Genomic DNA, 57,671 nt, shown 5'->3' on the forward strand with positions numbered 1-57,671 from the left:
CGCTGGAAGAGCTGGAAGGGACTCGACCCACGGCGCGGGCATTGGCTGATCGGGCTGAGGCTTGGCGGCCTTTTCGGGGGTATGCGGCGCAGGTGTTGTGGACCTTCGCGAGCAAGCCCGCTCCCACAGGGGAACGCATTCCAACTGTGGGAGCGGGCTTGCTCGCGAAGAGGCCCGCAAACTCACTCATCAAGCCCGGGCAGTGCGCACCTCTTCCTGCGCCACTTCATCCCGACGAACAAACCGGTTCGCCCGCCCAAACGTGCCGAAATCATTGAACCGCACCCCCATCTCACGCATCACTTCATGCGCCACCGGCACCGTCATCTGGCGAATGTAGAACGGTTCCTTGACCACGAAATGGTGAATCCCGTGGCTGCTGCCGAAGTTGAAGCAAAAGGCCTGCAGCGGCCACAACCACCATGGATTCAGCACTTGGCATTGCTGCAGCACATTGCCTGGCTCGACGTCACCGTAGTAATGCATGTTCGAACTGATGAAGTGCAGGCAAAACGTGCGCAGCACGTTCGGGCCGATGATCACCACCGCCGCGATGTCGATCACTTGCATGACCGACAGCGTGGTCGCCGACCATTCAATCGGCGACCCCACGAGATAGGCGATGCCATTCGCCGCATGGAAGCCGAGAAACACGTACCACGCGCCCCAATGCACCAGCGCCAGCGGCGCGTAAACCTTCAAGCTGCGTTTGATGATGCTGATTTTGTGCGCCCAGGTCTTGGCCCGCAGCATGCGGATGAACGCCGACATCACGTTGTCGCCGACCATCAGCAACCGCGCAAAACCCCACGGTTCACCGTTGGTGATCGCGCGTTCTTCCATGTCGGTTTCGGTGCCGGAGACCTTGTGATGATTGAGATGCAAGTGCCGGCGAATCCACGGGTTGATCGTGCTCGGCCGCGCCAGCCACACCAGGCCCATCATCAGATTGTGCGGCACGCGCTGTTTGCGGAAGTACATGCTGTGGATCAGGTCGTGCTCCAGCTCATGGGTCAACGAGGCGAAAAACGCATTGAGCAGCAAGCACACCCACCACGCCATGTGGCCAGTGATGTAGAGCGCTGCCGAACCGATCATCCCGACCAGGGCAAAGGCCAGAATCCCGGCACCCAGCGCATCCTGATGCAGCAGAATCGGATAGCGCTCGCGCAACTCGACGCCCTTGGCCAGCACCACTTCGCGAATATGCGCTGATCGCTGGGCAGCATTGTGTCGCTGGGGGCTTGCAGAAGTACGGTCCATGCTTCCATCCTCTGGTTATCGATGTTCGCATCCTGCCCTGTGCATTTGCAGAACACGCTAGCCGAGAACGCCAACCTGTTGACCGGAAGCGCCAATCAGCATGAAGGAACCGACCTCCCTCGCCAGCTGGACCCGTGCCTTGCGCAAGCAACTCGATGCGCTGGGGCTGGACAGTATTGGCCTGTGCCAACAGGCCGGCCTCGATCCGCAGTTGATGGATGACCCGAACGCGCGTTACCCGTTATCCGGCACCACACGCCTGTGGGAGCTGGCAGTGCAGTTCAGCGGTGATCCGGCGATCGGCCTGCGGGTCTCGCGGTTCGTCAGCCCGACCACGTTCCATGCGCTCGGTTATGCGCTGGTGGCCAGCGGCAGCCTGCGTGAAGTGTTCGAGCGCATCGTGCGTTATCACCCGGTGGTCAGCGATGCGCTGGAGCTGGAACTGAGCCGCAGCGACGACCGTTATCTGTTTCGTCTGAACATTCCGTCAGGCAATCCGGCGCCGGCCTTCGAGGCCATCGATGCCTTTGCCGCGATCTATGTACGCACTTGTCGAAATCGTCTTGGCCGCGACTACGCGCCGCTGGCGGTGTACTTGCGCCGCCCGGAACCGTCCGATGCGCACCAATGGCACAAGGTATTTCGCGCGCCGGTGCATTTCTCCTCCGCCGAGGACCGCCTGGAGTTCGCCCTCGCCGACTTCGACAGCCACCTTGACGACGCCAACCCGGAGTTGGCCGAACACAACGAAGCGGTGCTCAAGCGCACCCTGGCCCAGCTCAAACCGCTGACCTGGGAGCGCAAGGTGCGCGACGCCATCGAAGAGCAACTGCCCGAGGGTGAGCCCGGTGCCGAGCGCATCGCCCAGGCGTTGCACCTGAGCCTGCGCAGCCTGCAACGGCATCTGGCGGATGAAGGGTGTCGCTTCGACACGTTGCTCAACGAGAGCCGCGAAAACCTCGCGCTGCTGCACCTGCGCGATCCGCAGTGTTCGTTGAGTGAGGTCAGTTATCTGCTGGGGTTTGCTGATACCAGCAGCTTCAGTCGGGCGTTCAAGCGCTGGACCGGGATGACGCCGGGGCAGTTTCGCGATCAGTTGCGCTAATCAATATTTGTGGTGAATTCACGGGCCTCTTCGCGAGCAGGCTCGCTCCCACAGGGGAACGTATTTCAAAGTGGGAGCGGGCTTGCTCGCGAAGGCGTCAGTCAGAACACCTCAAAGCCCAACTCAAACACGGTACCAGTGGCATCACTGCTCACCCGCACCCGCCCCCCATGCAACTGCATGATCGACTGCACAATCGCCAGCCCCAACCCACCGGAATCCCCCGGTTCCGCCCGTGACGGATCGACCCGGTAAAAGCGATCAAACAATTTGCCCAGGTGCTGTGGCGCGATGGCCGTGCCGAGGTTGTGCACCTGCAACCAGCACATGCCAGGTTCATCGCGGCGGCAAAGGCTGATCAGCGTGCCTGCATCCGCGTGCCGCACCGCATTGGCCAACAGGTTGCCAAGTGCGCGTTGCAGCAGTTGCTGGTCGGCCAGCAGTTCGCCGTGCAACTGGTTATTCAGCCGCAACTCGCGGTCATCGGCCAACGCTTCAAAGTAATCGCAGAGCTCACTGCCGACGCAGTGCAGATCCAGCGTCCGCCGTTCGAGCGCCCGTTCTGCCTGTTCGGCGCGGGCGAGGAACATCAGGTTTTCGGCCATGCGCTTGAGGCGTTCGAATTCTTCCATGTTCGAGGCCAACAGTTCCTGATACTCCGCAGTGCTGCGCGGGTGATTCAGCGCCTGACCGTTGCTCGCCAGCAAGGTGTGCAACGGCGTGCGGATTTCGTGCGCAAGGTCAGCGGAAAACTGCGACAACCGCTGCACACTGTCGTCCAGCCGGGCGAGCATGCCGTTGAGCGCCTGCACCGGTTCGAGCAGCTCTGCCGGCGTACCGCTCGCCGATAACCGTTGATCAAGGCTGCGCAGATCAATTCCGCGCACCGCCTCGCTCAACTGCCGCAACGGTTGCAGACCCCGGCGCAGCAGGACCAGGCCCAGCGCAAACGCGAGCAACGCGCCGAGCCCGACCGCCAGGTACAGGCGCAAACGATAACTGCCAAGCATCTGCTCACGCTCACTGAGCACCTTGCCGGCAATCACCGTCAGCGGCTCGCCGTTCGGCCCTTGGGCTTCACCGGACAACAACGCCAGCTCGGCACCGTCCGGCGCCTGCCAGGTCAGCACGTCGTGACGCTGTGGCGTCTGCTCGCGGGGGATAGCGTTCAGCGCCGGCAACTCGCGCTGACGAGGGTTGATGCCGATCACGCTCGATCCGTCGGCACGCCGCACCAGCAGCAGACTGTCGAGGTTACCGAGCATGTTCTGATAGAGACGCGGGCGCGCCTGCAAGGCGTCGAGGCTGTCGCTGTCGGCGAGCAGCGCGCGCACCTGCTCGAGTCGGCCGAGCAGGGCCAGGTCATCGCGATAAGCGATTTCCGACGCCAGCGAGCGATAGAGAAACACGCCAATCGCACTCAGCACCAACGCGCAGACCACGGCAAACGCCAGCGCCAGACGCCAGGCGATCGACCTAGCGCGCATCGTCGGGCGCTTCCAGCTGATAGCCGACGCCGCGCACGGTGTGGATCAGTTTTGGCATGAACGGGTCATCGACTTTGGCCCGCAAGCGGCGCACCGCGACTTCGACCATGTTGGTGTCGCTGTCGAAATTCAGGTTCCACACCTGGGAGGCGATCAGCGTGCGTGACAACACTTCGCCCTGACGACTGGCGAGCAATTGCAACAGGGCAAATTCCTTGTTGGTCAGGGCAATGCGCTGACCGCCGCGACTGACCCGACGCCGCAGCACATCAATCTCAAGGTCAGCGATGCAGTAGGACTCGGCCTCGCGCATCGGCCCACGCCGCAGCAGCGTGCGCACCCGCGCGAGCAATTCGGCGAAGGCGAAGGGTTTGAGCAAGTAATCGTCGGCGCCCAGTTCCAGTCCGCGCACGCGGTCTTCGATAGCGTCCTTGGCGGTCAGGAACAGCACCGGCGTGGCGCCGCGCTGGCGGATCAGTTGCAGCAACTGCCAACCATTGAGGCCCGGCAGCATCACGTCGAGGATGATCAGGTCGTATGCCTGCTGCTCGATGAAATAGCGCCCATCGAGGCCATTGAGTGCCACGTCCACGGCAAAACCCGACTCGCCCAGCCCTTTGGCAAGGAAATTCGCGGTTTTGGCTTCATCTTCTACGACCAGCAAACGCATGGCACACCTCGATTGATCAGGCACACAGGCTAGGCGCCTTCGGTCCGGTTGCCCATTACAAACTTGTAATCCGACTGACGAGGTTCTGACGAAGAGCGCCGGCTAAGGTGGCGACCTTCGCTTTCGGAGCCTGTTCATGACCTTCAAATATCTTGTCGCGAGCCTCGCCATCGGCCTGAGCGCCAGCGCGGTTGCCAGCCCGGAACTGCCACGTCACGCCGACCTCGATCTGAAAACCGCACGCTTGCTGGCCGATTCGGCGCTGAGCAATTGCACCGGCACGGTGTCAGTGCTCGACCGTGGCGGCAACCTGCTGGTGACTCTGCGCGGCGATGGCATCGGCCCGCACAACACCGCCGCCAGCCAGCGCAAGGCCTACACCGCGCTGTCGACGAAAACCCCGACCCGGCTGTTTGCCGAGCACGCCCGCAGCAACCCGCAGACCGCCAATCTCAACACCCTCGATGAGCTGCTGTTGCTCGGCGGCGGTATCCCGTTGTTCGCCGGCAATGAGCTGGTGGGCGCCATGGGCGTGGCCGGATCCGGCGGCGGCGAACAAGACGAAAACTGTGCCATCAAGGCCGCCGAAAAGGCCGGCCTGACCCTCATCCGTTCCCCATAAGGAGACTGACCATGTCCCCCCTGCGCATGACCTTCGCCGTAGTCGGCCTGAGCGCTGTTTCAGGCCTGGCGCTGGCCGCCGGCAACCCACTGAGCGTGCACGTGCTCAATCTGGAAAACGGCCTGCCGTCCCCCGGGATCAACGTGACCCTGGAAAAACACGTCGGCCAGGACTGGCAGCCACTGGCCCAGGGCACCACCAACGAACAGGGACGCATCGCTGAACTGTTCCCGGCCAAACAGCCTTTCGAGGCGGGCGAATACCGCGTGGTGTTCAACACCGGCGAGTATTTCGAGAAGAACAAGCGCCAGACGTTCTTCCCGGAGATCCCGGTGATTTTCCAGGTGCAGCAGACTGACCAGCACTACCATATCCCATTGCTGCTCAGCCCTTATGGCTTCTCGACCTATCGCGGCTCGTAGAAACAACATTGATCCAATATGGGAGCGGGCTTGCTCGCGAAGGCGGTGTGTCAGTTCATGATGTGTTAGCTGATGCACCGCTTTCGCGAGCAAGCCCGCTCCCACAGGGGAAAACCGTGTTCTTCAGAGTGTGGCCAGCGCCCGCAATCGAACGGCATCAAGAATTTCGATCTCGCCGTACCCCAGCCCGATAATCCCCTGTCCCTGTAAATCCTTGAGGATCTGGTTGGTGGTCTGCCGTGACAGCGACAGCATCGACGCCAATTGCTCCTGCGGCAGTTGCAGCACACGGCGCGGCGGGTCGAGTTCGCCGTAGCCTTCGGCAATCATCAGCAGGCGATGGGCCAGGCGTGCCGGGGCCGGGAGCAAACTCAGCTGTTCAAGATTGATGAAGGTCAGGCGCAATTTCTGGCTCATCAGCAACGCCAGATGCCGCCAGTACAGCGGCTGCTCGTCGAGGATTGTCAGCAGGGTGTTTTGCGCGATGTTCAGCAAGGTGCAAGGCCCGACAGCGTAGGCGTCATGGGTGCGCGGCTGGCCATCGAACAGGCAGATTTCGCCGAACCAGTGCGGCGCTTCCACCAGGCTCAGCAACGCCTCCTTGCCCTGCTCGCTCACCGCTCCGATACGGATCGCGCCGTCGAGCACCGCATACAATCCGCACGGCGCATCGCCGCGTTGAAACAGCCGCTGCCCCGCCGTCAGCCGCCGCTCCCGGGCCGCCGCCAGCAGACTATCCTGAAAGGACGCTGGCAGATGACTGAACCATTGCCCTGTCATCAGCTGTGAATGCTTATCCATGAACACTCCCAATTGTCGCCTGCCTGACAGAGCGAACGCCGAACCCGGGGCATGCTGCTCTCACCCAACAGGAGGAACAACAATGAAAAGCCTCGTCGATCATTTGAGTCAATACGCCGCGTATCACCGCGACCCGCGCAACATCGCCAGCCACTTTATCGGCATTCCGCTGATCGTAGTGGCCGTGGCGGTGTTGTTGTCGCGGCCAGAATGGGCGCTGGGCAGTTTGTGGCTATCGCCGGCGGTGTTGCTGGCGTTGGCCTCGGCGTGGTTCTACCTGCGCCTGGAAGTGAAGCTGGGCGTTCTGATGACGGTGCTGATGGCGTTGTCGGTCTGGGCCGGGCATGTGCTGGCGCAGCAGAGCACCATGGTCTGGCTCAGCAGCGGCCTGGCAATGTTTGTGATCGGCTGGGTGATCCAGTTTGTCGGGCACCATTATGAAGGACGCAAACCGGCGTTTGTCGATGACGTGAGCGGGTTGATTGTCGGGCCGTTGTTTGTGGTGGCGGAACTGGCGTTCATGCTCGGCATGCGACAGGCGCTGAAAGAGCAGATCGAGGCGCGGGCGGGCGTGGTACGGGTCAATCCGAATCGGGCGGCTGTGTAGATCGCATTCGCGAGCAAGCCGCTCCCACAGGGAAACGCATTCCAAGTGTGGGAGCGAGCTTGCTCCTGGCGGCGATCCGACGAAGCTTTTGACGTCAGAGGCCTGCGACTTTCTGCCAGACCTTCGGTTTGAAGAACAGCGTTTCACCTTTGGCCAGACCAATCAGGCTGTCATGGTCTTTCACCACTTCGGCCTCGATCAGGTCCGTCTGCCCTTCCACCTTCAATGTCACCCGCGTGGTTGCGCCCAACGGGCGGATATCGCGCACCTCAGCGGCGTGGTGATCTTCCAGTTCATGTTTGGACAACGACACTTCGTGCGGGCGGAACAGCACGTGGTTGTCGTCACTGAGCAGCAAGCGGTTCGAGTCGCCGAGGAAGTGATAGACGAAATCGCTGGCCGGGTTTTCGTAGACATCGCCCGGTGAGCCGATCTGCTCGATCACGCCCTTGTTCATCACCACGATACGGTCAGCGACTTCCATCGCTTCTTCCTGGTCGTGAGTCACGAACACCGAGGTCAGGTTGATGTCTTCGTGCAGCCGCGCCAACCAGCGGCGCAGCTCTTTGCGCACCTTGGCGTCGAGGGCGCCGAACGGCTCATCGAGCAGCAGCACCTTCGGTTCAACCGCCAACGCGCGGGCCAGGGCGATACGCTGACGCTGGCCGCCAGACAATTGCTCCGGGTAACGATCCGACAACCAGTCCAGTTGCACCATGTTCAGCAGTTCGTGGACCTTGGTCGCGATCTGGCTTTCGCTCGGGCGCTGGTTTTTCGGCTTCATGCGCAGGCCGAACGCGACGTTGTCGAACACCGTCATGTGGCGGAACAGCGCGTAGTGCTGGAACACGAAACCGACGTTGCGATCACGCACGTCGTGGCCGGAGACGTCTTCACCGTGAAAGACGATGTTGCCCTGATCCGGGGTTTCCAGGCCGGCAATAATCCGCAGCAGCGTGGTCTTGCCGCAACCGGACGGGCCGAGCAACGCCACCAGTTCACCGCTATGGATGTCCAGGCTGATGTTGTCCAGCGCCTTGAACGCATTGAAATTCTTGCTGACGTTACGCACTTCGATCGACATGAGTTATTCCTCCGCGGCGCTGGCGCGCAGGCGGTTGATACGGTTTTCGCTCCACTGCTTGAGCAGCAGGATGAAGAGCGCCAGGATCAGCAACAGGCTCGCCACGGCGAACGCGGCCACGTGGTTGTATTCGTTGTAGAGGATCTCGACGTGCAGCGGCAAGGTGTTGGTCACCCCGCGAATGTGCCCGGAAACCACCGACACCGCACCGAACTCACCCATGGCCCGCGCGGTGCACAGCACCACGCCATAGATCAGGCCCCATTTGATGTTGGGGACGGTGACGTGCCAGAACATCTGCCAGCCGTTGGCGCCGAGCAGGCGCGCGGCCTCCTCTTCCTGCGTGCCTTGTTCCTGCATCAGCGGAATCAGTTCACGGGCCACGAACGGCACAGTGACGAAGATCGTCGCCAGCACGATGCCCGGCAGGGCGAAGACGATCTGGATGTCGTGATCCTGCAGCCACGGCCCGAACAGGCCCTGGGCGCCGAACATCAGCACGTAGACCAGACCTGCGATCACCGGCGATACCGAGAACGGCAGGTCGATCAGCGTCACCAGCATGCTCTTGCCGCGGAACGAGTACTTGCTCACGCACCACGCGGCGCTGACGCCGAACACCAGGTTCAGCGGCACCGAAATCAGCACCGCGATCACCGTGAGTTTCAGCGCCGACAAGGCATCGGGTTCAAAGATCGCGGTGAAGAATGCACCGAGGCCGTTCTTCAAACCTTGGGACACCACGATGAACAGCGGCAACACCAGGAACAGAAAAAAGATCAGCCAGCCGAGACTGATCAGCACTCTGCGCGAAGTGGCGCTGCCACGGCGCGCAGCGTTGGCCGAGGAAGCGGCCGCAATAGACGATTGGGACATGGTTCGCGCCTCCTTATGGGGTTTCGATGCGCCGCTGCAGCAAGTTGATCAGCAGCAACAGGACGAAGGAAACCACCAGCATCAGCACGCCGATGGAAGTGGCGCCGGTGTAGTCGTACTGGTCGAGTTTGACCATGATCAGCAGCGGCAGAATTTCGGTTTTCATCGGCATGTTGCCGGCGATGAAAATCACCGAACCGTACTCGCCGACGCCCCGCGCGAACGCCAGAGCAAAACCGGTCAGCCAGGCGGGCAACAGCGCCGGCAACAGGATGTGGCGGAACACCTGCAGTGGCTTCGCCCCGAGGCAGGCAGCGGCTTCTTCGACTTCACGCGGAATGTCCGCCAGCACCGGCTGCACCGTGCGCACCACGAACGGCAGGGTCACGAAGGTCAACGCCAGCGTGATCCCGAGCGGGGTGTAGGCGATCTTGAAACCGAGGTCCGCGGCGAACTGCCCGACCAGCCCGGTCGGGGTGTACAGCGCCGTCAGCGCAATACCGGCCACCGCGGTCGGCAACGCGAACGGCAGATCGATCATCGCATCGATCACCTTGCGCCCCGGGAACGTGTAGCGCACCAGCACCCAGGCCAGCAACGTGCCGATGATGCCGTTGATGATCGCGGCGCACAGCGCAGTGCCGAAGCTCAGCTTCAGTGCAGCGAGAACGCGGGGCGCGGAGATGATCGTCCAGAACTGATCCCAGGTGAGTTGGGCGGCATGGACGAACATCGCCGCCAGCGGGATAAGCACAATCAGGCTGAGGTACACCAAGGTGTAACCCAGCGTCAGCCCGAAGCCGGGTATGACGGGGGAGATACGACGCGACATAAAAGTCCTTGGTTGAAAACGCATCAATGTGGGAGCGGGCTTGCTCGCGAATGGGCCCTATCATTCAACATTTATGTCGTCTGACACACCGTCTTCGCGAGCAAGCCCGCTCCCACATGTTTTGTGCCTGAACATCAGGCTCGTTTCATTTGAGATTACTGCGCCTGATAGATCTGGTCGAACACGCCACCGTCGTTGAAGAATTTAGGCTGCGCGGATTTCCAGCCGCCGAAGTCCTTGTCGATGGTTACCAGTTCCAGTTTCGGGAACTGCTGGGCGTACTTCGCCGCCACGTCCTTGTCACGCGGGCGGTAGAAGTTCTTCGCGGCGATCTCCTGACCGGCCGGGCTGTACAGGTGCTTCAGATAGGCTTCGGCGATCTGCTCGTTGCCCTTCTTCTCGGCATTCTTGTCGACCACAGCCACTGGCGGTTCGGCGAGGATCGACAGCGACGGCACGACGATGTCGAACTTGTCGGCGCCACCGTCTTCTTTCAGCGCCAGGAACGCTTCGTTTTCCCAGGCCAGCAACACGTCACCCTGACCGTTGTTGACGAAGGTAATGGTCGAGCCGCGAGCGCCGGTGTCCAATACCGGAACGTGCTTGAACAGGGTCTGTACGTACTCTTTGGCTTTTGCTTCGCTACCGCCGTTGGCTTTCAGGCCGTAAGCCCACGCAGCGAGGAAGTTCCAGCGTGCGCCACCCGAGGTTTTCGGGTTCGGGGTGATCACCGAGACATCGTTCTTGACCAGGTCGCCCCAGTCCTTGATGCCTTTCGGGTTGCCCTTGCGCACCAGGAACACAATGGTCGAGGTATACGGGGTGCTGGCGTCCGGCAGGCGCTTCTGCCAGTCGGCCGGCAGGGTCTTGCCGAGCTTGGCGATTTCGTCGATGTCGCCGGCCAGTGCCAGGGTCACGACGTCAGCGCGCAGACCGTCGATCACCGCGCGGCCCTGCTTGCCCGAACCGCCGTGGGATTGCTGGATTTTCACGGTGTCGCCGGCATGGTCCTGCTGCCAGAACTTGATGAATTCGGCGTTGTAGTCCTGATACAGCTCACGGGTCGGGTCGTACGACACGTTGAGCAGTTCGTAATCCTTGGCAACCGCGGAACCGGCAAACACAGCGCTGGCCAAGGCGGCCAAAGCGTAACGGCGAATCGACGACATGGTGAAAGCTCCTGGAATTCTGGGTGGTGGCTTTTTCTTATGTGTTGCTGGAGTCGGGTTGCTCATTCAAAGATCGCCGCCTGCGACAGCTCTTGCGCACAGCCCCCTGCAGAAGCTGCCGCAGGCTGCGATCTTTTTCAGCTCGGCTTGTTGCCCGGTTGCTGCAAACGGAATTTCTCTTTGCGTTCGATCTGTACGACCTGGGCGTTGTGCACAGTGATCTCCACCGCACCGAAACGCAGATCGCGCAGGGCGCTCTGGATTTCACGCAAGATGGTGGTTTCGTCCTGACCGTCAACGCTGCGAAGGGATGCGCTCATGGTGCTGCTCCTTTGAATGGAATATGCCTGGCAGTGGGCGGCACTGCGTTCGGCGTGGGAGCAATATAAGAGAGGCGCAGATATTCTTAAAAAGACTATTTAAGAATGTTTATATAACTAGAAAACATTAACTGTCGGGGCAAGGGTTTGCGCAGATTCGGGACCGACAGATAACCCTGTGGTGAGGGGATTTATCCCCGCTGGACTGCGCAGCAGTCGCAAAATTTTCAGGGTCGCTTCGCAACCCGACGGGGATAAATTCACTCGCGACAGGTTTTGTACTCACCACAGAGACTGGATTCAGCCGATAACAGGAGCCTTCGCCCAATCAATTTCTCCCGCCGGCACCGGCCGCCCAAACCAGTAGCCCTGGCCCAGATCACATTCCTGATCCAACAGAAACGCCGCCTGCTCCGCCTGCTCGATCCCTTCGGCGTGCACCTGCATGCCCATGCTGCGGGCCAGGGCGATGATCACGCGAACGATCGCCACATCGTCCTCGTCAGACGGCAGCCCGGCCACAAAACCCTGATCGATCTTGAGCTTCTGCACCGGCAGACGCTTGAGCCGCAAGAGAGATGAATAGCCGGTGCCAAAATCGTCGATGGCCAGGCGAATGCCCAACTCGCGTAACCGATGCATCTGCTCCAGCGCCACTTCAGGGTCGTCCATCACCGCACTTTCGGTGACTTCCAGCTCCAGATAGGCCGGATCCAGCCCGGTCTCGTGCAGCACCTGCGCCACCTGCTGATACAGCTCGCGCCGGGCGAACAGCCGCGACGAGACGTTGACTGCGACGAACGACAGGACAACTCCCGCCTGTTGCCATTGGCACATCTGCGAACACGCCTGGCGCATCACCCAGGCATCGATTTCGGCAATCATCCCGGTGCGCTCGGCAATCGGAATGAATTCCGCCGGCGACACCAGCCCTCGTTGTGGATGCTGCCAACGCACCAGCGCTTCGACGCCAATCAGGCGACTGCTGTGCAAATCGTGAACCGGTTGGTAGTAGACCCGCAGCTCCTGCTGCTCCAGCGCGCGGCGCAATTCGAAGGCGATCTCGACCCGTTGCTGGGCATGTGCCGTCAGCTCTTCGGTGTACAACGCGTATCCGTTACGCCCACTGCTCTTGGCCTTGAACAATGCGGCATCGGCATTGCGCAACAGCTGATCGGCACTCAGCGCGTCGCTGGGGAACAGGCTGATACCGATACTGGCGTTGATGAACAACTCATGCCGGTCGATGGCGAACGGCTCCTTCAGCGCATCGAGAATGCGTTGCGCCAGCGCCGCAGCCTGTACCAGCTGTGGACAACTTTCCGCCAGCACCGCGAATTCATCACCGCCGAGCCGTGCCAGGGTCATCCCGGGGCCGAACAGATCCTGCAGGCGTGCCGCCACCGCTTTGAGCAAGCGATCGCCAACGTTATGCCCGAGGCTGTCGTTGATCATCTTGAAGTGATCCAGATCGATCATCAGCAAGGCGCAGCCGCGCTTGTGCAGTTGCGCCGATGTCAGCGCCTGTTCGGCGCGGTCGCTGAACAGCAGACGGTTGGGCAGGTCGGTCAGTGGATCGTGGTGCGCGAGGTGCTTGAGTTCGTGCTCGGAGTCCTTGATCGCACTGATGTCAGAAAACACCGCCACATAGTGGCTGAGGCGTCCCTGATCATCGTGAATCACGCGGATGGTCTGCCACTGTGGGTAAATCTCACCGCTCTTGCGCCGATTCCAGATTTCCCCGCTCCATTCGCCGTGTGCCTGCAGCGTGGCAAACATCGCCTGATAGAAGTCTGGTGGATGGTGACCGGACTTGAACAAGCTCGGTTGATGACCGAGGACTTCTTCACGCTGGTAGCCGGTGATCTCCATGAACGCGCGGTTGACGTGCACGATCAGGCCCTCGCGATTGGTGACCAGCACCCCTTCGCGGGTGCAGTCGAACACCGCAGCCGCCTGACGCAGGCGCTCACGGTCGGCCTGACGCTCGCGCAACCGCGCACCAATGCCGAGAAACTCACACAAACGCACGCGGGCCAGGAAGATCAACCCGGCACTCAGCGCCGCCCAGACGTAACCGTTGATCAGTTGCCAACGCAGTTGATCGACGGACTCATCGAAGAAATTGTTTAATAAATAACCAGTCCCTTGCAGCCAGACGGCCGCAAGCACGAGATAAAGCAGCGCTGCACGCAAGGCATCGCGATAAGTGGCAGACATTCGGCTGTCCATGTCCCTACAAAAAGGTTGGAATTATAGGTCAAGAAACATCCAGCGACTCTTATCTGAAAGGGCGACTGGTTTTATCTGTGTGCTTGGTGATAATGCAACGGCTGTTTTTATCTTTATCGAGGGCCCTATAGCCTATGTGGTACGAAGGTTTTCTTGGCTTGTCGGCCTGGTCACTGGTCGCGGTCACCCTGCTGATGACCCACGTGACAATTGTCGCCGTCACGGTCTATCTGCACCGTTATTCGGCCCATCGCTCGCTTGAGCTGAATGCCGGCCTGAAACACTTTTTCCGCTTCTGGCTGTGGCTGACCACGGCGCAGAACACCCGCGAGTGGACCGCCATCCACCGTAAGCACCACGCCAAATGCGAAACCGAAGATGACCCGCACAGTCCGGTCATCAAGGGTCTGTCCACCGTGCTGCGCAAAGGCGCCGAGCTGTATCGCGCCGAAGCCGAGAACCCGGAGACCCTGCGCATCTACGGCAAGAACTGCCCCGAAGACTGGATCGAACGCAATCTCTACAGCCGCTATCCGCTGCTGGGCGTGGCAATCATGGGCGTCATCGACCTGCTGCTGTTCGGCACCATCGGCATCACCATCTGGGCAATCCAGATGATGTGGATTCCGGTCTGGGCCGCCGGCGTGGTCAACGGTCTGGGGCACGCCATCGGCTACCGCAACTTCGAATGCCGCGACGCGGCAACCAATCTGGTGCCGTGGGGCATCCTGATCGGCGGCGAAGAGCTGCACAACAACCACCACACCTACCCCAACTCGGCCAAGCTGTCGGTGAAGAAGTGGGAGTTCGACCTCGGCTGGGCGTGGATCAAGGTCTTCAGCTTCCTCGGTCTGGCCAAGGTGCAGCGTGTGGCGCCGATCGCCCACCGCGTCGAAGGCAAGGGCAACCTGGACATGGATACCGCCATGGCGATCCTCAACAATCGCTTCCAGATCATGGCCCAGTACCGCAAATTGGTGATCGGCCCGCTGGTCAAGCAGGAGCTGGACAAGGTCGATCATTCGGTACGCCATCAATTCCATCGGGCCAAACGCCTGCTGTCGCGGGAAACCAGCCTGTTGGAAGACCGTCATCACTTGCGCATCCAGAACATGCTCGAGCACAGTCAGGCACTGAAGGTAATTTACGAAAAACGCCTGGCCTTGCAGCAGATCTGGGTCAAGACCAGCGCCAATGGCCACGACATGCTCGCCGCCATCAAGGAATGGGTGCACGAGGCCGAGGCCAGTGGTATCCAGTCCCTGCGTGAATTCGCCGACCAGTTGAAAACCTACTCGTTGCGTCCAGCAGCGGTCTGATGCCGTTGATCGGTGCGCCCGGGCTCCCGGGTGCACCCTTCGGAACTAAGCACAAAATCCCCTATCTCAAAGACACTTCGCCACCCCGGCGGGCTGTACTGTGGCCGTTGTCGAAATTGCGGCACGCCCTTTGAGATATGTGCCGATGGTCAACAACAATCAAAAAGACTCATCCCTTGCGCAGTGGCCCGAGGCCGCGCAAACCCTGATGGCGCTGATGCACGCCCAGGGCGAAGTTGCTCGGCTGAGCGAGCGCGAACAGCTGTTCAGCTCACTGCTGGTTAGCGTCAACGCGGTGCTTTGGGCGTTCAACTGGGAAACCCGTCAGGTGCTGTACGTCAGCCCCGCGTATGAACGGATTTTCGGCCGCTCCGCAGGGCTCTTGCTCGCCGACTACAACCAGTGGCGCGACAGTATCTACCCCGACGATCTGGAATACGCCGAACGCAGCCTTGCCGAAGTCCTGCACAAGGGCGCGGTGGAAGACCGCGAATACCGGATCATCGCCGCCGACGGCCAGGTTCGCTGGCTGAGCGACAAATGCTTCATCAACCGTCAGGACGAGCCCGGACAACCGGTGATCATTGTCGGCATCGCCGAGGACATCACCGACAAGAAGCACATGGAAACCGAGCTGCAACGCCTGGCGACCACCGACGTGCTGACCCAAAGCAGCAATCGCCGCCATTTCTTCGAATGCGCCAACCGCGAATTCGAAGAGGCACGCCTGCAAGGTGCGCCACTGGCGTTTCTGCTGCTGGACATCGACGACTTCAAGCTGATCAACGACAGCTACGGCCACCCCGAGGGCGACAGCGTGCTGCAGCGCATCGCCGAATGCGGGCGCGGCTCTTTACGCAGGGGTGATCTGTTCGGGCGCATTGGCGGAGAAGAGTTCGCAGCGGTGTTCCCCGGTTGTGCACCGGACATGGCGATGCAAGTGGCGGAACGGCTGCAACAGGAAATTCAGCGCTTGAGTTTCAGCCATGACGGGCAGACGTTCGGCATCACCGTCAGCCAGGGCCTGACCAGCCTCAACCCCGAGGACGACAGCCTCGACAGCCTGTTCGCCCGGGCAGATGCGGCGATGTACGAGGCCAAGCGCCAGGGCAAGAATCGGATCATTACTGCCTGAACCGAGATTTCAGCCATCCAGAGCTCCAATGTGGGAGCGGCCTTGCTCGCGAAGGCGGTGTGTCATTCAGCAATTGTGTTGCCTGATACACCGCCTTCGCGAGCAAGCCCGCTCCCACAGGGTTGGGTGAAAACTCTGGTTATTTACGCATCCTCATCAATTCCGGCAACCCGATCTTCAGCAGCCGCGCCGTGCGACTCCTGGCCAGTTCCTCTACGCCCTCGTGCTCAGTCAGGCGGGCCATTTGTGCCGCCATGTTCATCACCAGCGCCTCGCGAGAATAAACCCCGCCACCGAGCTGATAGACTGACGCAATCAACTCGCGCAGCTCCAGCGGCAAGCGCCAGCGCGTGCGCAGCGCCGAACCGTAGGCCGCGCCAAACTCCGCCAGCGCGTCGCCCACCTCCTCCCACTCATCCAGCTCTCCGCCGGCCTGTTTCCACTCCTGCAAACAACGCAGCAACGCCAGATCGCCAAGGCGATGCAGCATGCCGGCGCAATAGCAGCGCTCCTGATCCAGATCGAGCAGGCGTGCCAGGGTGCGGGCGTATTCCGCGGTGTGCAGCGACAGCCCCCAATAGCGCTCGGCGTAGTCCGCCAGGCACGGGTCGCTGAGTCTGGCACTGCGCTTGAGCGCCAGACCTAGAATCAGGTTCATGCTCTGCCCGGTGCCGAGCCGATGCAGCGCTTGCCCCAGGGTCTGCACTGCCGCGCCATGATGCTGCGCCGCACTGTTGGCCGCCGCGATCAACACCGCAGTGATTTGCGGATCAGTGCGAATTTCATCTTCCAGCAACTTCAGGTCGAGGCCACTGGGGTTCAGGCTGCGCTTCACCGCCACCTGCACATCGGTCATCAACGGCGCACCATCGGCGCGCTCGCGGCGCCGCTCAAGGAACACGGCCAGGGTCATGCCGGGCGCCAGCGTCGGCACCTCGCAGAACACTTCTTCGCCGGCATTGAGCAGCAAGCCCTGCAAGCGCTCGGTCAGGCTTTCCATGTTCAACGGTTTGGTCAGGTAAGCCGTGGGAGCCAGCGGGATGGCTTCGCGCACGCTAGCGCTGTCGTTGCGGCTGCTCATCAGGATGAACGGCAGTGGTGGATTGCGTTTGCGCTGACGCACGCTGCGCAGCACGCTCAAGCCATCGATGCCCGGCAACTCCCAGTCGACGATCGCCAGGTCATAGGGCACTTCGCTGAGCAATGACAGAGCTTGTTGGCCGTCGGCACACAGGTCCAGCCGTGCATCGCAACGGACGTTGAGCAACACTTGTTTGAGCAGGTCCCGGGACCACGGATCGGCCTCGGCAATCAGCACTCGAGGTACGGCGGGTAAATCAACGGCAGTCATGCGCGCTCTCCCTTGCAATGCCTGAACCTTAGCCAATGCTGGCCTTTCGATACAGCGCAAAAGCACCGGATGTGTTTCAAGGGGCGTAAAAAAACCCGCCGAAGCGGGTTTTTTGTCGAACCGATCACACAGTGCCGGGGCTTACAGCTCCGAGAAGCACTCTTCGATGATCGCCAGGCCTTTGTCCAGTTGCTCGTCCGGCGAGGTCAGCGGTACGAGTACACGCAGAACGTTGCCGTAGGTGCCGCAGGACAGCAGGATCAGGCCCTTGTCACGCGCCTTGGCCACCACAGCTGCAACGGCAGTCGGGTTTGGCTTGTGGCTGTCGCCGTTTTCGAACAGCTCGACCGCGATCATCGCGCCCAAGGCACGCACTTCGCCGATCACCGGGTACTTGGCCTGGATGGCCTTCAGACCGGTGACCAGACGCTCGCCGACTGCCTTGCAGCGGTCCAGCAGTTGCTCTTCTTCGAACACTTCCATCACGGCCAGGGCCGCAGCGCAAGCAATCGGGCTACCGGCGTAGGTGCCGCCCAGGCCGCCTGGGGCAATGGCGTCCATGTATTCGGCCTTGCCGCAGACACCGGCCAGCGGGAAGCCGCCAGCGATGGATTTGGCGAAGGTGGTCAGGTCGGCAGCAACGCCCATCTGTTCCATGGCGAAGAAGGTGCCGGTACGGCCAGCGCCGGTCTGCACTTCGTCAGCGATCAACAGGATGCCGTGCTGGTCGCACAGTGCACGCAGACGCTTCATGAATTCTTTCGGCGCGACGTAGAAACCACCTTCACCCTGCACAGGCTCGATGATGATCGCGGCGATGTCTTTAGGCTCGGCGTCGTTCTTGAAGATGCGTTCGATGGAAGCGATCGAATCGTCGATGCTCACGCCGTGCAGTTCGTTCGGATACAGCGCGCGGAAGATGCCGCCTGGCATCAGGCCCATGCCGGCCGAGTAAGGCACGACTTTACCGGTCAGGCCCAGGGTCATCATGGTGCGACCGTGGTAAGCGCCGGTGAAGGCGATCACGCCGGCACGGCCAGTGGCGGCGCGAGCGATTTTCACGGCGTTTTCCACGGCTTCGGAACCGGTGGTGACCAACAGGGTTTTCTTGGCGAAATCACCTGGCACCTTGGCGTTGATCTTTTCGCACAGCTCAACGTACGGCTCGTAAGCCAGCACCTGGAAGCAGGTGTGGGTCAGCTTGTTCAACTGTTCGGTCACGGCCGCGATGATTTTCGGGTGCACGTGGCCGGTGTTCAGCACAGCGATACCGCCGGCGAAGTCGATGAATTCACGACCTTCAACGTCAGTCACGGTAGCGTTCTTTGCCGATTCAGCGAAAATCGGGTGAATCTGGCCAACACCACGGGGTACGGCAGCGGTACGGCGGGCCATCAGTTCAGCGTTAGTCTTGCTCATTACAGTCCTCATTCACCGCTCATCGGGCGGCGTGGTTCAAGGATTAAGCGGGAGAAATCGGCGGTGGCAGCATGCGATGATCGACTGCCACGGCGTTCCCGGCCGCAGAGAAAATTCCGGTTTGAAACGACGCAAAGGGACAGCGCTCTCGTGCCCTTTGCGTTTGCAGCGATCCCTTTCCCGGCTTAGATGCCCAGGCAGAGGTATTTGATTTCCAGGTAATCTTCGATGCCGTACTTGGAGCCTTCACGGCCCAGGCCCGAGGCCTTGATGCCGCCGAACGGCGCGACTTCGTTGGAGATCAGCCCGGTGTTGACGCCGACCATGCCGTATTCCAGGGCCTCAGCCACACGGAACACGCGGCCCAGGTCGCGAGCGTAGAAGTAGGAAGCCAGACCGAACTCGGTGTCGTTGGACATCGCGATCACTTCGGCTTCGTCTTTGAAGCGGAACAGCGGCGCCAACGGGCCGAAGGTTTCTTCCTTGGCCACGGCGGCATCTTTCGGCACGTTGGTCAGGATGGTCGGTTCGAAGAAGTTGCCTTCCATCGGCTTGCCGCCGGCCAGCACGGTGGCGCCTTTGGCCACGGCGTCAGCGATGTGCTCTTGCACCTTGGCCACGGCTTTTTCGTCGATCAGCGGGCCGGTGGTGGTGCCCTCTTCCAGACCGTTGCCGATCTTCAGCTTGGCCACGGCCACTTTCAGCTTCTCGGCAAACGCGTCGTAGACCGAATCCTGAATGTACAGGCGGTTGGCGCAGACGCAGGTCTGGCCGTTGTTGCGGTACTTGGAAATGATCGCGCCTTCGACAGCCTTATCCAGGTCCGCGTCGTCGAACACGATAAACGGCGCGTTGCCGCCCAGTTCCAGCGAGACTTTCTTGATGTCCTTGGCGCATTCCGACATCAGCTGGCGACCGATTTCGGTCGAACCGGTGAAGGACAGCTTGCGCACGATCGGGTTGCTGGTCAGCTCGCTGCCGATGTCGCCGGCGCTGCCGGAGACCACGCTGAACACGCCTTTCGGAATGCCGGCACGCTGCGCCAGTTCAGCCAGGGCGAACGCGGAGAATGGGGTTTGCGAAGCCGGCTTGAGCACCATGGTGCAACCGGCGGCCAGCGCAGGGCCGGCTTTACGGGTGATCATCGCCGCCGGGAAGTTCCACGGGGTGATCGCGGCGGTCACGCCGATCGGCTGCTTGATCACGATCAGGCGCTTGTCTGGCTGGTGGCCCGGAATCACGTCACCGTAGATGCGTTTGGCTTCTTCGGCGAACCACTCGATGAACGAAGCGGCGTAAACGATTTCGCCCTTGGCTTCAGCCAGCGGCTTGCCCTGTTCGAGGGTCATCAGTCGCGCGAGGTCGTCCTGGTTTTCGATCATCAGTTCGAACCAGCGACGCAGCTTGCCTGCACGCTCCTTGGCGGTCAGTGCACGCCAGGCCGGCAGCGCTTTATCGGCGGCTTCGATCGCGCGGCGGGTTTCGGCAGCGCCCATTTTCGGTACGGTGCCCAGAATCTCGCCGGTGGCCGGGTTGTTGACCTTGATCGTCTGACCGTTGTCCGCATCGACCCAAGCGCCATCAATGAAGGCTTGCTGGCGGAACAACAGGGTGTCTTTAAGCTGCATGTCGGCTTTCCTTAACAGCACCGCGGCCTGCGCGGAGCAAAATTATGATTGTAGAAAGGCGCCTCGCAAGGCTGCCGTCAGGGAAATCATCTACCGGGTGAGGCGCAGCGATAGTGCGTTATTCACAGCACCTGCGCTTCAACACCCAATCAAAGAGCGTTTGAAATCTCAAACGGATCGTAGGATCAAAGGGGTTAAAGGACAATAGGTCGTTCGAAAAAAAGAACAAAAACGGCGTGTTTGTGGAAATTTTCAGATCAACGAGCCAAAAACCCCGTCCGCAGCCAAACCATAGATCAGCCCGGCAAAAGCGCCAAGCGAGGGTTTTGCAGGACGTTACAGCTTTAAGGAATGCAGCGATTTCTCCCGACACGCGCCCTGACAAAACCCGCCAAAACCCGGCATGGACGCCCCGAGCCGACCTAGGTATGATGTCGCCCGCTGCACCAGTAGCTCAGCTGGATAGAGTACTGCCCTCCGAAGGCAGGGGTCGTGGGTTCGAATCCCGCCTGGTGCACCACTGATTTAAACGAGAAAGCCCCGGACTGTGATGGTCCGGGGCTTTTTTGTGGGCGCTGATTTTTCATGCGACGGCGGTCACTCCGTCGTCCAGTCAAACTCATCGTAATCGTCGTCATCGTCTTCCTCCCCAACCTCCTCAAAAACCTCGTCTTCTTCCACGATGTCTTCTTCCGACTGGTTCAGCAGAAACTCCTTGCGAGCCTCGGTAATCGCGCGCCGCATCTCCTCGCCCTTTTCCGGGCAGTTGAGGAGTTGGGCGATGCGGTCGATTTTTGGTGCCACGGTGTTCTCCAGCGTTCAGCTATGGCCCGATAGTGCGCGTTTTTGCGGGGCAATGCCAAATGGCTGGGCGAACAGGCGGTCAATTTTGGCGGATTTGTTCCAGTCGCAGGTCGAGGTCCACGCCGGGGTAGCGTTTGTGCAGGTTGTTGTACAACGCATCAGCGGCTTGCGACTGGCCGGATTCGCGCAGGCGCAGGACTTCGCGCAGTTGCGTATCGAGGCCATTGGCCGGGGCGGCGGCACGTTTGCTGACTTTGGCTTCGTCGGCGCTGATGGCATCGCTTTGCATCGGTGCCGCCATTTCCATCATCGGCGCCGGCGCGGGCATGGCGCCAGCGGGGGCTGCCAGCGAGTGCGCTTCGGGGGCTTGTTTGCGCGACAGTGGTGCGGCGGGTTTGGCGGCCGGGGCGAAGTCGAATCGAGGTTGCGGCTCCGGTGCACGTTGCACCAGCGACAGCATCAGGGCCACGCCGACCAGGCTGGCGAACGCGACCTGCCAACGGGGTTTCTGGCAGGCTTGCAGCCAACGTTGCCACAGGCTTGGCTTCAGTGCCGGGGCGGCGCGATGGGCAGCGGCGAGAATCAGCGCATCGAGGTGCTCTGGCGGTTCGCCGGTGTGTTGCTCGCGGTAATGCTTGAGCAGTTGTTCTTCGGGTGTCTGGCGGGCGTCAGTCATGTCAGTACCTCCTCGGCCAGCAGCCGACGCAGTTTTTGCTGGGCGTAGCGCAAGCGGCTCTTGACGGTTTCCAGCGGTGTTTCGGTGAGGCTGGCGATTTGCGCCAGGTCGAGGTCGCCGTGGGCACGTAGCAGGAACACTTCGCGCTGATCGGCGGGCAGGGTCTGCAAGGCGCTTTCCAGGCGCTGGCTGTCGCGGCTGAGGTTCAGCAGTTGTTCGGGATCGTTGGTCTCGTCGCCAACCGCATGCAGCTGTTCGTCGTAGCTGTCGTGCAGCGGCTGATGAGCACCGTGTTTGCGCCAGTGATCGATCAGGCGATTGCGCGCAATCTGGAACAGCCACGTACGAAACGTCGCCCGCCCCTGTGGCTGACTGGCACTGCGAATCAGGCTCAGCCAGGTGTCCTGAAATACTTCGTCAGCCAGTTCCGGCTTGCCGCTCAATCCCAGCAGAAAGCCGTACAAACCCTGACGATGGCGGGCGTACAGAATCTCGAACGCCACCCTGTCGCCCTCGCGATAACGGGCCAGCAGCGATTCGTCGCTGCTGGCCTCAAGGCTGTCGGCGGAGGCAAACAGCTGTGTGATGAAGCCTTTGAGGCGGCTCACTATTCAATCCGTCGCTCAGTGGGCATCGCACTCGATGCGGTTGAGGTGCGCAGGCTTTGCGCCAGTTCCACCAGTTGCACAAACTCGTTGCGCAAGCCGAAACGGTCATCGCCGCGCGCGCCACGGGCCAGTGTTTCGGTGTCCTTCAGGCTGAAATCGCCGGTATAGCGAGCGTCCTTGAGCTGCTGGGAAAATGCCGCAACCGCCGCCGCGAAACGCAGATCCTCGCTGGCCGGTGCGACCTGACTGGCAATCGGCCGCTCGATCAGCAGGCTTTTCCCACCTTCAGGCTGTTGATAACGCACACGCAGCATCGCCAATTCCCCGTTCTTCGCCGCAACCGCCACCTCCGATTTACCGTAGCGCAGCGGTTCCAGCCAGCCCTGCTCACCTGCCGGGACAATTTCATACAGCGCAGTCACCGTATGTCCTGCGCCGACTTCACCGGCATCGACCTTGTCGTTGCTGAAATCCTCACGCTTGAGCGCGCGGTTTTCGTAGCCCAGCAGGCGATATTCACTGACCTGCGCCGGGTTGAATTCCACCTGCAGTTTGACGTTTTTCGCCACCACCGCCAGGGTCGAGCCGAGTTGATCCACCAGCACTTTGCGCGCCTCGCGCAGGTTGTCGATGTAGGCGTAATTGCCATCGCCGGCGTCGGCCAGTTGTTCCATCAAGTGTTCATTGTAGTTATCCACACCAAAACCCAGGGTGGTCAGGGAAATTCCGGTTTTGCGTTTATCCACAGCCATTTGCTTGAGGCTGTCGAAGTCGCTGACGCCAACGTTGAAGTCACCGTCGGTGGCCAACAGGATGCGGTTGATGCCTTTGGGGATGAATGCCTGCTGCGCCATTTGATAGGCCAGTTCGATGCCCGACGCGCCAGCGGTTGAACCGCCTGCGGTCAATTGCTCGATGGCTGTACGAATTTTCGCTTTTTCCCGTCCGGACGTTGGCTCAAGTACCACGCGGGATTCGCCGGCATACACCACCAGCGACACCCGGTCCTGCTCGCGCAACTGATCGACCAGCAATTTCAGCGTGCTTTTGACCAGTGGCAGTCCTTCGCGGCGATCCATCGATCCGGACACGTCCACCAGAAACACCAGATTCGCCGGCGCCAGCTCGGCCACGGCGCGGTCAGAGGCCTTGATGCCGATGCGCAGCAGACGGGTGTGCGGATTCCACGGGGTGGCGGCCAGTTCGGTGGTCACGCCAAATGGCGAATCATCGGTTGGCAACGCATAGTCGTAGGGAAAGTAATTGACCATTTCCTCCAGTCGCACCGCGCCTTCTGGCGGCAGACGCCCCTGATTGAGCAAACGCCGGACGTTGGCATAGGCGCCGGTGTCGACGTCGGCGCTGAAGGTCGAGACCGGGGACTCGGCGACGCTATGGATCGGGTTGTCAGCCAGCGTTTGATATTGCTCGCGCTGCGCGTCGCGATAGCCTTGTGGATAACGTTCAGGGGCCGGCATCGCCGCGAAACTGGCCATCGACGCCGGACGCGCACTGCGTTTGGCCATGGCGACATCGGCCAGAACCGCTTCGTGCTGAATCGAAGCCTGCGGCTGGGCCGGCGCCGGGACGGCGGCTGACTCCGGATTGGAAGACACGCCGCAACCGGCGACGGCCAACAACACACCGACCGCAGCAGGTCGCAGAAAAGGCAGAGAAAGGGACATGGGGGCTGACCTCGGGATGAAAGTGATTCATTCATCCACTGAGACGGGCAGCCCCTTCAGTTCGGGTTAAACGCCACTGAAATTATTTTCAGCGGTGATAACGCCGCACCACACTGCTGTTACGCAGGACGTGGCCTTTGATCTTGTCCATCAGTTCGGCGCGGGTCAGACCGGCCGGCAAGGCGTCCGGGGCGAGGTCCAGGGCGTAGATCTGGATGATGTAGTGGTGGGCGCTGTCGCCAACCGGTGGGCAAGGCCCGATGTAATGGGTGGTGCCTTTGCTGTTGGTGCCGCCAACGCCTTCGAGGTTGGATTTGGCACCGACACCGGCCGGGATCTGCCGAGTGGTGGCCTTGATGCCGTAGTGAATCCAGTGATCGACGCCCATGCCCTTCTGGCCGTCCGGGTCATGCATGACGATCGCGTAGCTCTGGGTGGCGCTGGGGCCCGCGTTCCAGGCCAGCGCCGGCGACTGGTTCTTGCCGCCGCAACCGGCCGAATCGCTCGCAGCAGCCGAGGTGAACAGGCGGTTGTCCGAGACACCGGGGATGTCGAGGGTAAAGCGCTCGGCTGCCTGCGCCGGAAACTGCACGCAAAGGGCGACGGCAACGGCCGCCAGCCAAGGGTTGAGAGAGGTCAATCGGGTCATTCCGGGAGCACCTTGTGCAGTTGGGCCTTCGTCGGCCTGCAAACTATAGCTGTACCGTTGATGCCGTGGCAGTAGCAATTGGCTGAACCTCGCACTGTGCCGCAAACTCGTAAGAGAAATACCCGCGAGGAAGCCGATCATGTCCCTGCACCGTGTCGCCCGTGTCGCCGATGTCCCTGAAGACCGTGGCCTGCAAGTCGAAATCGGCGACTGCAAGATTGTTCTGCTCCACGCAAACGGCCAACTACGGGCGTTTCAGGGCGAATGCCCACACGCCGGCGCGCCGCTGGCTGACGGTGCGCTGTGTCACGGACGCCTGATCTGCCCGTGGCACAAGGCCGCGTTTCGCGCAGAAGACGGCGCGTTGTGCGAGCCGCCGGCCCTCGACAGCCTCAAGCGTTATCCGCTGGAGTTACGTGGCGATGAGGTCTGGGTCGATGATCAACCGCTACCGGATGCACACACGCCGCCGGCGGATGATCCGCGCACTTTCGTGATTGTCGGCGCAGGTGCAGCCGGCACCGCGTGTGCGGCGGCACTGCGCGAGAAAGGTTTTGGTGGCCGGCTCATCATGATCGACCGCGAACCGGACGCAGGTTACGACCGCACGGTGCTGAGCAAATTTGTCCTCGCCGGTGAGATGACCGCGCAGGACACCCCGCCACTGCGTGATGAGAAATTTTATAGAGAGCAGCGCATCGAACGCCGGCAAGGCGAAATCACAGCACTCGATGCCTCAGCGCAAACCCTGCAGTTGGACGACGGCCAGTCCCTGCACTACGACGCGGCAGTGCTCGCCACCGGCGGCGCGCCCACCCCCCTGCTATTGCCCGGTGCCAACCTGCCGCAGGTGTTTGTCCTGCGCTCGAAAGCCCAGGCCGAACAGATCATGCGCGCGGCCAGACCCGAACAGCGCGCAGTCATCATCGGCGACAGCTTCATCGCCCTCGAATGCGCCTCGGCCCTGCGCCAGTTCGGCCTCGACGTGACAGTGATCGCCCGCCACGCGATTCCGTTTGCCGCGCAATTCGGCGAAGCGGTGGGCAAGGCGATCCGTGCGTTGCATGAAGCACACGGAGTGAAATTCATCACCGATCACGAAGCCCGCGAAATCACCGGCGACGGTAGCGTCGAGGCGGTGTTGCTGGACAACGGCTTGCGTGTGTCGGCGGATCTGGTGCTGGCGGGGGTGGGTGTGCATCCGGCCACCGAGGCGTTTGCATCGCTGCCAAGGGAGAAAGACCAGTCGCTGCACGTCGATGCTGGCCTGCGCGTCTGCGAAGGGTTATGGGCGATTGGCGACATCGCCACGTTCCCCCTGAACGGCCAGCCGCAACGCATCGAACACTGGCGCCTGGCCCAGCAGCACGCGCGCATCGCTGCCGCCAACCTGCTGGGCGCTGACGAGCATTATCTGGATGTGCCGTTTTTCTGGACCTGGCACTTCGGCAAAAACTACGACTACCTGGGCCATGCCAGCCAGTGGGATGAAGTCAAATTCAAGGGTAAACCCGAACAGCCGCCCTTTATCGGCCTGTTCGGCGACAATGGCGTGGTGGTCGCCGCCGTGGCCTGCGAGCAAGAGCGGGCCATGGCGATGCTGGCCGAACGGATGAAGCAGCCGCTGCCCATGCAAGAGGCATGGCGGCTGGTTGGCGAGCTCAGCCAGGACGATTCATAGGATCACGATTGTCGTCGTCCTCGGCGTGCAGGAAGATCACCCGTGGGTGCTCCAGCGGCGCCAGCGGTGATGGCAGTTGCTCTGGCTCTAGCGGACGGAAGTTCAGCACCACATGGCTGATATCACCGTCCTGGTCGTTGTGGATGGTCATCACCCCGGGCGTGCGCAACTTCTGCAAACGGTCATCGCACAGGCGAAAGCTCTTGGTCAGCCCTTCATCGTCGACCACCGGCGCCGGCAAGCGGCGCTGGGCAAAGCTTCTGCTCTTGCGCTGTTGATAACGGGCCCAGGTAATCAGGATCACCGCGTTGATCAGCGCCACCCACAGGTAAATGTGCAAAGTACCGAGCGCTTCGAACGCCGAGTTGTCGATGCGCGGCCCACCGGCATGGGTGTCGATCAGTGGCCACAACCCACGCACCAGCAGAAACAGCAGGCCGACCCAGGCCAGCACGGTGAGGATCACATCGATCACGACCAGAAAGGGGCGCTGGCGGGTCCGGATGATTTTCATTTGATGACCTCCTCTTCGTCGTCTCCGACCGGTTTGATACCCCGGTCAGGGCTGACCCAACGCGCACGCTTCTGATGCTGACCGAACAACACCTTGGGGAAACTGACCAGCGTGGTCAGCAGGCTGATGAACCAGAACACCAACGGATACCAGACCACCCAGAACATCGTGCGTCCCAGGCCCGGCTCGTAGCGCCGGTCAATGATGATGCTGACAGCGAACTGCACCAGACAGACGAACGCCAGCAGCAGCCCGGTGAACGCCGGCGGCATCAGATGGTGAACGGCAATCGCATCCGGCATGACCACGAACTTGCCCACCGCCCAGAAGATCACCGACAGCAGGAAGGTGAACGCCCACCCGGTCGACAGGCAGTATTCGAACAACAGCGGCCACAGATAACGATGACGGTACTGCCAGATGCCGCGAATGTTCTTGAACAACACTTCGGCACCACCCTGCGCCCAGCGCAGGCGCTGCTTCCACAGGCCGCCGAGGGTTTCCGGCATCAGGATCCAGCACAAGGCGCGCGGCTCGTAGAAGATGCTCCAGTGATCGAGTTGCAGCTTCCAGCTGATGTCGATGTCTTCGGTGATCATGTCCGGGCTCCAGTAGCCGACCCGGTTCAATGCCGTGCGACGGAACGCGACGATCACTCCGGAGACGGTGAAGATCCGCCCGAACACGCGCTGAGTACGTTTGATCAGACCGATGATCGACGAGAATTCACCGACCTGTACCCGCCCGACCAATGTCGAGCGTGTGCGAATCCGTGGGTTGCCGGTCACCGCGCCAAGCCGTGCGTTGTCGAGCATCGGCGCCACCAGATAGGCCGCAGTGTTCGGCGCCAGCAGCGCATCACCGTCGATGCACACCAGATATTCGCTGCGCGCAGCAATCGCGCCCATGCGCAGGGCCACGGCCTTGCCCTGGTTTTCCGCCAGATGCAGGACCCGCAGCCGTGGGTCTTCCTTGGCCAGTGCGTCCAGCACTTGCGCGGTGTTGTCCTTGGAGCCGTCGTTGATCGCAATGACTTCGATGTTCGGGTAATGCTGACCCAGCGCGGCGTGGATGGTGTCGGCGGCATTGTCGCCTTCGTTGTAGCAAGGGATCAGGATCGAAATCAGCGGCTCGCCTTCCAGTGGCGGCGGCAGGGTGTCGTCCTTCCACGGCCAGTGGCGTTCCCAGTGCAGCCAGAAATACAGGCCGCCGGAAATCCACAGGCCGGACATGAACAACGGGTAGAAGAACACGAAGTCCATCAGGAACTGCCCGGTGACCAGGAAGATCAATCCCAGCGGCACGCCGAGGACGAGCGCCAGAACAAGCAGGGCTAACAGTCTATCCAGCATGTCATGGGTTCCATTTGTTGGAGAGCGCAGGCCGTACGGTTTTCAGGTCCGGCAGGTTGTCGAGGAAGTTGTCCGGGTAGTAACCGAAACTGGTCGCGCCCTGACGCTTGAGCCGGCCCATCCAGTCGGCCAGTTGGGCGCCATCGATGTCGGCCTGGTCTTTTTTCGTCCAGTCCCGGGCCTGCAGTTCGAACACCGTGCGGTCCAGTGCACCGGGGCGCTGTTTGATTTTTGCCACCAGTTCTTCGAGCCACGGGCCGGATTGCGCCTGGGTCTGTTTCTCCATCAATGGCATGGCCATCGGCGCCGTCCAGTCGTAGGTCACGAGGAAGTCGTCGAGGTTCTGTGCAAACCAGGCTTCGCTGTCGGGGTTGAGCACCGGTTCGGCGAAGATGTTGCGCGCGGTCAACACCTGCGGGCCACGGATCGCCCGGACCTTGGCGGTCAGCTCATTGGTGAAGTCGATCAGGTAACGGCTCTTGAACCGCGTCCAGCGCTGCATCGCTGCCGGATCGTCACGCAGGGCAGCAATCGACCCCGGCAAGCCATGCGCTGCGTAGGCCTTCAAGGCCTGGGGGCTGGCGTCTTCGAAGTCCGAAAGCACGGCGTCGTCGTGATAGAGGATGCCGTCGACCGAGGTCAGCCGCGCCACGTCTTCGTAGATTTCACCGATGATCCGCCGTACCTCGGGATCGAACGGTGAGAGGCGCTGGTACTGATCCGGGTCGACCGCGGTGGTCCCGGTCTGCGGATCCCAGCGCGTCACGCGCGGCAGTTTCGCATCGAGGCCAAAACTGAGCACCGGCATCCAGGCGAACACCTTCACATGGGCGCGGGTGCGCAGTTGCCAGGCGACGCGGTCAAAGATATCGGCGCGTACGGGCAGGTGACGGTTGGGGAAGTACAGCGAGTGCACCAGGCCATCACCTTTCGGATCGGCAAAGGCCTGCAGGAACACCGTGTTGGCGCCCATGTCAGCCATGCGCTGGATCAGCTTGCCCAGGTTGATTTCCTGCTGCGCCGGGTCAGGGTCATAGACGTTGTCCAGATCGACGTGGACCACACGCATGGTGAAATCCTGCTGCGCCGCGACGATGCTGTTGGCGAAATGCTCGCCGTCAGGGTCGGAGGCCACCAGGAAGCGTGGGCTGCTCATCAGGTTGTCGAGGGCATCGAGACCGTCGTCCAGGGTCAGGGCCATTTCGTAGCCTTGGTCGCCGATCACGGCCAGCGAAGTACCGTCCGCGGTACCGTACGGCCAGACCCAGATACGTGGTTTGTAGCCGGTGACCTTGCGGATCTTCTCCGAAATGGTCACGACGTCGGTGCGGATCCTTGCACGAAAATCTTCTTCGGACTCGTAGCGCTTGGTGACCGGATCGTAGCGACGAGTCGCCGCCGCCGGCTGCAGGTTGCCTTGCGGGTTGGCAAGGATGCCTTTGTGGCTGGCGTCGGTGTGGGCGGCGATTTCCACCAGCCCCGATTGCGAGATTTCCCGCACCTGGTCCCAGGTCAGAAAATCCGAACGCGCTCGCGGCGCACCGGCGAAATCCACCGGTTGATTGAGCGGCGTGTCGATCCAGACACCGACCGGCGCTAGCAAGGCATGCCAGTTATAGGCGCGCAGTACCGGCAGCACGCGGGTGTAGAAACTCGCATAACCGTCGTCGAAACTGAGGAGGATGGCCTTGGGCGGCAGTTCCGGACCGCCCTTGCGCGCGGCCATGATCTGGTCGACGGTGACCGGTTTGTAGCCGTTCTCGCGCAACCACGCGAGCTGCTCGATCATGCGCTCGGTGCGTACCGCCACCACCGCCTGATCGGGGTCACGGTCTTCGACGTCGTGATAGGCAATGCCCAGCACATGGTTTTTCGGCCACGGTTTTTCATTGGCCGCTACCGGACGCTGCGACGGCGGTGCGAAGGCCGGGGCTTGCTGGGCGCAGGCGCTGACCAGCAGCACTCCCAGCAGAAGGATGAAACGCGTAATCAAAGGCATCTTCAAACTCTTCTAGAAGCGGAAAGTGAGGTCGACGAGCAGACGCAGATCGGTCTCCCGATCACCGTCGTAAGGCCGGTTGATCACACTGAACAAGCCGCCCACCTCGAACACGTCGTTCCAGGCATAACGTTGGCCGTAGCCGAGCATCGCCATGCCGCCAGTGCCATGGTCACGCTGGCTGTACGTACCCGCACCGGCCTGGAACTGCTGGCTCCAGGAGGTTTCGTAACGGTGGTAGAGCACATGGTTGACGTTGACCGTCGGCATGACGCTGAAGTCCGACTTCGGGTTGAAGTACGGCACATCCTCGGAATTGGAGTTGTGGCTGGTGCCGACTTCCAGACCGGCATCGACCTGCACGTTCGGCGCGCTGTAAACGCCTTCGCGCCCGGTCAGCAACGCCTCGACGCGATTGTTGCCATCGCTGAAGCGCGACGGGCTGACCGACAGCCGCCACTCGCGGCTCTCGTTGGCGCGCCAGCGGATGAACGCATTGCCGCCATTGGCCTTGATGTCGCTGTTGAGGGCACGCAACGGTGTCTCGGCCGACAGATAGGCAAAGCTGCCGCCGTACTGCCAGTTGTCGTTGATGTCGCGGGCAATCGCGATGCGCGCGCCCTGCTTGGCGCCGTAACCGTAATCGTGGTTGGAGACCTCGGCTTCCAGGCTCATGTCGCGGGTACGCCGCTCCAGGCCGACGCGCTGGAAGCGGTCGGTGCCGGTGCCTTCGGCGAAATCGCCGGTGGCATAACCGGCACCGACGAACACACGCCAGTCTTCATCGATCGGCGGGCTGTACAGGGTGCTCTGGATACCGAAATCGCGGCTGCCACTGACCGCGCCTGCACCACCACTGCCGCCGCCTCCATTGGCCTTGCCACCGTAGGCTTCGACGCGCAGTTCGGACATGTCGTGCACTTCGCGCTCACGGGCCGCGCGCTGCACCTGACGGTTGTCCGGGAAACGCTCGACCACGTCATCGGTCAGCGCATCCATCTGCCGCCATTCCTGCAGGGTCATCGCGGTACGCGCCTGGGCCACTTCCAGGCCCATGTCGCGGGGCACCATGCTCTCGGTTTCCTTGAGCTGGTTTTCGGCGCGGCGGGGCCACTGACGGGCCAGATACAAGTCGGCCTGGGCCAGGCGCAGGCCGATATTGCCCGGCGCCTGATCGACCAGCGTCTGCAGGCGCTCCTCACCGTGCGGCAGGTCGGAGCTGTAGGTGCCGGCCTGCGCCGCGAGTTGCTGGGCGTCCATCCATTCGTCGTTGGGGTTGCCGATGGGCAGGCCCTTGAGTTCGACCCGCGGGTTCTGGCTCTTGGCCAGATCCTCAGCGACTTTGCGCGCCTCTTCGGCGCGGTCGCTTTCCAGCAGCGAGTAATACAACGCCGTGGTGTCTTCGAGGCGATCACCCACATCGGCGTCCGGCGCCGACAGCACCTGACGATACAGATCGGTGGAGATCTCCGGTTGGCGCTGATCCAGATACGACGCCGCCACCCAACGCAGGGCGTAGGTCGGAATCTTCACGCCTTCGGCTTGCAGCTTTTGATATTCGGTAATGACCTCGGCAGTGCGCGCCCGGGCCTTGAGTGCGCCCATGCGATCGATGCGCCAGCGAATCACGTCATCGTGGGCGCTGGCGTCCGGGGTCCAGGTGGCAAGCAGTTTGTCGTAATCGGCCAGCGCGCGGTCGGCAATCACGTAGCGTTCTTTTTCGCTGCGCGAAGCGAGTTCGGCCAGACGCACGCGTTCGGCGGCCAGATCGCCTTCGAGGCGACGCAGGGTGACCGGGTCGATCAGACCGGGGCGTTGATTGGCCAGGCGCAGTGCCGGTTCCGGCAGACGCGCCTTTTGCAGGGCGACCACGTATTCACGGGCGACTTCCGGCTTGCTGCCGGCGCGCATGAATGCCTGATCGTATTCAAACAGAGCGTCGTACTGCTTGCCGGCGCGGGTCAGGGCGTAGCCCAGCGCGAGACGACGGGAGGGATCGTCCGGTTTGGCGGCGACCAGTGCCTTGGCGCGAGTCACGGCTTCGTCGGGTTTGCCCGAGTCCGCCTGAGTCAGGGCCAGCCCCAGTTGCAGGTCGGCGTTGTCCGGCTCCAGCGCCAGGGCCTTGTTGTAGACCTGAGTCGCCTGGTCCCAGCGCTTGAGGTTGCGGTAGGCGCGTGCGGTGGCGGTCAGCGCCTGCACCGGCAGCACCCGGTCACGGCCCTGGGTTTCATAGACCTGCACCACTTCGGCGTCGAGACCCGCCCAACTGGCAATCTGCAGGTGATCGCTGACCTGCCCGGTGGTCGACTGCCCGGGCGGCACCTGACGCAGCACATTCAGCGCCGGCGTGGTCTGCCCGGCACGGGCATCACGCACCATCTGATCATAGGGGGTGTCGGCAAACGCCAGTGCCGGCCAAAGCAACTGGCTGCACAGCGCAACGCGAAACAACGGGCGTAGACCACGATGTAAAACAGGAACATCAATACGCGGCATTCGTCAGCATCCTTACATGGCCAGCCGGGTCGCAATGCCCTCCTTGCCCATTCGTAACGGAGACCAAGTCAGATAGCACTCGGCCAAGCTTAGTCAGGCAGTCTTGCATGCAAGCGTAGTCGAATATTCAGAACACAATAATTGTTCAGAATGTGGCGCCGGATCAGCCGAAAACCCGTACACCAGACAGCAAAACGCCCGGCGTCTGGGGATCAGAGGCCGGGCGTTGCTATTTAGAACGCAGTATTACTGCACTTGCGTGACGCCAGCGAACTTGCTCATCAGGAAGCCGACGAACTGCTCGACGGTCATCTTCTGGCCGTTGAATTCCACCTGATTGGCGGCGTAATGCAGTTTGGTCACGACATTGGTGCCATCGACAGTCGCCAACTGCGAACCCACCGCCATGCCGGAGAACATGTCGGCACCGGCACTCGCCTGGTCGACGATGCCTTTGGCGTCAGTCTGGCCGTCGAGTTGCGCCTGGACGCTCAGCAGATCGACCAGCATCGGCTTGGACACCTGAATATTCAGATCCAGCAACGCGATCAGCTGTTTGCCCAGTTGATCCGGTGGCAGATCCATCGACTGCGGCTTGGTCAGGTCAATCACCAGACTGGCGCGGCTTTCACCGTTGGCGGTCTTCAGCGACAGGTTTTCCAGCGCGATCTGCGGCCCGGCGCCCAGCAGTTTCTGCAGATCAGCCTTGACCTGTGCCGACTCGGCTTCGGTCAGGTTCAGCTCCGGTGCCGGCAGGCCGGCTTCGGCAGCGGCTGCCGCGTCCTTCTCGTACGGCTGCAATTTGGTCTGGTAGATCTGCATCAGCGACAGGGTCGACGGGATGTCGAGGTTCTTCAGGCTCATGGCCATGCTGGCCGAACCGATTTTCTTGTCGTTGAGGGTCACTTCGCCGACCTGGTAGTCAGCACGGCCGGAGGCGTTGCTGCCGCTCTCTTCGGTGAGGTTCTTCATTTCGAAGTTCTTCACGCCGAGCACCGACTGCTTGGGACCGAAAGTGGTTTTGCTGTTGGTCAGCTCCAGGGTGTTTTCCCCGGTGTAGTAGCCGTAGCTGCTCTTGGTCAGGTTGCTGGCCAGGGTCAGACCGTTGAGTTCAACCTGCACCGGCGCCTGGTCTTGCGCCACGGTGACGAGTTTCAGGCTGTCCATGTAGCCGTCAGCCTTGACCTTCTGCGCCTGGGCACTGGCGGAGATGTTCATGGTCAGGCCGGAGAACTTCAGGCTCGACTGCTCGTCCAGCGCCGTTTCCAGCGGCAGCAGTTCGACGCTGCTGGTGGTGGATTCGTCGTAGCCGATGTTGGTCACGCCTTTGAGCGGCGCGGCGCCTTTGGTGGCGGCAAACCATTTTTCGGTGGCCGGGCTCTTTTCCAGCTCGTAGTTGCTGGTGGCCATGACCGGCAGCCACTTCAGCGACACCAGACGCGAGAACGGCAGCGGGCCGTGCTCGATGTGGTCGACGAACAGCAACTCGACCGGCTTGTCACCGAACATCTCGCCTTCACCCTTGAGGCGGTAGTGCGCGGTGCTGGTGAAGGTGTGACGCTCCAGCGACACCAGTTCCAACGACGCGCTGCCATTGGAGCCGGCCATCGCGGTCTGCAGCTCTTTGTTGGCGTTGGTGACGGCGTTGTTCAGCACGCCTTCAATCTTGGTCCCGGTGTACCAGGCCCCGCCGGCGCTGATCGCACCGATGGCAACAACAATCCCGAGAAGCACGCCTGCTGATTTATTCATGAATGACCTGATCAATGTCCGTGGCTGAAAGTGTGGTCGTCTTCCCTGAACCCGTGACCGGGTCGCGGCTCGACTCCGCTGAAATTAGCGGTGGAGATTAGCACTGGCAGCGCGAGGCGGCCCAATGTTTAAAGGTTAAAGAGTGTCTATGGGGAGTGTGGACAGTCGACAGGCAGGGAGAGTTTCGCTGTTATTGCAAACGCCTTCGCGAGCAAGCCCGCTCCCACAGATACCGAGTTGTCCTTGTGGGAGCGGGCCTGCTCGCGAAGAGGCCAGTGAAGGCAATGCACATCAGGAATACTGAACCTCGATCTCATCCAGTTGATGATCAAAGCTCTTGAGCCGCGCCGTCCAGGTATACACCAGCACTTCAAAGTCGCGATCGATCACCGCCCCGCCCGGCCCGTCGGCCCGAGGGTCGCAGAAGTCCAGTTGATAACGTTCGCGGGCCATCGCGGTGGCGACATCCGACAGTTCACGGGCGTTGTTGAGCCAGTGCCAGCCTTCATCGGCAATTTGTTTGTCGAGTTCCAGGCACTGCTTTTTCAGGGCTTCGAGGCTTTTTTCCAGCGGCGTGCCGGTGAGTTCGCCCATGACTTCGGCGAAAGTGCGCCCCGGTTGCCAGTAGCTGCCCCAGAAGTAGCGATCAAACACGGTTTCAACCCGACGCAGGGCAACTTTGGTGTCCCAGATCAGCACCAGGGTCTTGCCCTGTTCAAGCTGTCTTTTCTTGACCCGCTGCACCTGAATCGACGCCCAGGCCACCACCACGATTGCCATCACCGCGATCAACGCTGTGGCGCTGTCGAGGAAGACCATGGCCTTGTCGATCTGGTGGGCCAGCATGATGCCGTAGAAATAGGTGGCCGATAGCAGCACCAGCGCTACCAGGGCGCACCAGAAGCCGAGAGCGTAAGGGTTTTTCATTATTGGTTTCCCCTAGACCAGCGCTAGCAATGTGCGCTGAAAGGGCGCCTTGCTCGGGGCGCCCTTCCAACACTTCAAAGCATAGCAACGGCTTCAGGGTTTGCTGGCGCTTGAGGCTTGCGTTCGTCCGCTTTCCCAACCGCCGCCCAGCGCGAGGAACAAATCGATCTGGCTCATGGCAACCTGGGTGTTGGCGGCGGCCAGTTGCGCGGTGACGTCGGTGTAGGTGCGGGTCGCCTGCAGGTCGGCGAGGAACGACTCACGCCCCGCCTGAAAGAAGCGATGCGTCTGGTCTGCCGCCAGTTTCGCCGACTGCTCGGCGTCGGCCAGTGCGTCGCGGCGTTGCAGCAGCGCGCTGTACTGGGCCAGACCGGTCTGGGTTTCGCGGATGGCATTGAGTACCACGCCGTCGAAATGCGCCAGCGCGCCCTGGGTATTGGCTTCGGCTTCGCGGATACGCGCGCGGGCGCCGTTGGTCGGCACCTTCCAGCTCAGCGACGGGCCGAAGCCCCAGCGGTTGGTCGACGGATCGCCGAGGTCGGAAACGATGCCGACGGTGCCGATGGTCGCGCCGATGCTGATGTCCGGGTACAGCTCGCCAGTGGCGACGCCGATACCAGCCGTCGCGGCGGCCAGACGACGTTCGGCCTGACGCACATCGGGCCGGCGCTTGAGCAGTGCCGCACCGTCACCGACCGGCACCAGTTGAGCGATTTTCGGCAGTTCGGCGCAACTCGCGGTGCCGGCCGGCAATTGATCGACCGGTTTGGCCAGCAGCATCGACAGGCGGAACAGACCCGCCTGACGCAACGCTTCATAACGCGGCATGTCGGCGCGCAACGACTTGAATTGGGTTTGCGAACGGGTGACCTGGGTTTCATCGCCACGCCCGGCATCGCGCAGGCGCTGGATCAGGGTGGTGCTTTGCGATTGCAGGTCGAGGGAGTGCTGGGCGATTTCCCGCTCTTCATTGGCGGCACACACCTGGGTGTAGGCCCGCACCACGTCCGCCACCAAGGTGATGCGCGCGGTATCGGCCGCCGCTTGCGTGGCATCGGCGTTGGCTTTCGCCGCTTCGATGCCGCGCTGCAACGTGCCCCACAGGTCGAACTGATAAGAAGCACTGATGCCGATGTCAGCAACGTTGGCCACCGGCACTTTTTCCGGCAGCAGGAACGCCTGACCGGATTCCTGCAAGCGCTGCGCGCCCATCTTCACGCCGCCGCTCCAGCCACCGGCCGCTTCAGCTTCATCGACCTGCGCGCGGGCCCGCGACAGGTTCGCCGCCGCCACCCGCAAGTCAGTGTTGGACGCCATGGCCTGCTGCACCAGTTGATCCAGGCGCGGGTCCCGGTACAAACGCCACCAGTCCGCCGGCACCGGCGCCGACACCACCGGCTTGCCATCCACCGCCAGCTCACCCTGAAAATCCTTGCGCTGGACTGCCGCGTCAGCGGGCAGGTGATAGTCCGGCCCGACCATCTGACACGCCGAGAGCATCACGCCCAACCCGGCGATCATCAGGAGCCTGTTCATTGCGCAGGCTCCTGCTTTTGCTCATCGATGATCGACACGGTGGCAGTACGCCCGGCGATCATGCGGAAGTCTTCCGGCACATCGTCAAAGGCGATGCGCACCGGAATCCGCTGCGCCAGACGTACCCAGCTGAATGCCGGATTGACGTTGGGCAGCAGGTTATTACCGCTGGTGCGGTCGCGGTCTTCGATACCGGCGACGATGCTTTCGACATGCCCGCGCAGCTTGGCCTTGTCACCGATCACGCGGATATCCACGGACTGGCCGACATGAATGCCGTCGAGTTTGGTTTCTTCGAAATAACCGTCGATGTGGAACGAATTGCTGTCGACCACCGACAACACCGGACGCCCGGCGGTGACGAATTCCTGCACACGCGGCGCGCGGTCGTTGACATAGCCGTCCACCGGGCTGCGGATCACCGAGCGGTCGAGGTTGAGCTGAGCGCTGTCCACCGACACCAGCGCTTCGGCCAGGGCCGATTGCGCGCGGGCGACCTTCGACTGGCTTTCTTCCAGCTGTTCGGCCGGCACCAGGTTGCCCAGGCCACGGTTACGCTTGGCTTCGCGCTGCGCCTGGGCGAGGGTTTCTTCGCGGTCGGCGACGGCGGCCTTGGCCTGACGCAGGGCCAGTTTGAAACGGTCCTGGTCGATGCTGAACAGCACTTGGCCGCGCTTGATCAACTGGTTGTCCTTGACCTCGACCTGCTGGATCAGCCCGGACACGTCCGGAGCGATCTGGATGATGTCGGCGCGAATGTGGCCGTCGCGGGTCCACGGCGCAAACATGTAATACATCACCATGCGCCAGACGAGGACGACGGCGAAAGTCACGATCAGCAGGGTCAGTACCACGCGACCGATGGTCAGAAACGGTTTTTTCATGTCATCAGGTATCGACTGAGTGAGTCCACGCCGTACAACAGCACAGCGTAGAGAGCCACGTTGAACAATGCCCGGTGCCAGACCAGACGGTAAAAGTGCAGACGTATAAGCACGCCGTGCACCAGCAGAAACAACACATAGGTGATGCCCATCAGCACCAGCAGGGTCGGCAGGAAAATGCCGCTGATATCCAGATCACCGATCATAGGGGCGCTCCATCGGGCAGCGGTTCTTCGGCATCGCTCGTGCTGACAAATTCCACGCCGGGCAACAACGCCAGGCGCAAACCGCTCAGGGCATGCAACAGGTTTAGACGGGTTTCTTCGTCGCCGTGGCCTTTGAGCGCACGGCGCGCGCGGTCCATCGTCATCAATAAGGGACTCGGTGCCGGCAAGCGTTCGCCAGCCTTCAGGCAAGCGCGGAAATACTCGCCGACCTCAGCCACGACTTGTTGCAGCAGGACCTTCGGCGCGCCTTCGACACGCGGGGTGTAGGCCAGCAGATCCAGCAGGTTCAGGCCGACACGCACTTCACGCATGGCGATACCGGTGTCCTGACCGGTCATCGCCAGACGTGGCAGGTGCTGCATCAGGCGGTCGAGCAACTGCACGCCCAACTGCCGGTGTTCGGCGAGGTTGGCCGGCTCGGTCATGTGCACGATGTCTTTCCAGCTGAAGCGGGTCAGACGCTTGGCCGCCAGCTCGACGCCGAACGGACGGGCAATCAGGGTCCAGATGAACGCAAACAGCAGCCCCATCGGCCCAGCCAGGTTGGAGTTCACAAAGGCGAAGAAGTCCGCGTCGTACGCGCCCTGAATACTGATGAACGACGAGGTGTTGACCAGCGTCAGGAGCATGCCGAGGTAGAAACGCGGCTGCACGGTCAGGGTGCCGACACAGATGAACGGAATCGCAAACGCCAGCACCAGCATCGGAAAGTCGTGCAGGTTCGGCAGAATCAGAAACAGATAGAGGCTGGCGAACAGCACCGACATCCCGGTCCAGAAAAAGAACCGGTAGATCTGCGGCGCCGGGTCGTCCATCGAAGCGAAGAAACTGCAGGCCACCGCCGCCAGAATCACCGCACTGCCGCCGTCCGGCCAGCCGAGCAGAATCCACAACGTCGAGGCGACGATGATCGCCAGGATGGTCGAGGCCACCGAATACAGCATCATCCCGCGGTCGAGAAACGGCGTCAGCCGTCCGAGGCGCCAGTGCCGGTAGACCGCACGCCAGCTGTCCTGCCGCTCGCACAGAATTGCGTCCTGCAGACTGCGGCAGTCCTGCCACAGATCGATGAATTCGCCGAGGCGATAAATCGAGTTGGAGAACAGCAATTGCTTGCGGTCTTCCAACGCTTCGCAGCTCGGTTGCAAGGCCTGAAGCTGATCCTTGAGGGCCTGCCAACGCGCCAGATCGGCGTCTTTATGAGCGAGCCATTCACGGGTTGCCGCCAGCAGCGGCGCGAATTTCTCCACCAGTTCCGGCGTGCGTCGTTCAAGGGCGTAGAGCGAGTCTTCAAGGGCGTCGATTACCGGTAACAGGTGAATCATCCGCCCACGCAGCTCTTTGGTGTTGCGCACGGTTTGCGGCCGGGAACCTTCGTGAGGCAACTGGCCGATCATCAATTCCAGGCTGTTGAAACTGGCGACCATGGCCATGCGCAGGGCCGTGACTTGCTCCGGCTGCACATCGCGGCTGAGAAATTTCAGGCTGTATGTCGTGGCATCGGCGAACCACTTGCTCACTGCGTCGTTGAACACCGGCGCCAGGCGCCGTGGCCAGAACATCGCGCCGATCACCGCCGCCACGGCAATGCCGAGAAAAATCTCTTCGGTCCGCGCCTCCGCCACGTCCCACACCGCCAGCGGGTTATCCACCGTCGGCAAGGCAATCAGCGGCAGGGTGTAGCCGGCCAGCATCAGCGCGTAGTTATTGGCGGTGCGCAAGTGCAGCGACAGGAACAGCAAGATCCCCGTCCACAAGGCGATGACCACCACCAGCACGTAAGGGCTCTGTACGAACATCGGCACGAACAGCACCGCCGCTGCAGCCCCGAGAAAGGTGCCGATGGCGCGGTACAAAGCCTTGGAACTGGTCGGCCCGAGAAACGGACTGGAGACGATATACACCGTGGCCATCGTCCAGTACGGACGCGGCATTTGCATGAGCAAGGCGATGTACAGCGCGATCATCGACGCTGCAAAGGTACGGACCCCGTAGAACCAGTCCCGGGCCGGAGGAATGCCGGAGAAAAAACCGTTCAAGAATTGATCACCACAGGCGGATTGGCCGCCTCAAAAGCTCTCAGTACCCGAAGCGTAGCTTCCAGATCACTCTGGTCGATGCCTTCGAGCACTTCATGACGCAGACGTACCAGTTCGATTTCCACCGCTTGCACCAGCTCGCGGCCGGTGTCGGTCAGGCTCAGGCATTTGGCCCGGCGATCCTGCGCATCTTCGGTGCGACAGACATACCCGGCATGACACAACTGATCGAGCAGGCGCACCAGCGACGGACTCTCCATGCCTGCCGCCTGTGCCACCTGCACCTGCCGCACACCCTCACCCAACCGCCCGATCATCAACAACGGCACGGCGCAGGCTTCGGAGATGCCGTAGTTGACCAGCGTGGTCTGGCAGATCTTGCGCCAATGCCTGGCGGCCACCACCATGGCACTGCTGATGTTCATCTGGAGAGCGTCGAGGGAATTCGGCACGGGGAAATGCACACTGTTAGTTTGCTAACTATCAATATCGCATTGGCGGGGAATTTCAGTCAAGTTTTGAAACAAATCTTCATTCAGGCGTTTCAGCACCTCTTTACGCATCGCGCCCCTTACGCAGCAGCACATTCAACTGATCCACCACCTCCGCCCAATCTGCATCATCAAGAATCTCGCTGCGCAAAAAATCCGCCTGGCTTTGGGTCCAGAAGAACGCGTCCGCCAGGTGCAGTTCGGGTTTGAGTGGCGAGTGGGTGGCGATGAATTGCTCGATGCTGGTCGGGTCGCTGCTCAGGCCGAGTTGGTCGAACAGGGACGGCAGGCTATGGCTTGGCTGCTCCATTGGAGGACTCCTTCAAAAAATCGGTGCGAGGAAGATTCGCGAGCAAGCCCGCTTCCACAGGGGATCGCGGTGAACCTGTGGGAGCGGGCTTGCTCGCGAAGGCGTCAGTGACAACACCACACCCCTATTGACTCAACTCCCGCACCTGCGCATGCGGCACCATTCTCAGGAACTCGGGCATGCTCATGTGCAGCAGATAGTTGTGGTTGCCGGCTTCCAGATAGATGTCTTTCTGCCGTGTCAGCAGCGGGTCAATGACCATGTCCAGGCCATAGGAATCACCCAGCGGCGGCACCGCGCCGCGTTCGCAGTCGTCGAAGATGTGCGCCAGATTGCTTTCCCGGGTGACCTGCCATTCGCCGCTGTTGCGCACTTTACTCAAGTCCAGATGCCGGCTGGCCGGCAGCACGGCCATCAGGTAATGCCCGTGGTGGTCGTCGAGGATCACCGATTTGGCTACCCGTTCGGCGGGTACCCCGCTGACCCGTGCGGTTTCCAGGCTGCTGGCCGAGTGCCGGTGGGCCACGACGTCATATTCGCAGTGCGCCCGGTTCAGGCTGCTCTGTACCTTTTTTGCCATACGCATGATGCACCTCGGTGTCACGCTGAACGTTGTTGCTGTTCTGCTGAGTCTAGTTCGGCACGCCGCTGGCGACGGGAAATCCGCTCACTGGACACATCCGCTCATTGATCAAGATTCATCCAGCGCCAGGCTCAACTAGACTTAAAGAACCACCCCAAGACTCTCCCGGAGGGTCACGTGAACAGCCGATGTTGTGCGTTTGCCTTGTTACTGCTGCTCAGCGGCTCGACCTTCGCGGCTGATGTCCCGCTGACCGCGGTCAATCCGGTCGGCCTGTGGCTGATCACGCTCGGCATTGCCTTTCTGATCGCCGAAGCCGCGCTGCCCAACTACGGGGTGATCGGTCTCGGCGGGATCATCATGTTCGTGATCGGCGCACTGATTCTGGGCAATGCCGAATTGCCGGTGCCGATGATCATCGGCCTCGGCCTGATCAGCGCCTTGCTGCTGATCGCATTGATCCTGCGCGCCTTGAAGACCCGGCCACGCCATGCCGTCAGCGGCGATGCCGGGCTGGTCGGCAGCGTGACGGCAGTGACCACCGTGCAAGCGGAAAACGCCCACAACGGCTGGGTGCAATTGCAGGGTGAACACTGGCAAGTGCACAGCGCGACACCGCTGCACACCGGACAAGCAGTGCGCGTGGTCGGGCGTAATGGCTTATTGCTGAAAGTCGCCGCGACTGACGCGGTGCGACACGGAGAGTGATCATGGGTCTGCAAATCGGTTTTGTTGCACTGCTGCTGTTGGTCATCGCCCTGGCCGGGTCGACGTTCCGCATCCTGCGTGAGTACGAGCGCGGCGTGGTGTTCCAGCTCGGACGCTTCTGGCAGGTCAAGGGGCCGGGGCTGATCCTGCTGATTCCGGTGGTGCAGCAAATGGTCCGGGTCGACCTGCGCACCGTCGTCCTCGATGTGCCGCCGCAGGATGTGATCACCCGCGACAACGTCTCGGTGAAGGTCAACGCGGTGCTGTATTTCCGTGTACTCGACCCGCAGAAGGCGATCATTCAGGTCGAGGATTTTCTCTCGGCCACCAGCCAACTGGCACAGACCACCCTGCGCGCAGTGCTCGGCAAACATGAACTGGATGAACTGCTGGCCGAGCGTGAGCAGTTGAACATCGATATCCAGCAGGTGCTCGACGCCCAGACCGACGCGTGGGGCATCAAGGTCGCCAATGTCGAGATCAAGCACGTCGACCTCAACGAGTCGATGGTGCGTGCCATTGCCAAACAGGCTGAAGCCGAACGCGAGCGCCGGGCCAAGGTGATCCACGCCGAAGGTGAATTGCAGGCCTCGGAAAAACTCATGCAAGCTGCCGAAATGCTCGGCCGCCAGCCCGGTGCGATGCAACTGCGCTATATGCAGACCTTGAGTTCGATTGCCGGCGACAAGAGTTCGACCATTGTCTTTCCGCTGCCGATCGAGCTGCTTAAGGGGATGGCGGATCTGTCGGGCAAGTCTTGAGCGCGCGCCAGCGCTCCAGGGCCGCATAGGGCGCAGCCGCGCAGCTTCGCACCCGCGCCTGCAACTGCGGCGAAGCCTCGCGACGCTTGTCTTCGCCATCAGCGACAAAGCGTTGCGACGGCTGCTTGGCGTGCTGCGCAGTCGCCGCCAACACCTGCTGACGCTGCTCGACGTTCAACCGGAAAAGTCCGGCCAGCCGCCCCGTCATGGCTCCGGGCAATTCGCTGTAGTTCACCGCCAGACCACCCCCCTCGCGGCAATGGATGCATCCGGCCTCAAGCAATCGTCCCAACCGTCGCGCGATGAAGTCTTCGCTGCCTGCAAACGGCAATCCATCTTCCAGCACACAATCACCGAGCATCCCCGGCACCATATGCATCCCCGGACGGCGCACGTGCGATACGGCGATTTCCAGCGGATCGCGATACACAAACAGCCATGGCGTGTCGGGAAAACATTCCCGCAACAGCGGCCATTCGCCGATGTTCCACGCATCGAGTTTGATCACCAGTCGCTGCTCGACACCACGTCGGCGTTGCCCATAGGCCGAGAGCAGACCGGCAATGGCTGCCTGGCGCTCAGCCGCCGGCAAATCACTGCGTAACAACGCATCCAGCGCCGGTGGCTCCGACACCACGATGTGATCTTCAAGTCGGGCGAGCATCTGGCTGATCAGCGTCGAACCGCAACGCGAGGCGTGCAGGATGAAAGCGCTCGGGATCAGACCGGGGCTTTGCACCTGCCACTCGGTCAACGTCGACAGCGGCGTCAGTCGCCGAAAAGCCTGATTGAAAGGCAGGCGCAGCGCCTCCTCGACCGCATCGCGGAAAAACGGCTGATGCAAGGGCGTATCGCCGAACCAGCACCAATCGACCTGCCACAGTCCCGCCACCGACCAGACCCGAATCGGTAACCAGCCGTCGTAATTCAGCCGCGCCATTGCTCGTTCCATTGTCGACGACCGTGGCGCATGGCGGTGCGCAGTTCTTCGCGAGAGAACGGCAGGCCGTGCGCTGCGGCCAGCTCAAGCGTGCGGCTGATGAACACTTCAGGATCAACCAAAGCCTTCAACGTCGCGGCCAACTCAGCATCGGTCGTCACCAGGTGCTGAAAACGCTGCAACGCCGTATCCGCCAACCCGGGTGCAGGCGTGCCCGGCAAGCCATCAGCGATCATCTGCATCAGCCAGCTGCCGGGGCGGCAATCGAGCACCAGATGCACCCGTGCCGACGTATCGAAGTTATCCACCCGATGCGCACGGGCAAGGTCGAGAAACCAGCACTCCCCCGCCGCCATCGGCATGCGCTGCCCCTCAAGCCAGAAGTCCACGGCGGGCGGACTGAGCAGCGGAATGTGCAGGCGCAGATCCGCGTCCGGGCCGTCGAGATCGTAATCACGGTGTTCATGAATCCGCCCGCCCGGCCCCAGCCGCAGCAACCGCGCGCTGACGATATCCAGCGACAGATCGCGCAACCCGCCCTGCCAGCGTGCGTCGCGCAGCCAAGGCAGACGAGGCAGCGGTTGCCCGCGCCCGGGTGACAACTCGGTCAACGCATCCGCGGCCGAAATCAGCGCCACGCCGCTCCAGTCCCCGGAAAAATACTCGCGATTGAAATGACCTTGCCAGGCGTCCTCGGCAATCGCCTCCAGCGCCTGCAACAACAGCGGCAGATCGACCGTCACCAGCAGGCGCGAAGCAAGTGGCCGGCTCATGCCCTGGGCAACACCGAACACTCACCGAGCCAGGTCAGCAAGCGGTCCAGACACGCCTCGACCGATTGCCCGCCAGTGTCGAGCACCAGCGAGGCCTGCAGCGGCGGCTCGTATGGCGCCGACACCCCGGTGAATGCAGCCAGTTCGCCACGCCGGGCACGGGCGTAATGACCTTTCGGATCACGCTGCTCGCACACCGCCAGCGACGCGCTGCACCAGACCTCGCGATAGTCCTCGCCCAAGCGCCGGGCCAATACCTCACGCAACTCCACCAGCGGCGCGATCAGCGCCAGAATCACGATCTGCCCGTTTTCCACCAGCAACGCCGCCACCTCGCTGGCGCGGCGGATGTTCTCCAGCCGATCGGCATCGGTAAAACCGAGGTCACGGTTGAGCCCGACCCGCAGGCCGTCACCATCAAGCACCACACTCTGCAGACCACGTGCGAACAACTCGGCGTGCAGCGCTTGCGCCAGGGTGGATTTGCCTGCCGCCGGCAGGCCGGTCAGCAAAATCGCCGCACCGCGATGGCCATTGCGGGCCTCGCGCTGCGTGCGGCTGATGCTGGCGACCGGCGCCAGCAGGTTATTTGGCGGCATGCGCCACCACGGGTACCGAGATATCCCCCGAGGCCCACGCCGACTCGCGGTTGGCCAGTGCCGTGGCGATCGACTGCACCTCGGTTGACTGCACCTGATCCGGCAACGGATCGAGGCCGGCGCTGGCGAAGATCTGGCCGTAGGCGTTACGCAGATCGGCGTACGACAAGTCACGGCGCAAGTCCGCCTGGAGATTGTTCAGTTCGCCCTGAATCAATTCGAGTTCGCCAATGCCGGCGGCTTGATGCCGGTTGCGCAGCTGACCGACGATTTGCCCGTCGATGTCAGACAATTGCTGGTTGGTCTTGAACTGACGCAGCGCCTCTTGATAGTTGGCGTTGGCCACATACAGCTGCGCCAGCACCGCAATCGACATCGCCTGACGCCGCGCGGTGGCGACTTCTTCACCGGCCTTGGCGACATCGATCGCCGCCGGAGCAGAGATCACGTTGAACAGGTTCCAGGTGACTTTCACCCCATAATCAGCCCAGCCCTGTTCGACGAGGAACGAGTTGCTGTCGTAATGCCCGCCGGCGGAAAATTCCAGGCCCGGCAGCAGGCGCAGCATGGCCTTGCGGGTTTCGGCGGCGCTGATGCGGCTCTGGTAGTCCTGCTCGCGCAGCTCCGGACGGCTGGTCAGCGCTTCCTGCTCGAGCCTGGCCATGGCGACCTTGAGCTCGGGAATCTGATAACCGTCGTCGGTTGCCAGGGTCAGGTTGGTGCCCAGCGGCAGGTTGATCAGCGTTGCCAGCTCGGTTTTCGCCAGCGACAAGGCGCGCCGCTGTTCTTCCAGTTGCCGGGTGGCTTCGATCAGCGAACGCTGGTAACCCAGCGCCTGCACCGGATCACCGATGCGCTGATCACTCAGGCTCTGACTGTCGCGCCGGGCGGTATCGACCCGCGCCATCAGGCTGTCGATCTGCTTGAGCAGCCGCTCGGCCGCCATCGCTCGCCAATAGGCCGAGCGCACGTCCTGGACGATGGTGTTGATCACCTTGCGCCGGCGCTCCTGCACGATCAGGCGCTGGTCGCCTTGCTGCTTGGCGCTGATGTAGCTGACGCCGAAGTCGAGGACGTTCCAGACCATGGTCAGGTCGGCGACATCACGGTCACGGTCCTGCGAGGTCGACGGTTCCAGGGACTGGGTGCCGGTGCGTACGCTCTGGCTGCTGGAGGCGTTGACGTTGTTGCGCCCGACGTATCCGGCATCCAGCGCCATGCGCGGCAGCATGTCGAAACTGGCGAGGTCGAGCTGCCGCTTGGCCAGCGCTTCCTCCATGATCTTCAACCGGCCTTCGAGGTTGTACTTAACCGCGCGGGCCATGGCCTGATGCAGGGTCAGCGGGCCACGCAGCGGCTCCTGATCCTTGTACATGCTTTGCAGGTCGCTTTTGGCCCGCTGTTCACTGACGCTGCGCTCGATCGGTTCACTGGTTACTGCACATCCGCTGATCGCCAGCGCCAGCAGGCTGGCGCCGAACAACTTCTGACTTTTCTTCATCCCTGGATCGCCCCTAGATGCCGCACCGTATTGAGTAGTTGGGTGTTCAGGCCTGCATTTCGCTGACGCCGACCTGTCGCAAAGCCGCTGCCAGGTCGTCGACCCGGTGCTGCTCGCTGTCCTTGAGTTGTTGCAGTTGCTGCCCCAGGGTCGGCGCGCCAAATACCCCGCGCAGCCCCTGGGAAATGTCACCAGCCTTGAGCGAATGACTGCCGAAGGCATTCAGTGCATCCCGCTCGGCGCCGCTGTTCTGGTGGAACAGGCTCGACAGCGTGCTGCTGGCGAAGACCCCGCCGTCACCGCCACCAAAACCGAGGAAGCCATGTCCGGAACCATCGCCGCCGCTGTCGCTGCTGCCGAACACCTGAGCAATGAAGCTTGGGCTGAGGGCGCCGTGATTGATGAAAATGTCGCCCAGCGGCCGGATGCCGTCGCCGAGTACGCGCTGTTCGAACAGCGGGGCGAAGGTCAGCGGTGAACCGAGATTGCCGGTCGGCGCCGTGAAGACGAACGGCTGCAGCGGTACGGTTGGGGCCGAAGGCGGCACGACCGGATCGCTGCTGCGGAACAGCGGGTCCGGGATGACCGCGTTGGTCGGCGTGGTCGGCGTGGTCGGCGTCACCGGCGGCGCGGTGTTGATCGCGTAATTGTTCGAACTGCTGATACCGCTGCCGCTGTTGCCGGACAGATCGTTGACCCCGGCACTGTTGACGCTGATCGCGTTGTTCGCACTATTGATATTGGCCCCCGGGGTCAGCGTCGCGGTCCAGGTCTTGCCGCCGTCGCTGCTGCTCAGGTTGGACAGGCTGCCATTGCCGACATTGATGTCACTGAGATCAAACCCGGTCACCGCTTCATTGAAGCTGATGGTCACCTGCGAGGTCTGGCCCACGCCCAGATTCGGATTGGCCACCACCACCGTCGCGGTTGGCCGTTCACTGTCGAGCGCATAGTTGTTCGACACCGCCACCGTGCTGCCGGTGTTGCCCGCCAGATCGGTAACGTTACCGGTGTCCAGCGCAATGAAGTTGCTCGGGTCGGTGACATTGGCCGTCGGGGTGAATGTCGCGGTCCAGGTCTTGCCGCCGTCGGCGCTGCTCAAGTGGCTCAAGTCACCGTTGGTGACGCTGAGGTCCGAGAGGTCGAAGTTGCTGACCGCCTCGCTGAAGGTGAACGTCACCTGGGTGGTCTGGCCGATGCCCAGATGCGGGTTGGCGACCACGATAGTGACCGTCGGCCGGGTCGCATCAAGCGCGTAGTTGTTGGAGATCGCAATGCTCGCGCCGGTGTTGCCCGCCAGGTCCTGCACGTTACCGGTGTCGAGTACGATCAGGTTGGTGGTGTCGTTGATCCCGGCCGTTGGCGTCAGGGTGGCGGTCCAGGTCTTGCCGCCATCGTTGCTGAGCAGGTTCGACAACGTGCCGTTGGCGACACTGAGGTCCGACAGATCGAAGCGGCTGACCTGCTCGCTGAAGGTAATGGTCACCGTGGTGGTTTCGCCGATGCCCAGACGATTGTCGGCGACCACAATGGTGGCGGTCGGCAACGCGGTGTCGATGGCGAAGTTGTTGGAGTCAGTGGTGCCGACCCCGCTGTTGCCCGAGGCGTTGGTCACGCCGGCGTTGTTGAGGACGATCAGGTTGCTGGTGTCGGTGACATTCGCCGTCGGGGTGAACGTCGCCGTCCAGGTGATGCCGCCATCGCTGCTGGCGACGTTGCTCAGCGTACCGTTGGCGATGCTCAGGTCGGCATTGTCAAAACCGCTGACCGCTTCGCTGAAGGTGATGGTCACCGTGGTGGTTTCACCGGCCTTGAGCGCGGTATCGGCGACGACAATGGTGGCGGTCGGCACGTCGGTCTGCACGGCGTAGTTGACCGAGGTGGTCGTGCCTGTGCCGGCGTTGCCGGCCAGATCGCTGATGCCATTGTTGTTCAGCACGATCAGGTTGGTGGCGTCGCTGACGCCGATGGTCGGGGTGAACGTGGCCGTCCAGGTGATCCCGCCGTCGCTCGACGAAACGTTGCTCAGCGTGCCGTTGGCGACGCTCAGGTCGGCGTTGTCAAAGCCTGTGACCGCTTCGCTGAAGGTGATGGTCACCTGCGCGGTTTCGCCGGGGCGCAGGTCCGTGTCGGACATGACAATGGTCGCCGTCGGGCGTTGGCTGTCGATCACATAGTTGTTGGAGTCCGTGCTGCCGCTACCGGTATTGCCCGCCAGGTCAGCGACCCCCGTGTTGTCCAGCGTAATGACATTGCTGGTGTCGGTGATACCTGCCGTCGGGGTAAACGTCGCCGTCCAGGTGATGCCGCCATCGACGCTGCTCACCGCCGTCAACGTACCGTTGGCAATGCTCAGATCGGCGTTGGTGAAACCGCTCACCGCCTCGCTGAACGTGATGGTCACCTGCGTGGTCTGCCCGACGCCCAGCGCCGGATCGGCGACGACAATGGTCGCGGTCGGACGCTGGGTGTCGATGGCAAAGTTGTTGGAATCGGTGGTGCCGCTGCCCGCGTTGCCGGCCGCATTCTGCACGCCGCTGTTATCGAGGGTAATCAGATTGGTGGCGTCGGTGATGTTGGCCGTCGGTGTGAACGTGGCCGTCCAGGTAATACCGCCGTCGCTGCTGCTCACGGCAGTCAACGTGCCGTTGGCGATGCTCAGATCGGCGTTGCTGAATCCGGTAACTGCCTCGGAGAACGTAATGGTCACCAGGGAAGTTTCACCCACACGAAGGCTCGGATCAGCCACCACGATGGTTGCCGTCGGCAATACGGTGTCGATGGTGAAATTGCCGGAGTTGGTCGTGCCGGTCCCCGTGTTGCCGGCAAGATCGGCGATGCCGGTGTTGTTCAGGGTGATCAGGTTGGTCGCGTCGTTGATCCCGGTGTTCGGCGTGAACGTCGCCGTCCAGGTGATGCCGCCATCGCTGCTGCTCACGGCAGTCAATGTGCCGTTGGGGATCGACAGGTCGCTGTTGTCGAAACCGGTAACGGCTTCGCTGAAGGTGATGGTCACCAGCGAGGTTTGCCCCGCGCTCAGGCTGGTGTCGGCCAAGACGATGGTCGCCGTCGGGCGCTGACTGTCGATGACGTAGTTGCCGGAACTGGTGGTCCCGCTGCCGGCATTACCCGCCGTATCGACGATACCGGTATTGTCCAGAACGATCAGGTTGCTGGTGTCGGTGATCCCGGCCGCCGGAGTGAAAGTCGCGGTGTAGGTGATGTTGTCCGAGGTGCTCAGCCCGGAGAGCGTGCCGTTGTCCACGGTCAGGTCAGCCAGGGTCAACCCGTTCACGGCCTCGCTGAAGGTGATGGTCACGGTGGTGGTCTGCCCGACGCCCAGCGCTGTATCGGCAAGCACAATGGTCGCGGTCGGACGCTGGGTATCGATCGCGTAGTTGTTCGAATTGGTAGTGCCACTGCCCGCGTTGCCGGCGGCGTTCTGTACACCGCTGTTGTCCAGGGTGATCAGGTTGGTCGCGTCGGCAAGATTGTTGGCCGGGGTGAAGGTCGCCGTCCAGGTGATGCCGCCATCACTGCTGCTCACCGCGCTCAGCGTACCGTTGGCAATCGTCAGGTCGGCATTGGTGAAGCCGGTGACCGCCTCGCTGAAGGTGATGGTGACCGTGGTGGTCTCGCCGATGTTCAGGGCGTTGTCGGCGACGATGATGGTCGCGGTCGGCAACACGGTGTTGATCACAAAGTTGCCGGAGTTGGTGACCCCGGTGCCGGCGTTGCCCGCCAGGTCGGAAACCCCGGCATTGCTCAGGGCGATCACATTGCTGGTGTCATTGATACCGACGCTCGGCGTGTACGTCGCCGTCCAGGTAATGCCCCCGTCGCTGCTGCTCACCGCGCTCAGCGTGCCGTTGGGAATGCTCAGGTCGGCGTTGGTAAAACCGCTCACGGCTTCCGAGAAAGTGATGGTCACCAGTGACGTTTCACCAGCGCTCAGGCTGGTGTCGGCCAGCACGATGGTTGCGGTCGGGCGCTGGGTGTCGATGGTGTAGTTGTTCGAGTCGGTGGTGCCACTGCCGGCGTTACCCGCGAGGTCGGCAATCCCGGTGTTGTTCAGGCTGACCACGTTGGTCGCGTCGGTGATGCTCGCGCTCGGGGTAAACGTCGCCGTCCAGGTAACGCCGCCGTCGCTGCTGCTCACCGCCGTGAGGGTGCCGTTGGCAATCGTCAGATCGGCGTTGGTGAAACCGGTCACTGCTTCGCTGAAGGTGAAGGTCACCAGCGAGGTGTCGCCGATTTTCAGGGCGCTTTGGGCGAACACGATGGTTGCAGTCGGGCGTTGAGTGTCGATGGCGTAATTGTTCGAGTCGGTGGTGCCGGTGCCGGCGTTACCGGAAAGATCGGCGACACCGGTGTTGTCCAGGGTGATCAGGTTGGTGGTGTCGGTGATGTTGTTGGTCGGGGTGAACGTTGCCGTCCAGGTGATGCCGCCATCGGCACTGCTCACCGCCGTCAGCGTACCGTTGGCGATGGTCAGATCAGCGTTGGTGAAACCGCTCACCGCTTCGCTGAAGGTGATGGTCACCAGCGAGGTCTCACCGACTTTCAGCGCATTGTCGGCCACCACGATGGTCGCCGTCGGCCGCAACGTATCGATCACATAGTTGTTGGAATCGGTGGTGCCCGTACCGGCATTGCCGGCCAGGTCAGTCACCCCGGTGTTGTTCAGGGTGATCAGGTTGGTGGCGTCGTTGACGCTGCTGTTCGGGGTGAAGGTCGCCGTCCAGGTGATCCCGCCATCCGCACTGCTGACGGCGCTCAATGTGCCGTTGGCAATGCTCAGGTCGGCGTTGGTGAAACCGCTCACCGCTTCGCTGAAGGTGATCGTCACCAACGAGGTTTCGCCGATGGCCAGGTTATTGTCGGCAACCACAATGGTCGCGGTGGGACGCTGGGTATCGATGGCGTAATTGGTCGAATTGGTGGTGCCGGTGCCGGCGTTGCCAGCCAGGTCGGCAATACCACTGTTGTCCAGGGTGATCAGGTTGGTCGCGTCAGTGATATTGCTCGTCGGCGTAAAGGTCGCCGTCCAGGTGATGCCGCCATCGCTGCTGCTGACCGCCGTCAGTGTGCCGTTGGCAATGGTCAGGTCGGCGTTGGCAAACCCGCTCACCGCTTCGCTGAAGGTGATGGTCACCGTTGAGGTGTCACCGATCTTGAGCGCCGAGTCGGTCATCGCGATGGTCGCGGTCGGACGCTGGGTATCGATCGTGTAATTGTTCGAGTTGGTGGTGCCCACGCCGGCGGCGCCGTCCGAAACCGCCGTCACCCCGGTGTTGTCCAGGGTAATCAGGTTGGTGGTGTCGGTCAGGTTGTTGGTCGGGGTGAAGGTCGCCGTCCAGGTGATGCCGCCGTCGGCGCTGGAAACGGCGGTCAACGTGCCGTTGGCAATCGTCAGGTCAGCGTTGGTGAAGCCGCTCACGGCGCGGCTGAACGTGATGGTCACCAGCGACGTTTCGCCGATGCTCAGGGCCGGGTCAGCGACCACGATGGTGGCAGTGGGTGGCTCCACGTACGCCGTGTTGATCGTGCCGCCGTTGTTGTAGATCCCCACCAGCGCACTCGGTGTCGTGCCCGTCGAACCACCGCTGGAAAGACCGCCGGTGCCACTGGCGGCGGCGTTGCCGCTAATCGCCGCAAAGTTGCTCGCGGTCATCAGCACCACGCCGCCGTTGTTCCAGATTGCCCCGACGCCACGACCCGCGTCGCCACCATTGGCGCCGTTGCTGCCCACACCGCCGCCACCGCCACCGCCGCCACCGGCCGCGATGTTGTTGCTGATCACCGAGTTGCCGATGACTTTCAGCGTACCGGTCGAAGCGTTGTAGATACCGCCCGCCGCATTGCCGCCGACGCCGCCGACTTTGTCCCAGCCCGAACCACCCCCGCCGCCGCCAATCGACAGCGTGCCGTTGGTCGCCGAGCCTCCGTTGCCGCCATGGCTGTAACCGGCGGCGCCGTTGCCGCCCACGCCGCCGGTGCTGGTGCCGCCCCGGCCGCCCATGTCGGTTGCGCTGTAACCACCGCCATAGCCGCCAGCGTTGGCGCTGCCTGCCGAGCCGGCATAAGTGCCGGTGGCCGGGCCGGACGAACCACCATGACCGCCAACCTGGCCGCCGATACCGCCACCACCGCCGCCGCCACCGCCCACGTAACCGCCGGTCACACCACCGCCACCGCCGCCACCGGAGGCTGCGTTGGCCGTGACTGTCACGTTGTTCAGGGTAAGAATGCCGGCGTTGAAAATCCCGCCGCCCATGGCACCCGCCGCTGCGGCACCACCGTTACCGCCATTGCCGGCGACCAGCCCCCGGGTAATCACCAGACCATCGAGGGTGACGGTGCTGGTAGAGGTGATTTCCACCACGCGCGTCTTGTATTGACCGTCGAGGGTCACGTCGGCGATGCCGTCGTTGTTCAGGTCGCCGTCAACGGTGATGTTCTTGTTGATCAGCAGTTCAGAGGTCAGTTGCACGGTCATGCCGGAACTGAAGGTGACAATGTCGCCGTTCTGCGCCGATGCCAGCGCCGCGCGCAACGAGCCGACGCCGGTGTTGAGGTTATTGGTCGCCGTCCAGGTGGCGAGGCCCCACTGGTACTCGCTCATGGCTTTGCTCGAGAGCACGTTGGCGCTTTCGATGGTGCCGGTGGCGATTTCCAGATTCCAGTCGCCGCCCACGCCGGTGCGGTTGCTGGAGGCGGCAATGTCGCGGCCGGTCATTTTGGCCAGCGAGTCGACGAAGCTCAGCCCGCGATCACCTTCGGCGGTGTAGCAGCCGTAGATCAGGATGTCGCCGCCAATGTTCATGTCCTTGCCGATTTGCGCCAGCACCGCACTGCGGGCTGCGACGTTGTCGGCAGACAGATAACTGTCGCCCAGCCACAGGTCACCGGCATTGCCGTGGGCAATGATCTCCACGGTGCTGACGTTTGAATGTTGATTGAGGTAATCGGCGATCTGCTGCAAGCCATCCTTGCTCGCATCGAGCTTGACCACCTGGGTGCCGGGGGCGACGCCCTTGAGCAGGCTGTCGGCATCCTTGACCCGGGCATCGACGAACACCACGCTCTGCCCCGGCACCGCGACCGGGCTGGCAGCCGGCGTGGCATCGGCCTGACCGTGGGTGTCCTTGCTGGCGACCGGGTGATCGGCGTTCGGCGCCTTGGCGGCGTCGGCAACGGGGTGGCTGTCAGCCTGGGCGGCCGTGTCAACCACGGTGGCAGCGACCGCGCCGTCGAACAGCATGCGCGGTTCCAGCGGCATGATCATGGGGGCGGCCAGCGACCGTGCACCGTCAGTTACCCGCGCTTGTTTCTTGCTCCACCACATGCTGCTCACCCGAAATCGAACACAGTTGTTGACGCATCAATGAAAAACGCCGCGATCAACTGATCGCGGCGTCGGACTTCATACGAATGACATTGGCGGCGCTGGCTGAGCCATCGAGCCAAAACGACAAATCGGCGTATTGCTTGAACAGATCCGGCGGCAAAATGGTGCGCCGCGACTGCAAGGCGACCTTGGGTTTGACCTTGTGCAGGCCGGCCACGCCAAGGCCTTGATCGAATTCCGGGGCATCGTAGGCGAGGTGATCGAAGTCGTGCTCGAACCACGGTTCGCCGATAAAGTCGTAGACCAGCCGCAGCACCCGTTCCGGGGCCTGGGTCAGCAGGTCGTAGTCGACGATCAGCAGCGAATCGGCGTGTTCGCCGTAATAGGCTTCCTTGAGCGCCGCCCAGGCAAAACCCACCAGGCGGTTGCGCTGGGCCAGGGTTTCGCAGCGGCTGTAGACGGTGTTGCGTTCGACGGCATCGCCGAACAGCTTGGTGTTTTCATAAGGATTGGCGCGGTACAGCCGTTCAAGGCTGTCCATCACCCAGGCGACGTTGCGCACGCAGGCGATGACTCTGGCTTTGGGAAACAGGTCGCTGAGCGCCGGCAGCCGTGAGCTCCACTGCCGATTGGTGTCGAACACCACCGGCTTGTCGGCCTTGTCGGCATAGAAGGACTCGAACAGGCCGCGCAGCAGACGGCGGCGCATGTCGGTGTCGATCACCGCGCCGAACTCGCTGCCGGCACTGCATTGATCGAGGACACTGGAAAACAGCGAGCCGACCGGGCTGGTCATCCCGGCATGAAAACGCGGGTTCTGCAAAAGAATCGCAGAAAGCAGGGTCGAACCTGAGCGCGGCAAGCCGGAGATAAAGTGGAATTGCTGCAATCCCTTCACCGTAGTCGGAAGTCCTTTTGTCCAACAGAGCCTAGTCGAACAATGACCATCCGACTAGTGGTGTTTTGATATCAAATCGAAACTATTCAGGTGGAAAAATTCGGAATATCGAATGACTCGCCTGATGAATCGATTTAGCGCTCATCCCCCCGGTTTATCGGCGCCTGGCGCCACCCCATACCAGCGTGCAAAGGCGCCCCCCGCATGAACTTCGCCCTGCCGCTGCCAGCCCTCGGGTAACGCTGCGAAGTCATTCGGCTCATCCAGTGTGCCGATCAGCCATACCCGATGGCTGCCCTTGGGCAAATCGGCGAGCCGATCAAGGTAAACCTCCTCGCTGACCAGCGTGCCGAACCCGTAAGCGTTGGGGCGCGTGGAGCGCCCGTCCGCTGCAGGTGGCGTGTACAGGCGAATCTGCGCGTCGGTGCGGTTGTAGTAGATGTAACTCAGGTACCACATCATGTCGCTGGTAACGATCCGGTCACCCTCGGTGAAGTGGCGGTTGACGTAGTCGACCACCACGCTGAACTGATCATTGCTGTCGACCGTGGCATTGTTCTTCACGCCCACCAGTTCGACACCGACAAACAACACCAGGATCGCCAGCGCCAGCACGCGAGAGCCTGTGTACAAGCGATCGACCGCCAGCGCCACCAGCATCGGCAGCCCCAACGCGTAGGCCGTGACATAACGCTCGATGAACACCGGCGAGATGAACGACACGCCAAACACCAGCAGAATCGGCACCACGCTGTAAGACAGCAGCAACAGACTGCCGCGAAACACACTGCGATCGCGATGCAGGCCAACGGCGATCACTGCCACCAGCGCCAATGGCAAAGGCCAGAACAGCCACGCCGGCAGGGTCAAACCGTCGTCCTGAATCAGCAACGACCAGACCATCGACGGCAACGAAACGAGGGTCACCGGATCTTCCCAACCGATATCGTTACTGGCCTTGAGTTCCGGGACGTGCTGCAGCAGATCAAGCAGATTGGGCACCCACGGCAGGTACAGCAGCGCGATGCTCAGGTTGGCCAGCCACCAGGCCGGGCGCTGGATATGCCGCAGCCGATACCCCGGCTGCACCCGCACCGCCGCCAGGTACAGCCAATGGCTGATCACGCAGAGCACAGTGAAGTAATGGGTGTAGAACGCCGCCGTCATCAGCAACGCATAGGCCACCAGGTAGCGATGCCGGCGCGGCTGGCGCACCCAGTAGACCAGCGCGATCGTCGCGCCGATCAGCCACATGCCGAGCAGCGAATACATGCGCACTTCCTGGCTGTAGCGCACGGCCGTGGGCAGCAGTGCCAGCAGCAGCCCGGCCAGCAGCGCGGCGCGGCGGGTGGCGAGCAGATCCACCAGCCACACACCAAGCCCGACGGTGATGATCCCCGGTAACGCACTCATCAGGCGAATGGACAGGATGCCGTCACCGAACAGGCCGATCCAGCCGTGCAGCAACAGGAAATACAGCGGCGGGTGCACGTCATGGGCCGCACGCCCCCAGATCTCAGTCAGCGAAAACTGGCTCAGCAGGACGCTGGAACCTTCATCGAACCAGATCGCGGCCGCCGTCAGGTCGTAAAAACGCACCACGGCTGCCAGCAGCATGATCGGCAACAGCCAATGCTCCCGGGCCCAGCGAATCAGGCGCAAGGCCACCAGCCATGCCCCCGGGACCGCGCGCGGATCCTGCGTGTCGCCAACCGGCGTTTCTCTGTGTGCCGCCATTGCATCCTCTTGCTGTACCGGAATATCGCGAACGGAGGGCCCCGAACCTGCCCGTCACTTTAGGTCAGCCACCGCAGAGCCGTCGATGCCGGTGTGTGGTTTCACGACATCCGGCAACCCGGTCAATCCGGGTCTACGCTCTGGCTTGGCGAGACCTGGCCGTAACGGGAAGAGACATCGCACCTTAATGGCCCGCCGACAACCAATCAGAAAGGATGAGGACTTTATGGACGTTTACATGGGTACGGTTCTGACGTTTGCCTTCAACTATGCGCCCAGCGGCTGGGCTCTGTGCAATGGTCAGATGATGAACCTTTCACAGTATCAGGCGCTGTTTTCATTGCTCGGCACCACCTATGGCGGCAATGGCGTCCAGACGTTTGGACTGCCCAATCTGCAGAGCCGCCTGCCGATCTGTCAGGGCAGCGGGCCGGGCCTGACAACCCGCGTCATGGGTGAAAACTCCGGCTCCGAACAAGTCACCGCCACCCTCAACAACCTGCCTAACCACACGCACACGCTGGCCGGCGTAACCGCCACCACCACCGTGCAACTGGCCAACCCGGCCAGCAACCCGGTGGGTGCCCCGACCGCCACCAATTCCTACCTCGGCGCCTCGGGCACCGGCCCCGGTCTGGCGAACATCTTTTCCGATGCCCAAGGCGCCTCGGCCGTACCCCTCAAAGGCGCAGCCACCACCATCAGCGGCACGATCAGCCCCACCGGCAACGGCTTGCCGATGGCGATCATGAACCCCTATCTGGTACTCAACTTCAGCATCGCCCTGCAGGGTTTGTATCCTTCGCGCAACTGAACAACCACCGGGGGAGCTCTCTCCCCCGGTCACC

At 62.0% G+C, this 57,671-nt stretch carries 48 protein-coding genes, 1 tRNA gene and 1 pseudogene; 12 read left to right on the forward strand and 38 right to left on the reverse strand.

What is annotated here, in order from left to right; genetic code table 11:
• Positions 1-122 (forward strand): annotated as a pseudogene (locus U862_RS31290) (DNA-3-methyladenine glycosylase 2 family protein); the annotation flags it as partial.
• Positions 123-189: 67 nt separating this feature from the next.
• Here U862_RS31290 and U862_RS0127810 read toward each other — a convergent pair.
• Positions 190-1,263: a fatty acid desaturase gene (locus U862_RS0127810; RefSeq protein ID WP_025113389.1), complete on the reverse strand. Its 1,074-nt coding sequence runs from the start codon at positions 1,261-1,263 to the stop codon at positions 190-192.
• A gap of 100 nt (positions 1,264-1,363) precedes the next feature.
• On the opposite strand from U862_RS0127810, the gene U862_RS0127815 reads away from it, so the two are divergent.
• On the forward strand, positions 1,364-2,368 hold the full coding sequence (locus U862_RS0127815) for an AraC family transcriptional regulator (protein ID WP_025113390.1): 1,005 nt from the start codon (positions 1,364-1,366) through the stop codon (positions 2,366-2,368).
• A gap of 101 nt (positions 2,369-2,469) precedes the next feature.
• On the opposite strand, the gene U862_RS0127820 is transcribed toward U862_RS0127815, so the two are convergent.
• Both U862_RS0127820 and U862_RS0127825 read right to left on the reverse strand, forming a co-directional pair.
• The gene (locus U862_RS0127820; RefSeq protein WP_025113391.1) at positions 2,470-3,855 is read right to left on the reverse strand and encodes a heavy metal sensor histidine kinase; all 1,386 of its coding nucleotides are present in this window, start codon (positions 3,853-3,855) and stop codon (positions 2,470-2,472) included.
• The gene (locus U862_RS0127825) at positions 3,845-4,525 is read right to left on the reverse strand and encodes a heavy metal response regulator transcription factor (RefSeq protein ID WP_025113392.1); all 681 of its coding nucleotides are present in this window, start codon (positions 4,523-4,525) and stop codon (positions 3,845-3,847) included. The genes U862_RS0127820 and U862_RS0127825 overlap by 11 nt, the downstream gene beginning before the upstream one ends.
• A 136-nt stretch (positions 4,526-4,661) precedes the next feature.
• On the opposite strand from U862_RS0127825, the gene U862_RS0127830 reads away from it, so the two are divergent.
• Positions 4,662-5,147 (forward strand): heme-binding protein, encoded by a 486-nt coding sequence (locus tag U862_RS0127830; protein WP_025113393.1) that lies wholly within the window; start codon positions 4,662-4,664, stop codon positions 5,145-5,147.
• A gap of 11 nt (positions 5,148-5,158) precedes the next feature.
• A complete protein-coding gene (gene uraH / locus U862_RS0127835) occupies positions 5,159-5,569 on the forward strand; it encodes a hydroxyisourate hydrolase (RefSeq protein ID WP_025113394.1) in 411 nt (136 codons plus the stop codon).
• A gap of 123 nt (positions 5,570-5,692) precedes the next feature.
• On the opposite strand, the gene U862_RS0127840 is transcribed toward uraH, so the two are convergent.
• Positions 5,693-6,370 carry a Crp/Fnr family transcriptional regulator gene (locus U862_RS0127840; protein WP_025113395.1) on the reverse strand — a complete coding sequence of 226 codons (678 nt, stop codon included), beginning with the start codon at positions 6,368-6,370 and terminating at the stop codon, positions 5,693-5,695.
• An 82-nt stretch (positions 6,371-6,452) separates the two neighbouring features.
• On the opposite strand from U862_RS0127840, the gene U862_RS0127845 reads away from it, so the two are divergent.
• Positions 6,453-6,977 carry a DUF962 domain-containing protein gene (locus U862_RS0127845; RefSeq protein ID WP_025113396.1) on the forward strand — a complete coding sequence of 175 codons (525 nt, stop codon included), beginning with the start codon at positions 6,453-6,455 and terminating at the stop codon, positions 6,975-6,977.
• A 94-nt stretch (positions 6,978-7,071) separates the two neighbouring features.
• Here U862_RS0127845 and U862_RS0127850 read toward each other — a convergent pair whose 3' ends face one another.
• From U862_RS0127850 to dibA, 6 genes are all read right to left on the reverse strand, one after another.
• Positions 7,072-8,061: a sulfate/molybdate ABC transporter ATP-binding protein gene (locus tag U862_RS0127850; protein ID WP_025113397.1), complete on the reverse strand. Its 990-nt coding sequence runs from the start codon at positions 8,059-8,061 to the stop codon at positions 7,072-7,074.
• A 3-nt stretch (positions 8,062-8,064) separates the two neighbouring features.
• Positions 8,065-8,937 carry a sulfate ABC transporter permease subunit CysW gene (gene cysW / locus U862_RS0127855; RefSeq protein WP_025113398.1) on the reverse strand — a complete coding sequence of 291 codons (873 nt, stop codon included), beginning with the start codon at positions 8,935-8,937 and terminating at the stop codon, positions 8,065-8,067.
• Positions 8,938-8,950: 13 nt separating this feature from the next.
• Positions 8,951-9,769, reverse strand: a complete 819-nt coding sequence (gene cysT / locus U862_RS0127860) for a sulfate ABC transporter permease subunit CysT (RefSeq protein WP_007952818.1) — start codon at positions 9,767-9,769, stop codon at positions 8,951-8,953.
• A gap of 155 nt (positions 9,770-9,924) precedes the next feature.
• Entirely contained in the window at positions 9,925-10,938 is a 1,014-nt protein-coding gene (locus tag U862_RS0127865) for a sulfate ABC transporter substrate-binding protein (protein ID WP_025113399.1), read from the reverse strand.
• Positions 10,939-11,075: 137 nt separating this feature from the next.
• Positions 11,076-11,258, reverse strand: a complete 183-nt coding sequence (gene oscA, locus U862_RS0127870; RefSeq protein ID WP_003220508.1) for a sulfur starvation response protein OscA — start codon at positions 11,256-11,258, stop codon at positions 11,076-11,078.
• A 300-nt stretch (positions 11,259-11,558) separates the two neighbouring features.
• Positions 11,559-13,478 (reverse strand): phosphodiesterase DibA, encoded by a 1,920-nt coding sequence (dibA, locus tag U862_RS0127875; RefSeq protein WP_025113400.1) that lies wholly within the window; start codon positions 13,476-13,478, stop codon positions 11,559-11,561.
• A 146-nt stretch (positions 13,479-13,624) separates the two neighbouring features.
• On the opposite strand from dibA, the gene desA reads away from it, so the two are divergent.
• Positions 13,625-14,809, forward strand: a complete 1,185-nt coding sequence (gene desA, locus U862_RS0127880) for a delta-9 fatty acid desaturase DesA (RefSeq protein WP_025113401.1) — start codon at positions 13,625-13,627, stop codon at positions 14,807-14,809.
• 145 nt (positions 14,810-14,954) lie between these two features.
• Complete coding sequence (locus U862_RS0127885) at positions 14,955-15,944, forward strand: sensor domain-containing diguanylate cyclase (RefSeq protein WP_025113402.1); 990 nt, start codon at positions 14,955-14,957, stop codon at positions 15,942-15,944.
• Between the two features lie 139 nt (positions 15,945-16,083).
• Here U862_RS0127885 and U862_RS0127890 read toward each other — a convergent pair whose 3' ends face one another.
• The 3 genes from U862_RS0127890 to gabD all read right to left on the reverse strand — a co-directional run bounded on the left by U862_RS0127890 (position 16,084) and on the right by gabD (position 20,342).
• Positions 16,084-17,295: a response regulator gene (locus U862_RS0127890; protein ID WP_025113403.1), complete on the reverse strand. Its 1,212-nt coding sequence runs from the start codon at positions 17,293-17,295 to the stop codon at positions 16,084-16,086.
• 141 nt (positions 17,296-17,436) lie between these two features.
• The gene (gene gabT / locus U862_RS0127895; protein WP_003220503.1) at positions 17,437-18,714 is read right to left on the reverse strand and encodes a 4-aminobutyrate--2-oxoglutarate transaminase; all 1,278 of its coding nucleotides are present in this window, start codon (positions 18,712-18,714) and stop codon (positions 17,437-17,439) included.
• A gap of 185 nt (positions 18,715-18,899) precedes the next feature.
• The gene (gene gabD, locus U862_RS0127900) at positions 18,900-20,342 is read right to left on the reverse strand and encodes an NADP-dependent succinate-semialdehyde dehydrogenase (protein WP_025113404.1); all 1,443 of its coding nucleotides are present in this window, start codon (positions 20,340-20,342) and stop codon (positions 18,900-18,902) included.
• Positions 20,343-20,785: 443 nt separating this feature from the next.
• On the opposite strand from gabD, the gene U862_RS0127905 reads away from it, so the two are divergent.
• A tRNA-Arg gene (locus U862_RS0127905) sits at positions 20,786-20,862 on the forward strand.
• 77 nt (positions 20,863-20,939) lie between these two features.
• On the opposite strand, the gene U862_RS0127910 is transcribed toward U862_RS0127905, so the two are convergent.
• The 5 genes from U862_RS0127910 to U862_RS0127930 form a co-directional block, all read right to left on the reverse strand.
• Positions 20,940-21,146 carry a hypothetical protein gene (locus tag U862_RS0127910; protein WP_025113405.1) on the reverse strand — a complete coding sequence of 69 codons (207 nt, stop codon included), beginning with the start codon at positions 21,144-21,146 and terminating at the stop codon, positions 20,940-20,942.
• A gap of 79 nt (positions 21,147-21,225) precedes the next feature.
• Complete coding sequence (locus tag U862_RS0127915) at positions 21,226-21,822, reverse strand: hypothetical protein (protein ID WP_025113406.1); 597 nt, start codon at positions 21,820-21,822, stop codon at positions 21,226-21,228.
• Positions 21,819-22,400 (reverse strand): RNA polymerase sigma factor, encoded by a 582-nt coding sequence (locus tag U862_RS0127920; protein ID WP_025113407.1) that lies wholly within the window; start codon positions 22,398-22,400, stop codon positions 21,819-21,821. Before U862_RS0127920 ends, U862_RS0127915 begins: the two co-directional genes overlap by 4 nt.
• Positions 22,401-22,429: 29 nt before the next feature.
• Positions 22,430-24,115 (reverse strand): VWA domain-containing protein, encoded by a 1,686-nt coding sequence (locus U862_RS0127925; protein WP_025113408.1) that lies wholly within the window; start codon positions 24,113-24,115, stop codon positions 22,430-22,432.
• 88 nt (positions 24,116-24,203) lie between these two features.
• A complete protein-coding gene (locus tag U862_RS0127930; protein WP_025113409.1) occupies positions 24,204-24,764 on the reverse strand; it encodes a YbhB/YbcL family Raf kinase inhibitor-like protein in 561 nt (186 codons plus the stop codon).
• A 139-nt stretch (positions 24,765-24,903) separates the two neighbouring features.
• Between U862_RS0127930 and U862_RS0127935 the strand changes: the two genes are divergently transcribed.
• Entirely contained in the window at positions 24,904-26,445 is a 1,542-nt protein-coding gene (locus U862_RS0127935; protein ID WP_025113410.1) for an FAD-dependent oxidoreductase, read from the forward strand.
• Here U862_RS0127935 and pgaD read toward each other — a convergent pair.
• The 13 genes from pgaD to U862_RS0128000 form a co-directional block, all read right to left on the reverse strand.
• Entirely contained in the window at positions 26,426-26,959 is a 534-nt protein-coding gene (gene pgaD, locus U862_RS0127940) for a poly-beta-1,6-N-acetyl-D-glucosamine biosynthesis protein PgaD (protein ID WP_025113411.1), read from the reverse strand. The genes U862_RS0127935 and pgaD overlap by 20 nt on opposite strands.
• Positions 26,956-28,311 carry a poly-beta-1,6-N-acetyl-D-glucosamine synthase gene (gene pgaC / locus U862_RS0127945; protein ID WP_025113412.1) on the reverse strand — a complete coding sequence of 452 codons (1,356 nt, stop codon included), beginning with the start codon at positions 28,309-28,311 and terminating at the stop codon, positions 26,956-26,958. The genes pgaD and pgaC overlap by 4 nt, the downstream gene beginning before the upstream one ends.
• Before the next feature lies 1 nt (position 28,312).
• Complete coding sequence (gene pgaB / locus U862_RS0127950) at positions 28,313-30,310, reverse strand: poly-beta-1,6-N-acetyl-D-glucosamine N-deacetylase PgaB (RefSeq protein ID WP_025113413.1); 1,998 nt, start codon at positions 30,308-30,310, stop codon at positions 28,313-28,315.
• 12 nt (positions 30,311-30,322) lie between these two features.
• A complete protein-coding gene (gene pgaA, locus U862_RS0127955) occupies positions 30,323-32,806 on the reverse strand; it encodes a poly-beta-1,6 N-acetyl-D-glucosamine export porin PgaA (RefSeq protein ID WP_025113414.1) in 2,484 nt (827 codons plus the stop codon).
• A 246-nt stretch (positions 32,807-33,052) separates the two neighbouring features.
• Positions 33,053-34,558: a YdgA family protein gene (locus U862_RS0127960; protein WP_025113415.1), complete on the reverse strand. Its 1,506-nt coding sequence runs from the start codon at positions 34,556-34,558 to the stop codon at positions 33,053-33,055.
• A 291-nt stretch (positions 34,559-34,849) separates the two neighbouring features.
• Positions 34,850-35,485: a hypothetical protein gene (locus U862_RS0127965; protein ID WP_025113416.1), complete on the reverse strand. Its 636-nt coding sequence runs from the start codon at positions 35,483-35,485 to the stop codon at positions 34,850-34,852.
• Positions 35,486-35,578: 93 nt separating this feature from the next.
• Positions 35,579-37,021 carry an efflux transporter outer membrane subunit gene (locus U862_RS0127970; RefSeq protein WP_025113417.1) on the reverse strand — a complete coding sequence of 481 codons (1,443 nt, stop codon included), beginning with the start codon at positions 37,019-37,021 and terminating at the stop codon, positions 35,579-35,581.
• Positions 37,018-37,905: an HlyD family secretion protein gene (locus U862_RS0127975; protein WP_025113418.1), complete on the reverse strand. Its 888-nt coding sequence runs from the start codon at positions 37,903-37,905 to the stop codon at positions 37,018-37,020. Before U862_RS0127975 ends, U862_RS0127970 begins: the two co-directional genes overlap by 4 nt.
• Complete coding sequence (locus U862_RS0127980; RefSeq protein WP_025113419.1) at positions 37,902-38,111, reverse strand: DUF1656 domain-containing protein; 210 nt, start codon at positions 38,109-38,111, stop codon at positions 37,902-37,904. The genes U862_RS0127975 and U862_RS0127980 overlap by 4 nt, the downstream gene beginning before the upstream one ends.
• Entirely contained in the window at positions 38,108-40,171 is a 2,064-nt protein-coding gene (locus U862_RS0127985; RefSeq protein WP_025113420.1) for an FUSC family protein, read from the reverse strand. Before U862_RS0127985 ends, U862_RS0127980 begins: the two co-directional genes overlap by 4 nt.
• Positions 40,168-40,596 carry a MarR family winged helix-turn-helix transcriptional regulator gene (locus U862_RS0127990; RefSeq protein ID WP_007961473.1) on the reverse strand — a complete coding sequence of 143 codons (429 nt, stop codon included), beginning with the start codon at positions 40,594-40,596 and terminating at the stop codon, positions 40,168-40,170. Before U862_RS0127990 ends, U862_RS0127985 begins: the two co-directional genes overlap by 4 nt.
• Positions 40,597-40,726: 130 nt before the next feature.
• The gene (locus tag U862_RS0127995) at positions 40,727-40,972 is read right to left on the reverse strand and encodes a DUF2789 domain-containing protein (RefSeq protein WP_025113421.1); all 246 of its coding nucleotides are present in this window, start codon (positions 40,970-40,972) and stop codon (positions 40,727-40,729) included.
• Positions 40,973-41,096: 124 nt separating this feature from the next.
• Entirely contained in the window at positions 41,097-41,558 is a 462-nt protein-coding gene (locus tag U862_RS0128000) for an aminoacyl-tRNA deacylase (RefSeq protein WP_025113422.1), read from the reverse strand.
• A 174-nt stretch (positions 41,559-41,732) separates the two neighbouring features.
• Here U862_RS0128000 and U862_RS0128005 point away from each other — a divergent pair, with 174 nt between their 5' ends.
• Entirely contained in the window at positions 41,733-42,263 is a 531-nt protein-coding gene (locus U862_RS0128005) for an NfeD family protein (protein ID WP_025113423.1), read from the forward strand.
• Between the two features lie 2 nt (positions 42,264-42,265).
• A complete protein-coding gene (locus U862_RS0128010) occupies positions 42,266-43,024 on the forward strand; it encodes a slipin family protein (protein ID WP_003220464.1) in 759 nt (252 codons plus the stop codon).
• On the opposite strand, the gene U862_RS0128015 is transcribed toward U862_RS0128010, so the two are convergent.
• The 7 genes from U862_RS0128015 to U862_RS0128045 form a co-directional block, all read right to left on the reverse strand.
• Entirely contained in the window at positions 42,990-43,964 is a 975-nt protein-coding gene (locus tag U862_RS0128015) for an aspartyl beta-hydroxylase (RefSeq protein WP_025113424.1), read from the reverse strand. The two genes, U862_RS0128010 and U862_RS0128015, sit on opposite strands and share 35 nt — an antisense overlap.
• On the reverse strand, positions 43,952-44,737 hold the full coding sequence (locus U862_RS0128020; RefSeq protein WP_025113425.1) for an aspartyl/asparaginyl beta-hydroxylase domain-containing protein: 786 nt from the start codon (positions 44,735-44,737) through the stop codon (positions 43,952-43,954). Before U862_RS0128020 ends, U862_RS0128015 begins: the two co-directional genes overlap by 13 nt.
• Positions 44,734-45,336, reverse strand: a complete 603-nt coding sequence (cysC, locus tag U862_RS0128025; protein WP_025113426.1) for an adenylyl-sulfate kinase — start codon at positions 45,334-45,336, stop codon at positions 44,734-44,736. The genes U862_RS0128020 and cysC overlap by 4 nt, the downstream gene beginning before the upstream one ends.
• Positions 45,323-46,837, reverse strand: a complete 1,515-nt coding sequence (locus tag U862_RS0128030) for a TolC family protein (protein WP_025113427.1) — start codon at positions 46,835-46,837, stop codon at positions 45,323-45,325. Before U862_RS0128030 ends, cysC begins: the two co-directional genes overlap by 14 nt.
• Before the next feature lie 46 nt (positions 46,838-46,883).
• On the reverse strand, positions 46,884-54,101 hold the full coding sequence (locus tag U862_RS0128035; RefSeq protein WP_371262590.1) for an Ig-like domain-containing protein: 7,218 nt from the start codon (positions 54,099-54,101) through the stop codon (positions 46,884-46,886).
• Positions 54,102-54,240: 139 nt separating this feature from the next.
• A complete protein-coding gene (locus tag U862_RS0128040; RefSeq protein WP_025113429.1) occupies positions 54,241-55,086 on the reverse strand; it encodes a sulfotransferase in 846 nt (281 codons plus the stop codon).
• A gap of 141 nt (positions 55,087-55,227) precedes the next feature.
• Entirely contained in the window at positions 55,228-56,823 is a 1,596-nt protein-coding gene (locus U862_RS0128045; RefSeq protein WP_025113430.1) for a glycosyltransferase family 39 protein, read from the reverse strand.
• A 226-nt stretch (positions 56,824-57,049) separates the two neighbouring features.
• Between U862_RS0128045 and U862_RS0128050 the strand changes: the two genes are divergently transcribed.
• Positions 57,050-57,637, forward strand: coding sequence for a phage tail protein (locus tag U862_RS0128050; protein WP_025113431.1), 588 nt, complete (start codon positions 57,050-57,052; stop codon positions 57,635-57,637).
• Positions 57,638-57,671 lie beyond the last annotated feature (34 nt).

The organism is Pseudomonas sp. H1h (genome assembly GCF_000633255.1).
In the GTDB taxonomy this organism is placed as follows: Bacteria; Pseudomonadota; Gammaproteobacteria; order Pseudomonadales; family Pseudomonadaceae; genus Aquipseudomonas.

Coding starts and splice junctions, on each gene's coding strand:
- U862_RS0127925 (WP_025113408.1), bottom strand. CDS start 24,115: ATGTCCCTTTCTCTGCCTTTTCTGCGACCTGCTGCGGTCGGTGTGTTG.
- U862_RS0127995 (WP_025113421.1), bottom strand. CDS start 40,972: ATGGAGCAGCCAAGCCATAGCCTGCCGTCCCTGTTCGACCAACTCGGC.
- U862_RS0127825 (WP_025113392.1), bottom strand. CDS start 4,525: ATGCGTTTGCTGGTCGTAGAAGATGAAGCCAAAACCGCGAATTTCCTT.
- U862_RS0127930 (WP_025113409.1), bottom strand. CDS start 24,764: ATGACCCGATTGACCTCTCTCAACCCTTGGCTGGCGGCCGTTGCCGTC.
- U862_RS0127970 (WP_025113417.1), bottom strand. CDS start 37,021: ATGAACAGGCTCCTGATGATCGCCGGGTTGGGCGTGATGCTCTCGGCG.
- U862_RS0127975 (WP_025113418.1), bottom strand. CDS start 37,905: ATGAAAAAACCGTTTCTGACCATCGGTCGCGTGGTACTGACCCTGCTG.
- oscA (WP_003220508.1), bottom strand. CDS start 11,258: ATGAGCGCATCCCTTCGCAGCGTTGACGGTCAGGACGAAACCACCATC.
- U862_RS0127820 (WP_025113391.1), bottom strand. CDS start 3,855: ATGCGCGCTAGGTCGATCGCCTGGCGTCTGGCGCTGGCGTTTGCCGTG.
- cysC (WP_025113426.1), bottom strand. CDS start 45,336: ATGCCGCCAAATAACCTGCTGGCGCCGGTCGCCAGCATCAGCCGCACG.
- U862_RS0127810 (WP_025113389.1), bottom strand. CDS start 1,263: ATGGACCGTACTTCTGCAAGCCCCCAGCGACACAATGCTGCCCAGCGA.
- U862_RS0128010 (WP_003220464.1), top strand. CDS start 42,266: ATGGGTCTGCAAATCGGTTTTGTTGCACTGCTGCTGTTGGTCATCGCC.
- U862_RS0128050 (WP_025113431.1), top strand. CDS start 57,050: ATGGACGTTTACATGGGTACGGTTCTGACGTTTGCCTTCAACTATGCG.
- U862_RS0127990 (WP_007961473.1), bottom strand. CDS start 40,596: ATGAACATCAGCAGTGCCATGGTGGTGGCCGCCAGGCATTGGCGCAAG.
- cysW (WP_025113398.1), bottom strand. CDS start 8,937: ATGTCCCAATCGTCTATTGCGGCCGCTTCCTCGGCCAACGCTGCGCGC.
- U862_RS0127850 (WP_025113397.1), bottom strand. CDS start 8,061: ATGTCGATCGAAGTGCGTAACGTCAGCAAGAATTTCAATGCGTTCAAG.
- U862_RS0128020 (WP_025113425.1), bottom strand. CDS start 44,737: ATGAGCCGGCCACTTGCTTCGCGCCTGCTGGTGACGGTCGATCTGCCG.
- U862_RS0127965 (WP_025113416.1), bottom strand. CDS start 35,485: ATGAAAAACCCTTACGCTCTCGGCTTCTGGTGCGCCCTGGTAGCGCTG.
- pgaC (WP_025113412.1), bottom strand. CDS start 28,311: ATGCTGGATAGACTGTTAGCCCTGCTTGTTCTGGCGCTCGTCCTCGGC.
- pgaB (WP_025113413.1), bottom strand. CDS start 30,310: ATGCCTTTGATTACGCGTTTCATCCTTCTGCTGGGAGTGCTGCTGGTC.
- U862_RS0128030 (WP_025113427.1), bottom strand. CDS start 46,837: ATGAAGAAAAGTCAGAAGTTGTTCGGCGCCAGCCTGCTGGCGCTGGCG.
- U862_RS0127935 (WP_025113410.1), top strand. CDS start 24,904: ATGTCCCTGCACCGTGTCGCCCGTGTCGCCGATGTCCCTGAAGACCGT.
- pgaA (WP_025113414.1), bottom strand. CDS start 32,806: ATGCCGCGTATTGATGTTCCTGTTTTACATCGTGGTCTACGCCCGTTG.
- U862_RS0127815 (WP_025113390.1), top strand. CDS start 1,364: ATGAAGGAACCGACCTCCCTCGCCAGCTGGACCCGTGCCTTGCGCAAG.
- U862_RS0127915 (WP_025113406.1), bottom strand. CDS start 21,822: ATGACTGACGCCCGCCAGACACCCGAAGAACAACTGCTCAAGCATTAC.
- U862_RS0127885 (WP_025113402.1), top strand. CDS start 14,955: ATGGTCAACAACAATCAAAAAGACTCATCCCTTGCGCAGTGGCCCGAG.
- U862_RS0127865 (WP_025113399.1), bottom strand. CDS start 10,938: ATGTCGTCGATTCGCCGTTACGCTTTGGCCGCCTTGGCCAGCGCTGTG.
- dibA (WP_025113400.1), bottom strand. CDS start 13,478: ATGTCTGCCACTTATCGCGATGCCTTGCGTGCAGCGCTGCTTTATCTC.
- U862_RS0127840 (WP_025113395.1), bottom strand. CDS start 6,370: ATGGATAAGCATTCACAGCTGATGACAGGGCAATGGTTCAGTCATCTG.
- desA (WP_025113401.1), top strand. CDS start 13,625: ATGTGGTACGAAGGTTTTCTTGGCTTGTCGGCCTGGTCACTGGTCGCG.
- pgaD (WP_025113411.1), bottom strand. CDS start 26,959: ATGAAAATCATCCGGACCCGCCAGCGCCCCTTTCTGGTCGTGATCGAT.
- U862_RS0128035 (WP_371262590.1), bottom strand. CDS start 54,101: ATGCTGTTCGACGGCGCGGTCGCTGCCACCGTGGTTGACACGGCCGCC.
- U862_RS0128015 (WP_025113424.1), bottom strand. CDS start 43,964: ATGGCGCGGCTGAATTACGACGGCTGGTTACCGATTCGGGTCTGGTCG.
- U862_RS0127960 (WP_025113415.1), bottom strand. CDS start 34,558: ATGAATAAATCAGCAGGCGTGCTTCTCGGGATTGTTGTTGCCATCGGT.
- cysT (WP_007952818.1), bottom strand. CDS start 9,769: ATGTCGCGTCGTATCTCCCCCGTCATACCCGGCTTCGGGCTGACGCTG.
- U862_RS0128045 (WP_025113430.1), bottom strand. CDS start 56,823: ATGGCGGCACACAGAGAAACGCCGGTTGGCGACACGCAGGATCCGCGC.
- gabD (WP_025113404.1), bottom strand. CDS start 20,342: ATGCAGCTTAAAGACACCCTGTTGTTCCGCCAGCAAGCCTTCATTGAT.
- U862_RS0127890 (WP_025113403.1), bottom strand. CDS start 17,295: ATGACTGCCGTTGATTTACCCGCCGTACCTCGAGTGCTGATTGCCGAG.
- gabT (WP_003220503.1), bottom strand. CDS start 18,714: ATGAGCAAGACTAACGCTGAACTGATGGCCCGCCGTACCGCTGCCGTA.
- U862_RS0128000 (WP_025113422.1), bottom strand. CDS start 41,558: ATGCGTATGGCAAAAAAGGTACAGAGCAGCCTGAACCGGGCGCACTGC.
- U862_RS0127845 (WP_025113396.1), top strand. CDS start 6,453: ATGAAAAGCCTCGTCGATCATTTGAGTCAATACGCCGCGTATCACCGC.
- U862_RS0127980 (WP_025113419.1), bottom strand. CDS start 38,111: ATGATCGGTGATCTGGATATCAGCGGCATTTTCCTGCCGACCCTGCTG.
- U862_RS0127830 (WP_025113393.1), top strand. CDS start 4,662: ATGACCTTCAAATATCTTGTCGCGAGCCTCGCCATCGGCCTGAGCGCC.
- uraH (WP_025113394.1), top strand. CDS start 5,159: ATGTCCCCCCTGCGCATGACCTTCGCCGTAGTCGGCCTGAGCGCTGTT.